The following is a 56,588-nucleotide window of genomic DNA, read 5'->3' as shown; positions in this document are numbered from 1 at the left end:
GAAGAGCAACTCGCCTCGATTCTCGGCCAAACTGGTGTTGATGTAAGTATTTATATCAGTATTGATACTTCTACCGATGGAACCGAGGCGTGGTGCGCGGCATACGCGTCTCGACATCCCGGCGTTTTCGTGTTGCCGCCCGCCGGTTCGTTTGGGGGCGCTTCGCGGAATTTTTTCAGGCTGATCCGTGATGTGGCTATCGAGAGCTACGATTTCGTCGCATTTGCTGATCAGGATGACATCTGGTATCCGGACAAGCTTGAGCGGGCGGTGCGCGAGATTCGGTCACGCGCGGTGGATGCCTATTCGAGCAATGTCGTCGCATTCTGGCCGGACGGCCGCACCCATCTGCTTGATAAGGCGCAGCGCCAGACACCCTGGGATTTTCTGTTTGAAGCTGCTGGCCCGGGCTGCACGTATGTGCTGAGTCGCACATTCGTCAGCGCCCTGCGCACCGCGATGCTGGCTGACTGGCAGGAATTACAGCACGTCAGTCTGCATGATTGGTATTGCTATGCGTTTGCCCGAAGTCGGGGCTTCAAATGGTTTATCGACCATCGACCGTCCATGAGTTATCGCCAGCATGAACGAAATCAGGTCGGTGCCAATACCGGTCTTAATCCACTGATTGCGCGCTACAAGACTATTCACGACGGATGGTGGTTTTCCCAGGTCAGAAGGATCGTCCGTTTGGTCGGACTTGAAAATGATCGGTTTGTCCGACGCTGGCTGCCATTGGGGCGGTGGCAGATGCTGACCCTTTCACTGAGTGCCTGGAAGTGTCGTCGTCGAGTGCGCGACAAGATATTTTTCTTCTGTGTTTGCTGGGCTACAGCGGTAATTGGAAACAAAGCCAAATGAGCGCTCCTCGTGTTTTAGTGACAGGTGCTACCGGGTTCGTCGGTGAAGCGCTCGTATTTCGTTTGTTGCGCGATAAGGTATTTACGCCTGTCGCCGCCGTTCGTGGCGAAACGAGGTTAGCCGGTCTTTGTCCGGTCGTGGCGTTCGGGTTGGACGAAAACTCCCCGCTACCGCCTTTGGAAGATGTTGATGTAGTCGTCCATTGCGCGGCGCGCGTGCATGTCATGAATGAAGTGGCTGCAGATCCGCTCGCGGCGTTTCGACAGGTCAACGTCGAAGGCACCGCGCGACTTGCCCGTCATGCGGCGAGATCCGGAGTCAAACGCTTCATTTTCATCAGCTCGATCAAGGTCAACGGCGAGGCAACATTACCGGGTGCGCCGTTTTCTGCTGATGATACGCCGGCGCCGGTCGATCCTTACGGTATATCCAAGCGTGAAGCGGAGGGCGCATTAAGGCAGATCAGTCAGGACACAGGGATGGAAGTTGTGATTATCCGACCGCCCCTGATCTATGGCCCGGGCGTCAAAGCCAACTTTCTCAATATGATGCGTTGGCTTGAGCGCGGCATACCGCTGCCTTTTGGTGCGATCAACAATCGTCGCAGTCTGGTGGCTATCGGCAATCTCATTGATCTGATCACTGTGTGTATCAAGCATCCCGCTGCTGGCGGCCATGTGTTTCTGGTCAGCGACGCGGAGGACCTTTCTACAACACAATTGCTTCGGCGAATGGCGGGCGCGCTGGGCGTCAAGCCTCGCTTGTTGCCGTTGCCGTCCTCGTTGATGACGGTGGGGGCAGCGCTGATCGGGCGACAGGATCTGGCGCAGCGTTTGTGTGGCTCTCTGCAAGTCGATATTGACAAAACCCAGTGCCATCCTTGGGTGGTTGCCGGCGACTAGCGTGGATCAAGCATTGCGTAATACGGCAGGGCACTACCGTGCGAAGCAGTGCTGAAGCTGATAATGGCTCTCGCTACGTGGAGAACTTGGCAAACTGCCACCCTATTTTGCTCAAAGGCCGCTTGCTACCCTAAGCTCGCAGCGCAAGGGGGGGCATCAGAAATATTGGAGCCATGCGCTCATTATTATCAATGTTAAAATCTCCGGGTCTGAGTCGGCGATAGGGTAGGCGTAATGTCACGGGGTTATCAAATGGCGTTGCTTCATCGTTATAATTGCAAATTTTGCGCAGCTTGGAGCAGCGTGTGAGCCTGTTTTATGTGGCTTGTTCGACTGTCCAGGTTTTCGTATCTATTGAACGAACTTGCGCAGGCAAAGTTTTATCATTTCAGCAACGGAGTGCTCGGTGGTAGCCCCCCTTTCCCCGGTTGTCCAAAACAACAGTTTGGATCGCCGCTGTATAGACGATAGTCAGCAAGATTCGGTGGCGCATTTGGGATGTGTTGCGATTCTTGTCTGTACGTTCAATGGTGAGCGCTTTTTGGCTCAACAACTGGAATCCATCGCTCGTCAAACTTACCCCCACTGGTTTGTAGTGGTCTCGGACGATGGTTCATCTGACTCGACATTGGCATTGCTTCGCGAGTTCGGTGATCGTTGGGGGCATGACAAACTATTGATTCAGCACGGCCCGGGGCGTGGTTATGCAGCCAATTTCCTCACTGTTACCTGTGATGAGTCAATTGATGCCGACTTTTATGCGTGGGCGGATCAGGACGATATCTGGCAGCAAACAAAGCTGGAAGTGGCTTTGAAGCGATTGGCGCAAGCGCCGGTCGATGTGCCCGCGCTTTACTGCGGCAGAACCGAGCTGATCGACGAGCGCGGTAATCACATTGGCCTTTCACCCTTGTTCAGCCGGCCCATGGGATTTTCCAATGCATTGGTGGAGAGCGTCGGGGGCGGCAACACGATGGTCTTCAATGACGTCGCTCGTCAGTTGTTTCAGCGAGCGGGGAGCGGGGTGGATATCGTGTCGCACGACTGGTGGGCGTACCTGCTGGTGAGCGGAAGCGGTGGACGGGTTCTTTACGATTTTTCACCGACCGTTCTTTATCGCCAGCATGACGCCAATCTGATTGGCGCGGCTTCGGGGTTGAGCGCCCAGATCGGTCGTTTGCGCATGTTGTTTCGTGGTCGTTTTCGCGGCTGGAATCAAAAGAATGTTACTGCGCTGGAGTCGAATCGACTGCAGCTCAATGAAGAAAGCAGGATGAGGCTGGATTGTTTCCAGCGGGCGCGTCGCTCACGTGGCTTGTCCCGGATCATCTGGTTACGACGATCCGGAGTGTACCGGCAATCCTTATGGGGCAATCTGGGGCTGATGCTGGCGACGCTGTTCAATGGAATTTGACACTCACGTTGCTTTGGCCCCTTTCAGGAATAATTCTGTGGTCACTCAAGTAGTCATCAAACAAGAGCGTTTGCTGGGGAAGCTGGACTCCCTCGGTTTTTTTGAGGTTTGTGCACAATGCTGAATTTTTCAACATCGCCGAAGGAGATGGTAGGCGGCATCTGGCGCAACAGAGGCCTGATCCGGGCGCTGGTGCAGCGGGAAATTGTCGGGCGCTATCGCGGATCCATCATGGGCATGCTGTGGTCGCTGTTCAATCCGATCGTCATGCTAGTGATCTATACATTCGTTTTCAGCGTCGTGTTCAAAGCCAGGTGGAGTGTAGACAGTAGCTCCAAAACCGAATTTGCCCTGATGCTGTTTGCCGGGTTGATTGTGTTCAACCTGTTTTCCGAGTGCATCAATAGAGCGCCAGGACTGATCGTCGGCAACGTCAACTATGTGAAGAAAGTAGTGTTTCCGCTGGAAATTCTCCCTTGGGTAACCTTGGGCGCTGCGATGTTCCACTTCCTTGTCAGCCTGAGCGTCTGGTTGGTTGCCTACCTGATTTTTTTCGGCAAGTTGCACCTGACAATTCTGCTGCTGCCGGTGTTTCTGGCGCCGCTGCTGATTTTTGTCATAGGCCTCGTCTGGTTCCTCGCCTCGATGGGCGTATATCTGCGAGACGTCAGTCAGATCATTGGGGTATGTACCTCGGTTCTGATGTTCCTATCGCCGATTTTCTACCCCATCACCGCGCTGCCGGAACAATACCGGCACTTGCTGTTTCTGAATCCTCTGACACCCGCGATCGAAGATACGCGAGCGTTGCTTTTCCGCGGTGAACTGCCCAGCTTCATTCACCTCGGTTTCTACTATATCGCTGCAGCTCTTGTCTTCTGGCTAGGATTTGCGTGGTTCCAAAAAACGCGTAAAGGATTTGCCGATGTCCTCTAATACAGCGATTGCCGTTAACGGTCTGAGCAAGTGTTTTCATATCTACGACAAACCGAGAGATCGGCTGCTGCAAATGTTCGCGCGCGACCGTCGGCAATACTTTCGAGAGTTCTGGGCGTTGCAGGATGTCTCCTTCACCATCAACAAGGGTGAGACGGTCGGTATTCTTGGGCGCAATGGCAGTGGTAAGTCGACGCTGCTGCAGATGATTTGCGGCACGCTCAATCAGACGCATGGTGACATCCTCACGCACGGCCGTGTGGCCGCCTTGCTAGAGTTGGGTTCTGGCTTCAACCCGGAATTCAGCGGACGTGAAAACGTTTACATGAACGCTGCGGTGCTCGGTCTTACGCGTGAAGAAACCGATGCGCGGTTTTCCGAAATCGAAGCGTTTGCCGAGATTGGCGAGTTTATCGATCAGCCAGTCAAGACCTATTCCAGCGGCATGATGGTTCGACTGGCATTTGCGGTAGCGATTAACGTTGACCCACAAATTCTGATTGTCGATGAGGCATTGTCTGTCGGCGACGAGTTGTTCCAGCGCAAGTGTTTTGCCCGCATCGAAGCGATCAAGGCCAGTGGCGCAACGATTCTGTTCGTATCGCACTCTGGCAGTGCGGTCATTGAACTGTGTACCCGCGCCATTCTTCTGGATAAAGGCGAGAAGCTTGCTGAAGGTGTGCCCAAGGTCATCGTCGGTCAGTATCAGAAGTTGCTGTACGCGCCGGCCGACAAGGTCAGTGTCATACGTGAAGAGATCAAGTCCGGCGCCCTGGAGCGACGTGAACTTGAGGCTGAGGCGAAACGCTCGGCGGTCGCCGTCGAGGCATCACAGGCCTCGGACAACGGGTTGGAGGAGTACTACGACCCGCATATCGTTTCCAAGAGCATGATGTCCTATGAGTCGCACGGCGTTCTGATCAGCGATTCACGCATCCTCAATGCTGCCGGACAGCAGGTCAATTGCCTCAAGCGTGGCGACACCTATCGATATACATATCGAGTGGCATTTGCGACAGGTGCCGTAGCGGTTCGTTTCGGCATGATGATCAAGACATTGGCGGGCATCGAAATTGGTGGTGCTGCGAGTGCGGCTGGCGCCCAGGACTCTATTACGTATGTCGCCGCCGGCAGCGAAGTTCAGGCCGAGATTGCGTTCCAGTGTAACTTGAATCCGGGAACCTACTTCCTCAACTGTGGAGTAGTAGGCGTCGTGGGCGAGGGCGAAACATACCTTCACCGATTGACCGACGCATGCCTGTTTCGTGTTCTGCCGGAAACCGCGAGTACCGCCACCGGTACGGTCGATTTCAAATGTATTTCAGCTTTTACCATTTCAAGCGTTGAGCATAATTAATCTTATGGACCATAAACAAATAGTCGTCGTTCTGGGCATGCACCGAAGCGGTACGAGTGCCATTACGCGTGGTTTAAAAGTCCTTGGCGTCGACCTGGGCGATAACCTGTTGCCTGCAGAATCGGGCAATAACGAAAAAGGCTTCTTTGAAGACGCAACGATCACTGCGTACAACGAAGAGTTGCTGGCCGCTTTGGGCCACGCTTGGGATAGTCTGGTGCCGATCAGCCCTGAAGAGCTGAACTTGCCGATCACCCAAAGCCACAAGATTCGCGCCATCGAGCATCTGCGTGAGAAAGTCGCCCACATCAAGTGTTTCGGCGTAAAAGACCCGCGCATGGCGAGACTACTGCCGTTCTGGCAGGAAATCTTTGCCGAGCTGGGTCTGAAGGTCAGCTACGTGGTCGCCTTCCGTAATCCCAAGAATGTGGCTTACTCGTTGGTCAAGCGCAATGAGTTCGAAGTGGAGAAGGGCTACTTTCTCTGGCTCGAGCACATGCTGTTCAGCTTGAAGTACAGCCAGGGTGCTTCGCGGGTTTTTGTCAACTACGAGCTGATGCTTCAGGCACCTGAGCAGCAGTTGCGCCGTATTTCCGAGTCGCTGGATTTGCCGTTCGACCCGCAAGGGCCGGAGTTCCAGGAATATCAGAACAAGTTTCTCCAGCACTCGCTGCAACACAACAGCTTTACGCTGAATGAGCTCAGCAAGGATGCCAGCGTTCCTGCCGATGTTCTGAGCCTGAGCCTTGTGCTTTTGCAACTGTCGCGTGATGAGCGTGCAGATGATCAAGCCGTTGTCGATACAGTCAACGAACTCTATCAAGCAATGATCGAGCGCTTGCCGGCGTATCGCCTCATGCGTCATTTCGATGTAAGCAATACGGAACTGAATGCGCAACTGAGCCTGCAAGGCAAAAGTCTCGAAGCACTGGAAGCTGATCACAGCGCACTTGCCACTGATCTCGGAAAGCTTGAGACGAGCCACGCTGAGCTGAAGGCTGATTATTCAAAACTGAGCGATTATCGTCTCTGGCTTGAGACTCAACACGATTCTTCCAAATCGATGCTTTCCGAGTCTGAGGGATCGGTTCAGAGCCTTGAGGCTGACTTGCATCGGTATGCGTCCGGGCGGTTTTTGCTCAAGTCACTGGTTTCGCATATTGCCGAGCGATTCGGCTTGCGGTATCGAGGTGATCATCCCGCCGAGAGCGAGCTGTTTGATGCCGAATATTATCTGAGTACCTACGAAGACGTTCGCGCCGCCGGTGTCAATCCGTTGCAGCACTATCTGGAGCAAGGTTGGCGCGAAGGTCGTGATCCTTCGGCAGGTTTTTCCACCAACGCGTACCTGGAACATTATTCGGATGTGCGACTGCGGCGTGTCAATCCGCTGATCCATTACTTGCGCCACGGATATTATGAGGGGCGGTCGATTTACGATGTCAAAGGTCGTAACTACCACCTTTCCCGTACGGTCAGCCGCCACCGCGTTGTCGTGCAGTTGTTGAATCTGGTTTCGCAACAGCCGGAGTTGCTGGGGCGCTTTGTCCGTGAAGCACGACGTGGTGGATTGCGTCATGCCTTGGCGATTGCTGCCCGCAAGCTCAAGCGCAGTCAGAAGCGACTTGCCCTGAGCCAGGTCTCCAAACAACTTGACGATGCTGCATTGACTGAGTACGAAGTACTGAAAGTCGTGCCTTACTATCTGGACCCTTATCTTCCCGAGGCTCCAAAAACTGCTTCCGCAATGGTTGCCGTTCACCTTCATTTGAGCAGTGAGCAAATGTCCGGGGACTGGCTGGGATACCTCAAGAATATCCCTGTCGAGTTCGATTTGTATGTTTCGCGGATTGGCAGTGACAATTCTAGGTTTGATGATAAACCGCTGCGCACTGCCGTGCCTCTGTTGCGCCAATTGGTTGTTGATGTCGTCCCTGAGCATGCTGGCGCTATTGCATCGCTGATTGCCCAGTTCGGTGATCGCCTCAAGGACTACGACGTTGTCGCGCACTTGCATGACGAAACCGGCAACGACGACGGTTCGGGTGTCAAAGAGCGTCTTGATCTCCTCTGCGGCTCGCCTGCCAATGTCGGCCAGATTCTGCAATTGCTCGGTGGCGACGCGAAAGTGGTTTATCCCGTCGACATCCGAGCTGAGTCTGCGGACTACCATCAGGCTGGCTGGAGTGATGCCGGAAACGTGATTGCCACGGTTCTGGAAAAGTGCACGGAAGTGGACGCCAAGAGTTTCCCTGGCGCGCAATTCCCACGTGCGGGTCTGTTCTGGGCGCGGGTCGGCACGATCATTGATCTGTTACAACTGCCGTTACAGTTTGAGCATTTCGTAAATGCCGACGACGCTGTTGCGCCGGACATGTTGAGCCGTACGCTGCAGCGCTTGGTGCTGGTCAATACAACAACCAGTGAAGGGCGTAATTATCAGCTGGAAGCGCCGCAGATTTCTCACGAGCCGCGCGACTACTACGAGCCGCAGGTTGATTACTCGGCCAGCATCAAACACGACACGGTCAAAGTACTGGCGTATTACCTGCCTCAGTTCCACCCAACGCCTGAAAATGACGAATGGCACGGAACCGGGTTTACCGAGTGGCACAAAGTTCGTTCGGCCAATCCGCTGTTCTTTGGGCATTATCAGCAACACGTTCCGCACGAGGACATCGGGTACTACCACCTCGATGGCCCGGCGCAGTTGCAGCAACAGGCTGAAATGATGCAAAAGTCCGGTGTTCATGGCCTGATTTTCTATCATTATTGGTTCACCGGCCGAATGATCCTTGAGAAGCCGGCACAGATGCTGGTGGCCAATCCCGAGATCAACATGCCGTTTGCCTTTTGCTGGGCGAATGAAAACTGGACTCGCCGTTGGGATGGCAACGAGCAGGAAATTCTGCTCGGTCAGGTTTACTCGAAAGAAGATGCGCGTGGCTTCATTCGCTATCTCATTCCGTTCTTCAAAGACGAGCGCTACATCAAAGTAGACGGGCGTCCGATGCTGCATGTGTATCGTCCGTCGTCGATCGAGCATATCGAAGAATACCTGGAAGTCTGGCGCGAAGAGTGTGAGAGCGCCGGCCTGAAGGCGCCTTACATGGTGGCGACATTGACGCGTGGTGCGACGCAGCCTCAAGACCACGGGATGGATGCTGCGGTTGAGCGGGTGCTGCACGACTGGACAGCTGACGCTGTACCAGATACTCGCAACCAGTTGCGTCCGTACTGGCCTCTGGAAGGTAACGTCATTAACTACGGTGAAGTTGCCGACCATTACATGGCACAAGATCTGGGCAAGGATTTCACCCTGTTCCGGTCTTTGGTTCCTACGTGGGATAACACCGCTCGTTACGGCAACAGAGCCTATGTGCTGAACAATTTCACTACGGAAAAATTCCAGAGGTGGATGGAGTTTTTGGTCGACTATTCCGAGCAAAACCTGGCGGAAGATCGTCGATATGTCGTCGTCAACGCATGGAATGAATGGGCCGAAGGCGCACACCTTGAACCGGATACGCGCTTCGGTTACGGCTACCTCAATTCCATCGGTCGCGCGTTGTCCGGTCAGCCGTTTGCAGCGATCAGCCATTGTGTTCCTGCCACCGATTTGAAGCTCAACGTGGCTTTGACACCCGAGGCCCAGGCTCGTCTGGACGCCGAGCCGGAATCGGCTCGCAAGTTCCTTGCTTGCCTGGCCAGTTCGAGCGTGCTGCACAACTGCTCCGTCACCGCCGACAATCCCCAGCTCCAGCAGGTATTGCAGGCGCAAGGCGTGAATACTCATGGCCACCAGCCCGCTGATGCCGAGTTCACGTTGGTGTTCAGTGACATCTGCCTGTTTCCTGCGACAGCCATCGAGTCGTTGCTGAAAATGGCGAAACGACACAAGGGCTATTCGGTGTCGGCCAGTGTGCGAAATGATCCGCTGTTCGTGCAGGGGGAGGGGACTGTCAATCTCAGCATCGATGCAAGTCAGGTGGCTTGCATGGAATTGCAACTGACGGCTCCGGCAGTCGGGTACAAAGTATGTTGTGAGGCCGCCTGTTTCCGTCTTCTGCCGGAGAGCGGCATCCAGGGCGCAGCGCTCGATACGGTATCGACTATCGTGCGTTACCACCGTCGTGGCGACCGCGCTTCGCTGATCAATGCGCTGCTGTCGTTGATTGCCCAGTCCGGTTGCCGAGTGCTGCCGGTGCTGGCTATTCAGGATATGGATGACGAAGAAATTGCGCTGCTGCAGGCGCAACTTGATCAACTGCCGTGGAGCGAGCATTGCGCGCCGCTGATTCGTCGTTACTTCTCTACAGAGCAAGCCCCGGATCTGCGTTCGCTGATGCTGAACGATGCACTGAAAGCTGTTGGCAGTGGTTATGCGGCATTTCTTGATTACGACGACATGTTGTTTCCGTGGGCTTACAGCTCACAGATCGAGCAACTCAAGTCCAGCGGCAAGAACGCAACCTTTGCGCGGGTTTACTCCACAATGGTGGATTCGGTGACCGGTTGTATTATCAAGCGCGACAAAATTTATGACTACGGTGAAACCTATCGCGATTTCATCGAGCATAACCATGCACCGCTGCACAGTTTCCTGCTGGATCTTGATCAGTGCGATCTGCAAGCCATCACTTACTTCGATGATATGAAGTACATGGAAGACTACTATCTGACGATGCAGTTGTTCACTCGCGACGGCACCGATTGGGCGTCGCTGCGCACGTGTGACTTTATCGGTGATTACATTCACCGAATTGGCTGCGACACGCATACGCTTGCACTGACTGACGAGCAACAGCGTCTCGACTTGCTCAGTAGTGAGTCTTATCGCATTTGCGAGGCCCGCATCAAGGCCTTGCGTGATCGTCTACTGCCCCACGTGTAGTGCAGGAGGCCCGCCAGTTCGCTGGCGGGCCTTGATCGTCTGATTGGAATAAGGTTAATCGAATGAGTAAGGATCTGGTTTTTCACACCACGGCCATCAGTGCCTCGGCGAGAGCTCAGGTGAAAGGGCAAAAACCGGCAGTGATCTGGCTTACGGGTTTGAGTGGGGCGGGCAAATCCACGATCGCCAACGCGTTGGAGCAAGCACTGGTTGCCAAGGCCAGGCACACCTTTTTGCTGGATGGCGACAACTTGCGCATGGGCTTGTGCAAGGACCTTGGTTTTACCGATGCTGATCGCGTTGAGAACATTCGCCGCGTCGCGGAAGTTTCGAAATTGCTCATTGATGCTGGACTGATCGTGATCACGGCATTTATTTCCCCTTTTCACCGTGATCGCGCGATGGCGCGCGATGTGATCGGAAATGACGCGTTTGTCGAAGTGTTTATCGACACCTCTTTGGAAGAGTGTGAGCGCCGCGACCCCAAGGGGCTCTACGGCAAGGCCAGAGCCGGACAGATAAAGAACTTCACCGGGATCGATTCCGCCTATGAGGCGCCCACGGATCCGCATATCCGGATCAACACCGTGACCGAGGACTTGTCCGAGTCCATCGCCAGAGTGCTGGATTACCTGGATAAAAGGTTCGGTCAATGAAAACCCTCGTCATCATTGGCGCTGGTTTCAGTGGCGCAGTCACGGCCACGCAGTTTTTACGGCGCAGCCCGGCCGATGTGCGAGTCGTGTTGATCAATCGCTCTGGAACCATGGCGCGAGGATTGGCTTACGGTACGAACAGTTCGCTGCACCTGCTCAATGTGCCGGCCGGCAATATGAGTGCGGATGTCGATGATCCGGAACATTTTCTACGCTACTGTCAGGCAAAAGACCCCGCTTATACGGCGTCGTCATTTGTTCCGCGCAAGATCTATGGGGAATACCTGACTTCAGTTCTGGACGATGCAGAGAGGCGTTGTGCAAGTGGAGTAACGCTGGAACGTATCGTGGCGGAGGTTCGCAGTCTGCAACCTCGAAAGACGGGCGCGGTTGTCGAACTGGCTAACGGGCAGTACATCGATGCAGATCAGGTGGTACTGGCCTTCGGTAATTTCTCACCGCTCGATCCTCCTGGATTCTCCTCGTCGATGAGGGGTGACCGTTATCAGTCTGATCCGTGGGCAGCGGGTGCAACGCAATCCAAAGACCCGAATCGGGCTGTGTTGCTAGTGGGCACCGGGCTCACGGCACTGGATGTGTCACTGGGTCTGCTGCAAAACGGACATAAAGGCCCTATCTATATGGTTTCCCGGCGAGGGCTTCGGCCCTTGCCTCATCGCCCGAAGCGAACGACTGATGAAGTCCCCGCCGATTTCGTCGAGCGACTTCTGCAAGCACCGCCTTCGGTACGTGGCTACTTGCAATTGATTCGACGTGAGATCAGCGCCAAGCGTAATGATGGGCTGGATTGGCGTGACTGGGTGGCGGCCCTGCGCCCGATAACTTCTGACCTGTGGCTTCGATTGCCGCTCACCGAGCGCCGACGCTTCTTGCGTCATCTCCAGCCGTATTGGGATGTTCACCGTCATCGGGTCGCGCCAGCGGCCTATCAGCGTTTTGAAGAAGCGTTGAGCGCCGGACAAGTCCGATTCCTTGCAGGCCGTATCAAAAGCGTTGAGACGGGTTTCGATCATTTGCGTATAGGAATTCAACGACGCAACGAACAAGCCTTCGAACAGCTAGACGTCGAGCAGGTTATTAATTGCACAGGCCCGACTACCAACTTGCATCGTGTCAAGGATCCCCTGATTCAACAGCTGTGCGCCGACGGTGTCATACAGGTTGATGTACTTGGCTTGGGTTTGTGTGTCAACGAGCAACTGGCAGTCAAAAATACTTCAGGTGTTTGTTCCTCATGGCTGTATTACGTAGGCCCTATGTTGAAAGCCGATTATTGGGAAGCAACCGCTGTTCCGGAATTGCGACAGTATTCTAAAAAACTCGCGGTCGATCTGGTCGGGAATATTGGCGAGTGATGTCGTCGGAACCGCCCTTGGCGGGCGGTTCCGAACAGTCGTCCTTGAAGATCTTTTCAGATCGTCATTTGAGTTTCGCCATTAGGCTGGCTTGAATCGAAAAATAAATGCTGGGCAGAGGGTTTATGAGATTTCCAACTTTAAAGTGCCTGGCAAGGGCATTACTTTTTTATTGTGCGGCACTGATTTTTTCTTTGATGCTGGTTTTTGGCTTGGGCGCAGTTCATAAAGACACTATTGTTTTTTTTGCAGAAACCAATAAGCCTGAATTCATGCAGCTGTATTTTCCCGTCTTCAAGGATGATTCGATTTATCCATCCTATTCGGCTGAGAATAGTGAGCGGGTTGCATACGAGGGGAAACCGGGGCTCGGCATAGGCTTGACGTTGCCGGATGGCGCAATCAAGTCACTCAGGGTTGATCCTGCCGACAGTTTAGTCAATATGACGATAAAAAGTGTTCAGCTCAACTATCTTTTTTCCACTGTGACGTTAACGCCGACAGAGTTACTGGCGCGAATTATCCCGTTGCAAGGCGTCGACAAAGTTGAAGTTGTAGACGACGTACTTGTGATAAGCGCCACGGCTCCAGATCCACAGTTTGAGCTATCAATATTTAAGCCTGGCCGAGAGGTCAATTGTAAAAGGTTGCTGTTGCTTAGTTTTGCCAGTTCGTTGGTCTTTGCCGGACTGTTTTTTGCACTGGCAAAAGGTGTTGTTCAAGGTTTACTGAAGATAGCTCCGGGTTTCTTCGTGCCCGTCAGTGTCACGTTACTGATAAGCTGGATGTTTTATCCAGGGTTTATGACATTTGATACATTTCATGCGCTTGAAGGAGCTAGAAGTGGCGTAGTGGATTCGACCTGGCCTCCCGTTGTAAGTTATGTCTGGCGTGTTGTTGATATTGTTTCGCGTGGCCCTGTAGCAATGTTGTTTTCACAATTGCTGCTTTTACTGGGGGCGGTTTACTATGTGATGTACTATTTTCTGAGAAGGCATACGCTTTCGACGGCATTCTTCCTGCTTTATCTGATTGTTCCAGTTGTGATTGGTACCATTGCTGCGATATGGAAAGATGTGCTGATGGCTTCTTTCTTTGTGGCGGCTTTTGCAGTCATGCTTGCAATGAAAGAGCCCAGGTCGCGTCCAAGTTTATTTTTTCTATTTGGGGTCTCTATATTTCTTGTGTTTTTAGCTGTCTGTACTCGGCATAATGCAATCACCGCTGCTGTGCCTTTGCTGTTCTACTCAGTATGGATTTTCAGCAAACGTTCTCCCTCAGGACCAAGCTCTTTGGCCTTCGTGATTGTATCGGGCCTGATATTGAGTGGAGCGGTTTATACTGTAAAAATACAATTTGACAGGTATTCGGTACCCGAGTTTCGAGAAATAAAGGGTGCGACCAAACTCATTCGTATTACTAGGGTGATGGACATTGCAGGCGCAAGTATATGTGCTGAGAAGAACTTGTTTGAAAGTATTGCGCCGGCGCTTGCGTTGTCTGAGATCAAGGCTGGCTATGACCCAAGGCATTCCAATTTATCACCAGGTCTATTCTCAAAATTACCCTTCGATGAAAGTGTTGATACCCTCTGGTTTTCCGTAGTCAAGGAGTATCCGGTCTGTATTGGCTATAATAAGTTAATGCTTGCAAAGTTTCTCGTGGGGGGAAACTCAGGGGAGCCATTTCTCGTAGTGACGCCGCAGGTTGATTCCAATAAATACGGTTATAGTCTCCCGAGTTCGAGTGTGCGTGAAGAAGTTGTGCAGTATGTGCTGACGGCCTCGAAGCTTTTCATATTTAAACCCTGGTGCCTGTATTTGATTTCGATCCTGCTGTTCATGTTGTTAGTAGCCTTGAAAAAAGTCAGCGTAGAAATTGTAGTAGTGTATTTGTCCGCAGGCTTCTATTTTGCAGGTCTTGCTCTATTTGGAAATGCGGCTGACGCTCGTTTACTGTTTTATACAAACACGATGAGTGTACTCGGTATCGTATTGATTACCGCTCAATTAGCAGGATTTCACTTGAGGAAGACGGCGCTGGCAAGTACGGGAAGTTGACCTCGCAGGCGAGCGTGGCAATCAGGGGACGCTCGCCTTCGGGTACTCTGAAGATCTAGTTGGATAGCACTTTGCAAGTCAAAGGCTTGTGCTGATTTGGCCATGTTACATTTCTGAGTAACAAGCAAATAAGCATGAGGCTGATGATATCGCCAACGAGCAGAACCCTGTATCCAGACTCATAAGCTGTTGGTGAGAGACCTACGACAGCAGTTACGCCGGTATGCAATAGAAGTAGAAGTGTTCCTATATAAAAACTGCTGTTTGTGGCCAAGCTTCTTTTCATCAGGTAAGTAGCACTGATCAATGAACTGATCGAAAGTGCGTACGAAAAGAAATAAGTCAGACCAAATCCGGAGTTCAAGTTTCTTATTGAATAGTAATCATCGTTGCCGGTTGTGAATAAAAAGGAAAGGATGCTGCCTTGGAAAATTCCGCCAATGGTCAATATCAGCGCAGTGCGTTTTAATTCGAAAGTCTTTCCCATGGTTAACAAAACAAGTAGCAGTGCGATGATCTTCGGGTACAGGTTCATCGGGTCAATGTAGTGGGCGTTGAATATATCGAATCCATTCAAAGCCTTTCTGATAAAAGAATATTCGGTGAATTCCGGCATGTACACTGCTTCCGTTGTCAAGCGTAAATAGTTACCTGGGGCAGTGATTAGAAGTGCAAAGCCCGCAATAACGATCAAGGCCAAGAGAGCTCTGAAGGTTGCCTGGTTTCTCCGATCCCAAATGAGCGACGTTGCAAACACTGCAATCATCGAAATTCCGACTTGTTCAGATTGCGATGCAATGAACGCCAATGGGATCGCGAGTATTTTCTCAGGTGTCGAAAAAGATGATGGTTTTACGAATAATGCGGATGCAAAAAGCCCGCAAGCAACTGGTAGTAAATAATTATAAAAACCGGTTACGTAAAAGACCGTCGTGTCTAGAATGGGGTGGCTGATTATTAAAACACCGAACATGCACAACGGTATCCCATAGGCGAAGTCGATCTTGTCCGAAAAAAACGATTTCCATATGGAGTAGGCGCTAAGGAGTAGAAAAGAAGGAATCGCCAGCTTCCAGAATGCTGGGGTGGCAATGGTTTCGTACATGATGCCTTCAATTGCTATTCGGCCTGTCCAAGTGTAGTAGCGCTCCAGCAAATAGCTGAGCGAAGATGCTCCAGATGTTGCGGCTGTCAGGAACTTGGAGTCGTCGGAGAAGGTGTTGATGCTCAGTGTGAGGTAAAAACTCACGTAGAGTGCTACTAGAAACAAACCAAACAGAATTGTTTTGTTGTTCGATGGATCATTTTCCGGTGCAGACATTTGCGCCTCCGTAATGCATTACGCCTTTAGAGTCTTCGACATATAGTTCCAGTGACTTTCCATAATACGCCTGAAGGTTGCGGCGAATGCCTGTGGCGTGAAAGCCATGCAAGTGGAAGTCGCTCTTTATTTTGAGGAAGTCACTGACATCTTTTCTGTAGATGCGACGCGTGAGCAGCTTTATTGCTCCACCATCTCCGCGGGCGTACAGATGGATTTTGATTGTGTTATCGGGAAGGTCGAGGAGCGCCCATCCGCTGGCGGAAATCCAGAATGCACCTATTTCGCAGGTGTCGAAGTTTGCTTTGAGTTCGGGTATGTAGTTTTCTTGAAGGGGTAGTTTTGTAGTTTTCGTAGTGTTGTTGGCGGAGAATAATATGACGCCTGCAAGTACAGAGGAAATCAAGGCGAGGCCATAAGCTAGCCCCCACCGATTGATCGGCTTATTGATTTTGAGTGAAAGATACTTTGGCACTTCGGATCCTCGTCAATATGGCCGGCATATTATTTGTTGAAAACAAATTTTTTATTTAATAAATAAAACGCAATCGTGTAAGAAATCATCGCAAATATTTGTGCAATTTCTGCATCGATGCCCAACCACCGATAGCCCGCCAGAAGTACCAATTGGTTGATTGCGAACGAGATGCTGAACGCAATAATGAATTTCGGGATCGTACTTCGATCAGTGGTCGATTGATTGAACACAAATGTTTTATTGAGTACGAATGCTGCAATCAGGGCTATCACGTAGCCAATGGCGTTGGCATAGGACGGATTCATGTCAAAGAACGTGACCAGCAGCAGGAAGACGCCGTAGCCGATAGCCGTGTTGGCGACGCCTGCAAATATGTATTTAAGCGCTTGCATTGTCAGCGAGTCTTCCTAGTCGGACGGTAGTTCTTCGAACAGTTGAGTGAAGATTTTCTGTCCTTTGCTTTTCTCTGCTAGCGCTTGTAATGATTTCCAATAGGTGAGGGTGCTGTCCAATTGATCTGTGTTTCTCGGGCCAATGACGATTCCCGACAGGGCGGGGTTCACAAATGAGGCGGCGAGGGCGAGTTCGTTGAGGGTTGTCGGCCTTGGTTCGAATTCGTGCGGTGCGTTGATGAAGTCGACAAGCTTTTCTGTAAACGCTTGGGGAATGTTGATGTTGCGCAATTCCATCGAGCTGTTTGTTTTGGACACTTCAGTTTTCAGGCCGCCCAGATTAATGCCATAGGCCAGGTATTTTGCATCAGGAAACCACGCTTCGTAGGAAGAGCGAGCGGCATGGGTCTTGAAGTTTTCCTTGACCTGGATAATCCATTTTTGCGACAGCGACGGATTGGCCTTGTAATACGCCTCTGGATGCCTGATGCCGGAAAGCCCGATAGCAAGACCCTGCTGTTCAAGCTTGTACATGGCCTCGACTGTCTGTGCGACTGTTGCGCCGTGCACATCATCATCCGAGCGGTTGTCCCAGTGGATTGAGACGCACGAAAGTGCCGAGCCAAACTGCCCCATCAGAATATCGGATGCACGAGCAATGTCATCGGGCGCCAGATGGACGTCTGGCGACCCCATATTGTCTCTCGAGCCGATTTTTACCGTCAGTGCGAGGTTTGAGTCAGCGTTGTGCTCTGCCCAGTCAGCGAGCCAGCGAACAGCCAGACCGAAGTCCTCCGAGCGCTTGTTGATAGGGTAGTTCGTTGCGGTGTCGACCATTGTGCCGCCACTGAGCAAAAACTGCTCAAGCAAATGGTAAGCCTGATCGCGTTCTATCCCCCAGCCCCATAGCGCGGTGCCGAGTACCAACTGCTTTTCGCTTGGCGTGAGTATTGGCATGTTCAGGCTTCACGTTGTGAGTTTTTGAGGCGTTGGCGTAGAGAAGCCATGGCCTTGAGATACTCGATGGTCAGTTTGAGAACCTTCACTTTCGAGTTCGGATCGTCGGTCCAGGTGACTGGCAGATCCATCACACGGTATTTCAAGTGTTCGCCGGTGATCAGCACTTCGGTTGCAAAGAACCATCCGTCGCTATTGGCGCCTGTGTGCATCAGCGGCGCCAGGACCTTTCGCTGAAGAAACTTGAATCCGCACATGCCATCGCTGAAGGAGGTGCGGAAAATGAGTTTGACGATGAGGTTGAAGCCGAAACTTGTGACGTTTCTGAGGGGCTTTCTGCCAATGACTTTAGCGCCCTTCGCAAGCCGCGATCCGGTCACGATATCGGCCTTGTTTGCTTTCAGTGCCTCCAGTGCCGGGCGCAGGTGGCTCAGGTCGGTAGCTAGGTCCAGGTCCATGTAGCCGACGATTTCGGCGCTCGATTGCGACCAGGATGCTTTAAGTGCCCGGCCAACGCCACGCTGCTCAAGGCGAAGGTAACGAACATCCGGGAGGGTTTTTTCCAGTTCCAGGGCAATCTCTTGGGTACGATCGGTGGAACCGTTGTCCGCCAAGACGATACGAACAGTACCAATGTCGCTCAAGTTACTTTGAATATAGTTGTGTGTTTTGAGGACTTGTTCCGCCAGCGTCGACTCTTCGTTCAAAATGGGGATGGTGATTTCAATCAACGAATTCATGGTAGTTGCTCAGAAGAAGAGGAGGGCGTGCAGGAGAGGTTTTCAGTATCGAGCTTTTCCAGCACGTCATAAATATTGTCGATCTTTCCGCCCAGGATGGAGTAACAACCTGGAAGCGTTTCGTGTTTCTCGAACAAAATGGGTCGACCATCGTCGCCCTCGTTTTTGGTGAGGATTGTTTTGACTTCGAAAAGCGAATCGACGTATTTGGAGTCCATGACTGAAGGCAGGTAGCGACCAATGTCGCGGATCATTCGATCTACGCGAGTGTCCCTTTTATAGTTGTCCAGTTTTTGATAAGGGTTGGAGCCAGGTTCGTCGGACCAGTGCATATGCGGGGTGTAGCGAACATGCGATACGGTATGCAAGCCGCGCGCTGGGAAGGGCATGACTGAGAAGAAGGGGCCATCCATCACGGTAATACCCAGATCGCAAAGTGCGGGTGGCATCTGCATCAGCGCCATTTCAGTGATTTCTTGCTTGAGTGCAGTGCGCGTGCCGGGAAAGTCGCCGCCAAACTGATTCAGGCCACTGTAGGTGCAGTTGAACACGTATCGAGCACTGAGTTGTTCCGGTTCTTTGCCGTCGCCAGTGAGTGTTACATTCAGCGACTGATTCGGGCTGTTGCTGATGGCCACCGCCTGGGTGTTCAGACGGATATTGACGCCGCTTTCCAGCAGTTCACGCAACGCCCACTTGGCCAGTTGAGTTGAATCGAACGCATACTCTTCAACCAGATAAACCTCTTCGATCAGGCGAGGTTCAAACAAGGCTCGAAGCGCTGGGCTGGCGAGTTCTATTTTTGCGCCGATTTCTCGATAAAAGCGCTCGAACTGATTCGCCGTGACTTTCGAGTTACGTCGGGCGATGGCGTACAGTTTGGTGAAATCCTGTTTCACCGCATCGGGCCAGTCTTGAACGAATTTCGGCAGGTTGATGCGACTGCGATAAGCGGTGGTGAAGCTGCGCGGATAGTGATAGCCGTTGTGAACACGTGCCTGGTTATTATAGGAGGCACGGCTCAGCAATGACGACTCACGCTCTATAAGAGTGACTCGCTTCATGCCGCGTTGCTTCGCCAGGTAGACTGCGATCGCCGCGCCGTAAAACCCTCCTCCGATAATCACCGCGTCCTGCATGTTGGTCGTCGGCATCACACAACTCGGCCAGAAGTAGGCAACGGTGCTTCAGGCGACGCTACTTCCTCGATGTTCAGTTTTTCTCGACGGGTAATCCGTGCACTGGTGAATTCCTGGGCAATATGGTAGAGCGGTCCTTCATTGGAAAGACTGGTCATGTGCAGGATGTACTCACCCAATACCAACAGCACCAGCGAAATCAGGAAGAACATCCCGGACTGTTGTAAGGAAAGACTGATCCAGCCGGGCGCAATATCCGCTTTCAGGAAACCGCTGGCGACCACATAAAAACAATAGATGAGATTCGCTACAGCCCCGAAGAGTGAAAGTGAAGTAACCAGGCGCATCGGAGCACGCGTAGTCGACACCAATAACAACATGCCGCGATCAATACTTTCGCGCAGTCGTTTTCTTTGCGTGACGCGAGGGCTGGAACTGTAGTTCAGATTGGCGCGGGCAAAGCCGCCTGTAGCAGGCAGGTGGCGGTAAGTAACCGACGGCTGCGGATGTTGAAGAATAAAATTGATCACCCGTTTGCTGAGCACCCGGTACTGAGGCGCATCGGTGGCGAGATGAATGCCGTTGAACGATTTGTAGACTTTGTTGAAAACGGAGTAAGCGACCTCATAAGCGAAGCTTTGAGGGGGGTTCTGTTTGTTTTTAGCAAAAACCACGTCTGCACCGCTGACCGCTTTGTCGAGCATTTCAGGTAGAAAAGCGATGTCATCAACGAGTGGGTCGATCACCGCGACGAAATCACCCAAGGCATTCTCCAGACCTGCCCACGATGCGGTGTCGGCATCGACTTCTTTAGTCAAGGCATAAACTTGCAAGTTTGGCAGGCCATTTTCAGCAGTCAGGCTTTTTAATATGGATATGCTGTCATCGTCAGACGCATTGTCGACAACAATGAGTTCATAGTCACTTACCAGTGTCGACATCCGTTCGACTGCGTCTGCCAGGATACTTCCAAGATGGTTTGATTGGTTGCGAACGACGAAAACAACCGAAAGAAATACCGGAAAAAATACCATTTAGAGTTCCTCGAGACGTCAGCCGCAGGCTGTCGCCCATAATTTCAAAAAAAAGCGCGTAATCTTAATCTGCACGGTAGGTGGCGTCACCCTTTTCGTGGCTGGCATTTCGCAGGAAAATCTATAAGAAAGCCCGCTGGCTGCGTCTTGCATCGAACCGTTGCCGTTCGTTCAGCGAACAATTCGTCGTGTATCCTTAGCTATTTTTACCGGCTGGGTCCGCTTTATACGCATCAATTGGCGATAGCGGCGACGCGTCGGAAGAAATTTTTATTGCCTCACCATCAGACTTGGACGGTGGGTCGGTAGTGCGTTTGACCGCTTTTTACTTCGGAGTGATGTACTTAATGATTTTCTGGTGGCTCATGCCCGCAATCTGCGTTCTTTCGTTCGCAATGACCGCAGGCCTTCGCCGATATGCGCTGGCACGCAGCATGCTCGACGTACCCAATGATCGCAGCTCACACACTATGCCTACACCACGGGGTGGTGGCGTTTCGATCGTACTGACGTTTTTAGGTGCTTTGTTGGCGCTTTGGTCAACGGGCGTAATCGGTGTTGATTTTTTTCTCGGCGCTGCCGGTGCGGGCGGGTTGGTGGCTCTGATCGGGTTCATGGATGACCATGGTCATATTGCCGCTCGCTGGCGTCTGCTCGGGCATTTTGGTGCGGCCGTCTGGGTACTGGTCTGGACCGGAGGGCTAGCGCCTGTCACCTTGTTTGGATCGAGCTTTGATCTGGGATGGATTGGGCACATTTTCGCGCTGTTCTATCTGGTATGGATGTTGAATCTGTACAACTTCATGGACGGAATCGACGGCCTGGCAAGTGTCGAGGCGATCAGTGTCTGCGGCTCGGTCTGTCTTCTTTACTGGTTGAGCGGTCAGCAAAGCCTTGTCTGGGCTCCTTTGCTGCTGAGCATGGCAGTCCTGGGATTTCTACTGTGGAATTTTCCCCCGGCGAAAATCTTCATGGGGGATGCGGGAAGCGGGTTTCTCGGCGTGATCCTGGGTGTACTGTCGTTGCAGGCGACGGCAATAAATCCGGATTTCCTTTGGGGCTGGCTTATCTTGCTAGGCGTGTTCATCGTTGACGCCACGTTCACTTTACTTCGCCGGTTGTTGCGGGGCGACAAGGTGTACGAAGCCCATAGAAGTCATGCTTATCAGTATGCGTCGCGTCGATATGGGCGCCATTTGCCGGTGACGTCTGCGGTCGCTCTGATCAATGTGTTGTGGTTGCTGCCGATAGCACTTTGCGTAGTCGTCTGGGGGCTGGACGGAGGGGTGGGGCTGGTAATCGCGTATATTCCCTTATTGGTGCTGGCGGTAAAGTTCCATGCTGGAGAACTGGAGGTTAAAGGCTCAGGACGTTGATCGTCAGACAAGTTCTGTGTGGGTTGTAATTTTTACGTACAATGCAGGCGGATTAAGTGGGTTAACGCGCCGGGTCGGTTGAGGTTTATGGATAAATTACGCGCCTTTTTGCTGGGCTTGCCACGCAGGCAGAAACGACTGATTCAAGTAGCCACAGATGTTTTTCTGGTCTGGGGCGCGCTCTGGCTCGCCTTTATCGTCCGACTCGGCATCGACGATATGTATAACCCGCTGAGGGCGCATTTCTGGCTGTTTGTCAGCGCTCCAATTATCGCTATTCCTCTGTTTGTTCGTTTCGGCATGTACCGTGCCGTCATGCGCTACTTCGGCAACGATGCGCTGATTGCGATTGTCAAAGCTGTCAGTCTCTCTTCGCTGATCCTGGCGCTGGTGGTCTATTGGTACAGCAATCATGAAGCAGTTGTTCCGCGATCGATCATTTTCAACTATTGGTGGCTCAGTCTCGTCATTATCGGCGGCTTGCGCCTGTGCATGCGCCAGTACTTCATGGGCGACTGGTTCACGGCGGCTCAGCATGTGCCCTTCACCAACCGTGAAGACGGGCTGACCAAAGTCGCCATTTACGGCGCGGGTGTTGCTGGCAATCAGCTCGTCGCAGCGTTGCGAATGGGGCGAGTAATGCGCCCGGTTGCGTTCATTGATGATGACGCGAGTATCGCCGATCGTTCGATTTCCGGCCTGCAGGTTTACAAACCCCAACACATCCAGCAAATGATCGATGTGACCGGTGCGCAGGAGATTCTTCTGGCGCTGCCGTCATCAACCCGCGCGCGTCGCCGCGAGATTCTGAATCTGCTGGAAGGCTTCCCGCTCCATGTACGCAGTGTTCCGAACTTCACTGATCTGGCCAGCGGCCGTGTCAGGGTTGAAGACATTCAGGAAGTCGATATTGCCGATTTGCTGGGGCGCGATGCCGTGCCGGCGCAACCTGATCTGCTGGCGCATTGCATCAAAGGAAAGGTCGTCATGGTCACGGGGGCTGGCGGCTCCATCGGCTCGGAATTGTGTCGGCAGATTTTTGCCTTGGGCCCGACCACGCTGATTCTGTTCGAACACAGTGAATTCAATCTCTACAGTATTTTGTCCGAGCTGGAACAACGCGGCAGCCGCGAGTCGGTGCCAGTGCGGTTGTTGCCGATTCTGGGGTCCATTCGCCATCAGGAAAAGCTCCTGGATGTGATGAAAACCTGGCAGGTCGATACCGTTTATCACGCTGCGGCCTATAAACATGTGCCGATGGTCGAGCACAATATTGCCGAAGGTGTGCTCAATAACGTAATCGGAACACTCAACACTGCTCAGGCTGCCTTGCAGTCCGGCGTGTCCAATTTCGTCTTGATTTCGACGGACAAGGCGGTTCGCCCGACCAACATCATGGGCAGTACCAAACGCCTGGCCGAACTGACCCTTCAGGCGCTCAGCCGTGAGGTCGCCCCTGTGATGTTCGGTGACAAGGCCAATGTCTCACGCGTCAACAAAACCCGTTTCACCATGGTGCGGTTCGGCAATGTGCTGGGCTCGTCAGGCTCGGTCATTCCGTTGTTTCACAGCCAGATCAAGTCCGGTGGCCCGCTGACGGTCACCCATCCGAAAATCACGCGCTACTTCATGACCATCCCCGAAGCCGCGCAACTGGTTATTCAGGCCGGTTCGATGGGCCAGGGTGGCGATGTGTTTGTGCTGGACATGGGCGAGCCGGTGAAAATCGTCGAACTGGCAGAGAAGATGATCCACTTGTCCGGTTTGAGTATTCGTTCCGATCGCAATCCGCAGGGCGACATCTCCATCGAGTTCACGGGGTTGCGTCCAGGTGAAAAGCTCTATGAAGAGCTGTTGATCGGAGACAACGTTGCTGCAACACCACATCCGATGATCATGACGGCCAATGAGGATCATCTACCTTGGGAAGTGTTAAAGGTTAGGTTGGCCAGTTTGTTGGCGGCGGTTGATGAGGATGATTACTCGCGCGTTCGCCAGTTATTGCGCGAAACCGTCAGCGGCTACACCCCCGATGGCGAGATCGTCGACTGGATCTACCAGCAGCGTCGTCTCGAACCCTGATTGTTTCACATTCTGTAACGCACGCATTTTTGACATCCCTCCACCATGACCTACGTTTGAAGAGCAGCTTCGGAAAAGCTGCTTTCTCAAACGATGATGGAGCGTCACTAATGCGTACCGGTTACTTCTATTCTCTGATTTTTGCTTTCCTCACCAGCGCCTCGATCGCCGCTATTGCCGCACCTGTTGCGCCAGCGGAGTCACCCAAGGCACCGTTGGTGATGGAGACAACTGCACCTTCCCAAAGCGCAAAAGTCGACCTCAACGATGCCGATGCGGCAACGCTGCAAAAGGAACTGGCGGGAGTCGGTGAGGCCAAGGCGAAAGCGATTGTTACGTATCGTGAAACAAACGGGCCGTTCTCCTCGGTGGATGAGTTGCTGGAAGTGAAGGGAATTGGCAAGGCGATTCTGGATCGCAATCGCGACAAGCTGGAAGTCAACTAAGCTGAGTGTTCAAAGCCAAGAGGCCGGTCATTGACCGGCCTTTTTTACTTGCGCAGTGCATGGCCGCTGGTAGCGGTGGAGAGGGCAACCGTCGGACGATTTAAAATTACGGCTATCATATTGCGTTTGGATTATGCCTATAATAATTCGCCGATTCGTCGAGCCAGCAGGTTTCATCGGCAACTCCCGTCATCAAGCATTCCAGGAGCATTCTCATGAATTCCGCACAATCTCAAGGTACTGCTCTGGTTACCGGCGCATCGTCCGGAATCGGTGCGATTTACGCTCAGCGCCTGGCGGCGCGTGGTTTTGATCTGCTGCTGGTTGCCCGTGACAAGGACCGTCTTGAGAGTGCTGCGAGCCAGTTGCGTGATGCCCATGGCGTTCAGGTCGAAGTGCTGAAAGCAGACCTGACGCAAAAGGATGATGTACTCAAACTCGAACAACGCCTGCGCAGCGATTCCAGCATCAGTTTACTGGTGAATAACGCCGGTGTGGCGTCGGACGGTTTGCTGGCCAACGCCGATATGGACCAGTTGGAGCGGTTGATCCAGCTGAACATCACCGCCGTCACCCGCCTGGCATCGGCGGCTGCTGCCAGTTTCGCCAAGGCCGGGCGTGGCACGATCATCAATATCGCCTCGGTGGTGGCATTGTTTCCGGAACGCTTCAACGCCACCTACAGCGCCAGTAAAGCCTATGTACTGAGTCTTACCCAGTCGCTGAACACTGAACTCGAAGGCACTGGCGTGCAGATTCAGGCTGTGCTGCCGGGTGTGACCCGCACCGAAATCTGGGAGCGCTCAGGTATCGATGCCAGTGGCATTCCGGCAGAAATGGTCATGGATGCAGGCGAGATGGTCGATGCGGCGCTGGCCGGTCTGGATCAGGGCGAGTTGATCACCATTCCTTCGCTGCCTGACGCAGGCGAATGGCACGCCTTTGTTGCGGCTCGCCATGTCATGGCGCCGAACCTTTCCCGCAGTGCTGCAGCGCAACGCTATAAGTCCGGCAATTGAATTGATCAGAGGTCACCACAGTATGGATTCGCGTCGAATAGTCGTCACGGGCATGGGCCTGGTTTCACCCTTGGGCAGCGATCTCGAAGTCGTATGGCAGCGTTTGCTGGCCGGTCGCTCTGGTTTGCGTAACTTGCCTGAGGCCACGGTCGCTGATTTACCCACGCGAGTCGGCGGTGCGGTGCCGACGCTGGAAGAGGACGCTGAAGCAGGTTTCGATCCGGATCGCGCCACGCCGCCCAAAGAGCAGAAGAAGATGGATCGCTTCATTCTGTTCGCCATGGAGGCTGCCCGACAGGCGCTGGAGCAGGCCGACTGGCATCCTTCAGAAAGCAAAAGCCAGGAGCGTAGCGCAACGATCATCGGTTCCGGTGTCGGCGGTTTTGGCGCGATTGCCGACGCCGTGCGCACCACCGACAGTCGCGGTCCTCGGCGTTTGTCACCGTTTACCATTCCGTCGTTTCTGGTCAATCTCGCGGCAGGTCACGTATCCATTCAACACGGCCTCAAGGGGCCTTTGGGTGCGCCGGTGACGGCGTGCGCTGCGGGTGTTCAAGCGATTGGCGACGCGGCACGATTGATCCGCGCTGGCGAAGCGGATATTGCCGTGTGTGGCGGTGCGGAAGCCTGCATCGACCGTGTCAGTCTGGCCGGTTTCGCGGCAGCGCGGGCACTGTCGAGCGGTTACAACGACACCCCGCAGCGCGCCTCGCGGCCGTTCGACAGCGGGCGCGACGGTTTCGTGATGGGCGAGGGCGCCGGGCTGTTGGTGATCGAATCCCTCGAGCATGCGCTGGCGCGTGGCGCGACGCCTTTGGCGGAGCTGGTCGGCTATGGCACCAGCGCCGACGCCTATCACCTGACGGCCGGGCCTGAAGATGGCAGCGGGGCGCGGCGGGCGATGACGCTGGCACTGGCGCAGGCGGGTATCGAGCCGGATCAGGTGCAGCATCTCAATGCGCATGCGACCTCGACGCCAGTGGGCGATCTGGGTGAGTTGGCCGCGATCAAGGCGTTGTTCGGTACCGAGAATAAAATCGCCGTGACCTCGACCAAGTCAGCCACCGGTCATTTGCTCGGCGCTGCCGGTGGGCTTGAAGCCATTTTCACACTGTTGGCGATTCGTGATCAGGTGGTGCCGCCGACTTTGAATTTCGACAATCCCGATCCGGCGAGCGCAGGTGTAGACATTGTTCATGGCCAGGCGCGGCCAATGTCTATCGAATATGCACTGTCCAATGGTTTCGGGTTTGGCGGGGTCAATGCCAGCGTATTGTTCAAGCGCTGGCAGGCTTAGTCCCGGTTCTTGAGGTGATCGCGGGTGATATCGAGGATGCGTTGCGCAAACCCGGCATCCGCGACACTGCGCGACAGCAGCAGTGCACCGACCAGGGTCGACATGATGACGATGGCGCGGTCAGCGCTGTTCTCGCCTTCGAGGCTGTTCTCGATCTGCTCCAGTCGTGCGTTGAGTACCACGTCGCTGGTAGGACTCGGTTGTCCGCGCAGCCCTAACTCGGAAGAAATGGTCAGCAATGGGCAGCCTTCGTGTGGTGATGTCTGGTGCCATTCGGACAGATACGTCTCGATGAACACATCAAGCGCGTTGTCCTGGGCAAAAATCTCGGCACATAACCCATCCACCTGGTTGCCGGCCTCCTGCAAGGCCTTCTCAACCAACTCGTCCTTGGATTTGAAATGCGAATAGAAACCGCCATGGGTCAGCCCCAGCGCTTTCATCAAGGGTTGCAGACCTGTAGCGCCGATTCCGTCCTTGCGAAAACGTGCCGAAGCCTCCTTGATGATGCGCTGATGGGTTTGGGCTTTATGGTCCTGCGAATAACGCATCTGGAACTCTCCGCAACAATGTCCCCATCTTAACCAAGGAAAATTAGATGGTGACTGTACTTCTACTTCTTAAAAGCATGCGGATAGGTCAAATGGCTATAAAAAACACAAACCCCGCCGATCAGGCAGGGTTGTGTTCAACGGTCTTGCGCGTCTTTGGCGTCCGCTTCGGCATTGCGTTGGGCAACGCGTCGGCGTTCTTCATCGGTCAGATCGACCTTGTTGGCGGTATCGCGCAGCATCATTAATCCGCCGACGATCGAGCCGATTGCAACCACCAGAATCAACCAGGCATACCAGGGCATAACGGCTCTCCTTAAGGACAGGTCAACGGGCGAGGATTTCGCCGTGCGACGCTGCATACCACGTTTGAGCGAAGTGACTTCGCAGTGGTTCCATTCTAGGCCGCTTGCATCGGGTTCACCCGAAATCCCTCAATGACCTGTCAGCATCGCATCGGCCGGTGCGTTGGCACGCAGTTGTCCGGTCAGCAGGAAGTAGCCGAAACCGACCGCCATGAAGCCAAGGAAAATCAAGCCGATCAACGCATTGAACCACGCCATCGCCACCAGACACACCACCGCCAGCACCAATGCAATCATTGGAATCAACGGATAGCACGGCGCGCGGAAAGTACGTTCCAGATTCGGCTCCGATTTACGCAATTTGAACAGGCTGAGCATGCTCATGATGTACATCACGATGGCGCCGAATACGGCCATGGTGATCATCGCGGCGGTAAGGGTCATGCCACCGAGGTTGATCAGGCCGTCGCTGTAAATCGCGGCGATGCCGATGATGCCGCCGACAATAATGGCGCGGTGCGGTGTCTGGAAGCGCGAGAGTTTCGCCAGCGAAGCGGGAAGATAGCCGGCGCGGGCGAGGGCGAAGAACTGACGTGAGTAGCCGAGAATGATCCCGTGGAAACTGGCGACCAGACCGAACAGGCCGATCCACACCAGCATGTGCAGCCAGCCGGAGTTGTCGCCGACCACGGTTTTCATCGCTTGCGGTAGCGGGTCGTTGATGTTGGCCAGGGTGCGCCAGTCGCCGACGCCACCGGCAAAGAACATCACGCCCATTGCCAGCACTACCAAAGTCAAAATGCCGCTGATGTAGGCCTTGGGAATCGTGCGTTTCGGATCCTTGGCTTCTTCGGCAGCCATCGCTGCGCCTTCAATCGCCAGGAAAAACCAGATCGCAAACGGAATGGCCGCGAACATCCCGGCAATCGCTGGCGCACCGAACACATCCGAACCGGCCCAGCCATTCAGTGCGAAGTTGCTGAAGCTGAAGGCCGGCGCGACCACGCCCATGAACACCAGCAACTCTGCCACCGCCAGTACGCAGACCACCAGCTCGAAGGTCGCCGCCAGTTTCACCCCGAGAATGTTCAGCCCCATGAACACGATGTAAGCGCCGACCGCCGCATGCTTCGGATCGAGTGCCGGAAACTGCACATTCAGGTAGGCGCCAATCGCCAGCGCGATGGCCGGTGGAGCGAAGACGAATTCGATCAGCGTCGCCAGCCCGGCGATCAATCCGCCTTTTTCACCAAACGCTCGACGACTATAGGCAAACGGCCCGCCCGCATGAGGAATCGCGGTCGTCAGTTCGGTGAAACTGAAAATGAAGCAGGTGTACATGGTCGCGACCATGAACGAGGTCACCAGGAAGCCCAGTGTTCCGGCGACGCCCCAGCCGTAACTCCAGCCGAAATATTCTCCGGAAATCACCAGCCCCACAGCGATGCCCCACAGATGCAGCGTGCCGAGTGTGGGTTTGAGTTGTGTGTTCATGCGTTTGCTCCCTGAACGGTTTGGAAAGCTCGGGGAGGGCGTGTGCAGTGGGCGTGCCAGCGCGCTGAAACAAGTCGTAATGAGTTGAAAGCTGTCGTATCGGGGATGTTCGCGGTGGGATAGCTGCTTTTTGTGCGCCAGTTGGGTGCGATGGTGCTTGTTATGCCGTCTTCGCGAGCAAGTCGCTCCCACAGGGGAATGCATTTCAAATTGTGGGAGCGAGCCTGCTCGCGAAGAGGCCCGCCCATAAGGTGCAAAACCCACCTGTAACGCCGGCATAAATCCACTCTTTACGCTTTCTTTATGCCCAGCCAGACCCCTCGCTCTCGTTCCTTTACAGCCTCCTTTCCGACAATGCCTCCACACGCGGCAATACGCCGTAACACGGAGATCTTCCATGAGCGTTCTGGACGGGGTGTCACTGCTGTTGGCAGTGGGGCTGTTCATTTATCTGTTGGTTGCGCTATTGCGCGCGGATCGGAACTAGGAGCGGCTATGCACAGTTATGACTATTGGCTGATCCTCGCGTTTTTTGCGGTGGTCTTGCTGCCGGCGCCGTTCCTCGGGCGCTTCTACTACAAGGTAATGGAAGGTCAGCGGACTTGGCTGACGCCGGTTCTCGGTCCGGTCGAGCGCGGCTGTTATCGCGTCGCCGGGGTTGATCCTAACGCCGAGCAGAGCTGGCAGAAGTACACGCTGGCGCTGCTGGCATTCAACCTTGCCGGTTTCCTCCTGCTGTTCGCGATTCTGTTGTTCCAGGATCACTTGCCGCTGAATCCACAAAATCTGCCGGGCATGGAATGGACGCAAGCGTTCAACACGGCCGTCAGTTTCATGACCAACACCAACTGGCAGTCCTACAGCGGTGAAGCGTCTCTGAGCTACCTGAGCCAGATGATCGGCCTCACCGTGCAGAACTTTGTCAGCGCCGCTACTGGCCTCGCCGTTCTGGTCGCACTGTGCCGTGGCATCGGCCGCAAATCGACGAAAACCCTCGGCAACTTCTGGGTCGACATGACCCGCGCCACCCTCTACGGTCTGCTGCCGCTGTGCCTGTTGCTGGCACTGTATCTGGTCTGGCAGGGCGTGCCGCAAACCTTCGCGCAGTATGTGAATGCGGTGACGATGCAGGGCGTTGATCAAGTGATCCCGCTCGGCCCGGCGGCCAGTCAGATTGCGATCAAGCAACTGGGCACCAACGGTGGCGGTTTCTTCGGCGTTAACTCGGCGCACCCGTTCGAGAACCCGAGCGCGTGGAGCAACCTGTTCGAAGTCTCGTCAATTATTCTGATCCCGGTGGCGCTGGTGTTCACTTTCGGCCACTACGTCAAAGACCTGCGTCAGAGCCGCGCGATCATCGCCTGCATGCTGGCGCTGTTCCTGATCGGCGGCGCGACCTCGCTGTGGGCCGAATATCAACCGAACCCGACCCTGAACAACGCTGCCGTCGAACAGACCGCGCCGCTGGAAGGTAAAGAAACGCGCTTCGGCACCACCGCTACCGTGCTGTGGTCGGTGACCACCACGGCCGCCTCGAACGGTTCGGTCAACGGCATGCACGACAGCCTCAACCCGCTCAGCGGCATGGTCGCGCTGGTCAACATGATGGTCGGCGAAGTGATCTTCGGCGGCGTCGGTGCCGGGCTCTACGGCATGTTGCTCAACGTGCTGATCGCGGTGTTCCTCGCCGGTCTGATGATCGGGCGTACGCCGGAATACCTCGGCAAGAAACTCCAGGCGCGCGAAGTGCAATTGCTGGTGGTGACCCTGCTGGTCATGCCGGTTGGCGTGCTGGTGCTCGGTGCGATTGCCGCAGCGGTTCCCAGTGCTGCGGCGACCATCAGTAACCCCGGCCCGCACGGTTTCAGTCAATTACTCTACGCCTACACCTCGGCGAGCGCCAACAACGGCTCGGCGTTCGGTGGCCTGGGTGCCAACACACCGTTCCACAACCTGATGCTGGGTCTGGGCATGCTGATCGGTCGCTTCGGCTACATCCTCCCGGTACTGGCTCTGGCCGGCAGCCTGGCGATGAAGAAAACCGCACCGATCGGCCAGAACAGCTTCCCGACCCACGGCCCGCTGTTCGTGACCCTGTTGACCGTGACCATTTTGCTGGTGGGCGGCCTGACCTTCTTGCCGACTCTGGCGCTCGGCCCGATTGCCGAACACCTGAGCATGGGCTTCTGAGGACTGAATGATGAATATGCCCGCAATCAAACCCGCTGCCGTCAAGGCGCCGGAACAAGCGAAAACCGCGATCTCGGCCCTGTGGCGGCCGGCGCTGGTGCAAGCTTTCGTCAAGCTCGACCCACGGCAACTGAAACGTTCGCCGGTGATGCTGGTGGTTGAGCTGACGGCGATTTTCACCACCGTGCTGTGCTTCATTCCTGACGCCGATGTACCGACTTTCGTGGCGGCGCAAATTGCCCTGTGGCTATGGTTCACCGTGCTGTTCGCCAACTTCGCTGAAGCTTTGGCCGAAGGTCGCGGCAAGGCCCGCGCCGACAGCCTCAAGGCGGGCAGCGAAGGCCTCAGCGCACGGCGCAAACTGGCCAACGGCAGCTTTCAGGTAGTGCCGGCGGCGAGTCTGCGCAAGGGTGATGTGGTGCGCGTCGAAGCAGGGGAAATGATCCCCGGTGATGGCGAAGTCATTGAAGGTATCGCGGCGGTCAACGAAGCGGCGATCACCGGTGAATCGGCGCCGGTGATTCGTGAGTCCGGCGGCGACCGCTCGGCCGTCACCGGCAACACGCGTCTGGTCTCCGACTGGTTGCTGGTGCAGATCACCGCCAATCCGGGCGAGTCGACCCTCGATCGCATGATCGCGCTGGTCGAAGGCGCCAAACGCCAGAAAACCCCGAACGAAGTGGCGCTGGATATCCTGCTGATCGGCCTGACCCTGATCTTCCTGCTGGTGGTCGTGACCCTGCAACCGTTCGCCCGTTTCGCCAACGGCAGCCTGCCGCTGGTGTTTCTGGTGGCGCTGCTGGTTACGCTGATCCCGACCACCATCGGTGGTTTGCTCTCGGCGATCGGTATCGCCGGGATGGATCGTCTGGTGCGCCTCAATGTGATCGCCAAGTCCGGTCGTGCGGTGGAAGCGGCGGGCGACGTGCATGTGTTGCTGCTCGACAAGACCGGCACCATCACCTTCGGTAACCGTCGTTGCAGTGCGGTGTATGCCGCGCCGGGTGTGAGTGGTCGCGAGCTGGCCGAAGGTGCGCTGTTCGCTTCTTTGGCTGACGAAACCGCTGAAGGTAAATCCATCGTCGAGTACCTGCGTGGTCTGCACCCGCAGCCTGAACCGGCGCTGGAAACCCTGACCGCTGTGCCTTTCAGCGCTGAAACCCGTTTGTCCGGGGTCGACTATCAGGGCCGTGTCTACCGCAAAGGTGCAGTGGATTCGCTGCTGAGTTTCCTCGGCCAAAAACGCTCGGATCTGGCTCCGGCCCTGTCGCGGGAAATCGACAAGATCGCCCAGAGCGGCGGCACGCCGTTGCTGGTCTGCGCTGACGGCAAACTGCTTGGCGCGATCCATCTCAAGGACGTGGTCAAACCGGGGATCCGCGAACGTTTCGCTGAACTGCGCAAACTGGGCATTCGTACCGTGATGGTCACTGGCGACAACCCGTTGACCGCTGCCGCCATCGCCGCTGAAGCAGGCGTTGATGACGTCCTCGCCGAAGCCACCCCGGAGAAGAAACTCGCGCGCATTCGTCACGAGCAGAACGATGGTCGTCTGGTTGCGATGTGCGGTGACGGTGCCAACGACGCGCCGGCGCTGGCTCAGGCGGACGTCGGCATGGCGATGAACGACGGCACCCAGGCTGCCCGCGAAGCGGCGAACATGGTCGACCTCGATAGCGACCCGACCAAGCTGCTCGACGTGGTGCAGATCGGCAAGGAATTGCTGGTGACGCGCGGTGCGCTGACGACGTTTTCCATCGCCAACGACGTGGCCAAATATTTCGCGATTCTGCCGGCGCTGTTCGCTTCGATCTATCCGCAACTGGGCGTGCTGAACATCATGCAACTGACCAGTCCGCAGAGCGCGATTCTCTCGGCCATCGTCTTCAACGCGTTGATCATCGTCGTGCTGATTCCGCTGGCACTGCGCGGTGTGCGCGTGCAGGCGGCGAGTGCGGCAGCGCTGCTGCGACGCAATCTGCTGATCTACGGACTGGGCGGGATTCTGGTGCCGTTCGTGGGGATCAAGGCGATCGACATGTTGCTCACGGCGCTGCATCTGGTGTGAGGCCGGAAAAAGCCCCTCACCCTAACCCTCTCCCAGAGGGAGAGGGGACTGACCGAGTGGCTCAACAGAGGTACATCGACCTGAAATACCGAGCCGAACTCAGGTTTTGAACTGCACAAAGATCGGCTCCCTTTCCCTTCGCGAACTTAAGGGAGAGGGACTGACCGAGGTGTTTACGAGAGCTGCACCGACTTGAAATACCGAGCCGAACTCAGGTTTTGAACTGCACAAAGATCGGCTCCCTTTCCCTTCGTGAACTTAAGGGAGAGGGGACTGACCGAGGTATTTACGAGAGCTGCACCGACTTGAAATACCGAGCCGAACGCAAGTTTTGAAAAGCATGGAAATCGGCTCCCTTTCCCCCTCGCCCCCTTGGGGGAGAGGGCTGGGGTGAGGGGGAAAAGATCTCCCTGACCCCCCGCAAAAGTTTGCCCAACGAATTCGAGGATCTTGAAATGTCCACAATGATACGTCCGGCCCTGAGCCTGCTGGTGCTGATGACCCTGGTCACCGGTGTCGCCTATCCACTGGTGGTGACCGGTGTTGCGCAAGTCGCATTCCCCGCCCAAGCCAATGGCAGCCTGGTGCGAGACGCCGACGGCAAGGTCCGCGGCTCGTCGCTGATCGCGCAGGATTTTGTCGGCGATGCGTGGTTTCATCCACGTCCCTCCGCCGGTGCGTTTGCGACCGTTTCCAGCAGCGCGAGCAACCTGGCCCCGAGCAATCCGGCACTGGCAACCCGCGTGATCGACGACGCCAACAAACTCCAGGTTCCCGGCCAAGGCCCAGTGCCATTGGCCCTGCTGACCACCTCCGGCAGTGGTCTCGATCCGCACTTGCCACCGGCGGCAATTGCCTATCAACTGGCGCGAGTTGCGGCAGCGCGAAACTTGCCGGTATCGACTCTTCAGCAACTGCTCGATGCGCACACCGAACAGCCGCTGGTGGGACCGCCAGTGGTGAATGTGCTGGCGCTGAACATGGCACTGGAAAAACTGTAGTTCTGTGATGTTGCCATTCGCGAGCAAGCTCGCTCCCACAGGAGGACGCGTTCCAAATGTGGGAGCGAGCTTGCTCGCGAAAGGGCCATAACGAACACCGAATCAACATCAGCAAGAGAGAACTCCCAGCATGAGCGACTCCGGCCGCGCCGACGCGCTGTTAGCAGACCTGCCCCGTGACGGCCGTGGCCGGCTCAAGGTTTTCCTCGGCGCCGCTCCCGGTGTCGGCAAGACCTACGCCATGCTCCAGGCCGCCCACACGCAATTGCGCCAAGGCGTGAAAGTCATCGCTGGCGTCGTCGAAACCCATGGTCGCGCCGAAACCGAAGCGCTGCTCGGCGGCTTGCCGCAGCAAGCGTTGGTGCGCTCGGAATACCGTGGCGTGATGCTCGAAGAAATGGACCTCGACGGCATTCTCGCGGCCAAACCGAAACTGGTGCTGGTCGATGAGCTGGCCCACAGCAACGCGCCCGGTAGTCGCCACACGAAACGCTGGCAAGACATTCAGGAACTGCTCGCCGCCGGCATCGACGTGTTCACCACGGTCAACGTCCAGCACCTGGAAAGTCTCAACGATCAGGTGCGCGGCATCACCGGTGTGCAAGTGCGCGAAACCCTGCCGGACTGGGTGCTGCAAGAAGCTTACGAACTGCTGCTGATCGACCTGCCGCCGCGCGAATTGCTCGAGCGCTTGCGTGAAGGCAAGGTCTACGTGCCGGAGCAGGCGCGTGCGGCGATCGATGCGTTTTTCACCCAGACCAACCTCACCGCATTGCGCGAACTGGCGATGCAAACCGCTGCCGCACAGGTCGATAACGATCTCGCCCAAGGCTATCGCCAACTCGGTCAGGCCGCGCCGGCAGTGCGCGGGCGCTTGCTGGTCGGCGTCGATGGTGATGCGCAGGCCGAACGCCTGGTGCGCCACGCCAGTCGCGTTGCCCAGCGCCGGCATTTACCGTGGAGTCTGGTGCATGTCGATAACGGCAGCATACGCGACGAGCAATCGCGCCTGCGCCTGCAAAGCGCTCAGCAACTGGCCGAGCGCCTGGGCGGTGAAGTGGTGTTGCTGCGCGCCGGTGAGGTGGCGAAAACCCTGATCCAGCACGCTGCCGAACGCCGTGCGAGCCTGGTGTTGGTCGGCCAGTCCCGGCCACATCTACGCCGGCGTCTGTTCGGCGGCGGACTCGCGGCGCGCCTGCTGCGTCAGGCTCACGGGCTGGAGATCAACGTCCTCGACAGCGATCAGCAACAGCATCAACCGCGCCCGCGCAACGCGCTGACCCTGGTGTGGTTCGACTATGCCTTGGCGCTGGTCGCCACCGTATTGGCCACCGCCCTGGCGTGGGCAGTGTCAAGCGTGCTGCCGCTGCCGAACATCTCGCTGGTGTTCCTTGCGGCGGTGCTGCTGGTGGCGGTGCGCAGCAGTCTCGGCCCGGCGCTGGCCTGTGCCGCGCTGTCGTTTCTGACCTACGACTTTCTGTTCATCCCGCCGAATTTTTCCTTCAGCATTCAGCGCGAAGAAGACGTGCTGACTTTGCTGTTCTTCCTGTTGATGGCAGCGCTCACTGGCAACCTCGCGGCGCGTCAGCGTCGGCAATTGCAGGCCCTGCGCGACACCCAGGAAGAGACCACTGAACTGCTCGACCTGTCGCGCAAACTCACCGCTGCGACCGATCGCCAAGCGGTGGTCAGCGCTGCCGCGCAACACCTCAATGGCTGGAGCGATCTGCAGTTATGCCTGCTCAACCGGGACGGGCAGGGCGGCTGGAAGGTCGAGACCGGCGGGCCGTTGGAGTTTACCGAGTCCGAACGCGCCGCCGCTGACTGGGCCTGGCAACACGATCAACCGGCAGGCATGGGCACTGGCACACTGCCGTTCGGACGCTGGTGGTGGTGGCCGCTGTCGGTCGAGGACGGGCCGCTGGCGCTGCTCGGGGTCTGTGCGAAAGAAGGCCAGACCTTGAGCGGCCAGCGTCGGCGTTTGCTGACCGCGTTGAGTCAGCCGCTCGCCCAAGCGTTGGCGCGCGCGCAGTTGGCTGATGACCTGGAAGCCGCACGCCTGCACGGTGAAACCGAACAACTGCGCAGTGCCTTGTTGGCCTCCGTATCCCACGATTTGCGCACGCCGCTGACGGCCATGCGCGGCAGCATCGACAGCCTGTTGGCCCTCGGCGAAGCGATCCCGCTGGAAGATCGTCGTGAACTGCTTGAAGGCACCCGCGATGAAGCCGAGCGCCTTGATCGCTACATCCAGAATCTGCTCGACATGACCCGCCTCGGCCACGGCGCGCTGAAGCTGGCGCGGGACTGGGTGTCGCCGGCCGATATCGTCGGCAGTTCGCTCAATCGCCTGCGCGCGGTGCTCGCGCCGTTGCAAGTCAGCACTGATGTGCCGGCCGAGTTACCGCTGTTGTTCGTGCATGCGGCGCTGATCGAGCAGGCGCTGGTCAACGTGCTGGAAAACGCCGCACGTTTTTCACCCGCTCACGGTCGCTTGCAACTTAGTGCGGGCGCGGATGACCAAGAGATTTTCTTCTCGGTCAGCGATGAAGGGCCGGGGATTCCGGAGGATGAGCGGGCGAAGATTTTCGACATGTTCTACACCGCTGCCCGGGGTGATCGTGGCGGCCAGGGCACGGGCCTCGGCCTGGCGATCTGTCAGGGCATGGTTGGCGCGCACGGCGGGCGCATCAGCGTCGCCGACGGCATCGAGGGACACGGCACCTGCATCACTTTGCACTTGCCGTTGCAGACGCAACCGGGGATGGACGATGAAGGCTGAAGCCGACTGCGCTACTCTCTTGCCAATTATTTGTGTTGATGTGAATTCATGAGCCAGACCACGACCATTTTGGTCATCGACGACGAACCGCAGATCCGTAAGTTCCTGCGCATCAGCCTTACCTCACAGGGCTATAAAGTGCTTGAGGCCGGCAACGGTGCCGAGGGTTTGGCGCAAGCGGCGCTGAACAAACCGGACCTGCTGGTGCTCGATTTAGGCCTGCCGGACATGGATGGCCAGCAAGTGCTGCGCGAGTTTCGCGAGTGGGCGACGGCGCCAGTGCTGGTGCTGTCGGTGCGCGCCAGCGAAGGGCAGAAAGTCCAGGCGCTGGATGGCGGCGCCAATGACTACGTGACCAAGCCGTTTGGCATTCAGGAGTTTCTCGCGCGGGTTCGCGCCTTGTTGCGTCAGGCGCCGGCGGGGGAGGCGCAGCAGGCGGCGCTGAGCTTCGGCCCGCTGACCGTGGATCTGGCTTATCGGCGGGTGTTGCTCGACGGTGTCGAAGTGGCGCTGACCCGCAAGGAATACGCGGTGCTGGCGCAACTGGCACGGCATCCGGGGCGGGTGATTACCCAGCAGCAATTGCTCAAGGATATCTGGGGGCCGACGCACACCGAGGACAGCCATTATCTGCGGATTGTGGTGGGGCATTTGCGCCAGAAGCTGGCGGATGATCCGACGCGGCCGCGGTTTATCGTGACCGAGGCCGGGGTTGGCTATCGGCTGTTGAGTGAGAACAGCCTGTAGTTTTGTATTGGCCGATCTGGCGCTTTCGCGAGCAAGCTCGCTCCCACAGGGGCATGCATTCCAAATGTGGGAGCGAGCTTGCTCGCGAAGATCCTCAAATTCAATGAAGAATTTTAGCCAGTCATCCCTGCTCACTGTCATACCGATCCAGCGTATCCCGGGCAATCTCGCGTCCCAATGCGATCAACTCCGGCGCCTTGTAAAACTCGAAAAACCGGCACACCCGCTTCGGTACATTGATCAGGATATCCGGCGGATATCCGGCGATCTTGTACTGCGCCAGCGAGGTCTGCATCACCTCGAAACTCTGGTTGATCAGATCCAGCAACGAGGCCGGCCCGACGTTATCGATGATGAATGAACCAGTCGCCGATTTCGGTGCGCCTTCACGCTCGGGCGCGGCTGCCGGTTGCTGGCTTTCCGGCTCGGCGCCGTCCAGCCAGGGATTGATGTCCGCCGCTTCGGCGCGCAGTGCTTCCTGTTCGAGCCGCAACAATTGCTCGGCCTGTGTACGGCGGAATGGCATCTTCGATCCCAACGAACTGATCAGGCTGTCGAAGCGTGAGCGAAAAGCGGCAGGGCGCTGGATCACCGGCAATTTGTAGTGACGCTGATTGGTCGAATTGAGATTGACCGCAATGATCAGATCGCAGTGACTCGACACCACGGGCACGATCGGCAAGGGGTTGAGAATGCCACCGTCGACCAGCATGCGATTGCCTTGCATCACCGGGGTGAACAGGCTGGGAATCGCCGCCGAGGCGCGCATCGCCTGATGCAGGCAGCCTTCCTGAAACCAGATCTCCTGCTGGTTGGTGAGGTCGGCGGCGACGGCGGTGTAGGGGATGCGCAAGTCTTCGATGTTGACCTCACCGACGATCTTGCGGATCTGCCCGAAGACCTTTTCGCCGCGAATCGCGCCGAGGCGAAAACTCACGTCGACCAAGCGCAGCACATCCAGATAGTCGAGGCTTTCGATCCAGTTCTTGTACACGTCGAGTTTGCCGGCGGCATAGATCCCACCGACCACGGCGCCCATCGAACACCCGGCAATGCAGGCGATTTCGTAACCGCGTTTTTCGATCTCTTCAATGACACCGATATGGGCATAGCCTCGGGCGCCACCGGAGCCCAGTACCAGCGCGACACGTTTTTTTTTCATCCAGCGTCCTCCCGACAAGGTTCCACAATGCACCCATCGCCGGGCAGGCTCAATCGCCGAAGTCGTTGAGTGCGCCGGTGACGTCGTTTTTTCGCTACTGCATGGCCCTTCAGCGCTATCCTTCTCAGTTGCGCGGTTTCACCCGCCGGCAAGGCACTTTTTCGTAGCCCGGCCGTCTTACCTGCACGACTGTTGACCTATTTGAGGTGTGAGTGATGAAAGCCTGGATCTGTGTGCCGTTGATGGCTCTGGCATTGGCCGGTTGCGCCGGTAAAACCGCTTACCGCGACAGCTGCGGCAGCCAGCTCGACGCGGCTTGGCATGAGCTGGATCTGGCCAAGGCCGAAGGCTTTGCCGGCACTGTCAGCTACTCCAAAGCGTTGTCGCTGCTGACCGCGGCGAAGACCCAGCAGCAATTCGAAGGGTTCGAAGGCTGCAGCAACAAAGCCGAGAAAGCGCGCTTCTACATTCGCGAATCCCGCGCTGGCCGCTAAGCTGCTGACGTGAAGCAAGGACGCTGCTTTGACTGAGCGGCAAAATGAACCTCGAAGCCATTTGAATCAGGAGCAAGTGATGTCTGCGTTGATTGACCGGCTGGTGGCTCATGTCCTGAGTGTGGAAGTGCGCCTGCTGGCCTGTCAGGCACGGCTCACTGCACGGACCGACCCCGAGGCGCTGCATGATCTGCGTACCACGGTGCGGCGCTTGCGCAGTCTGTTGCGGCCATTGCGTGGTCTGCTCGGGGTCGAGCAACTGGAAGATGCCGCCTCGGCGGTCGGCCAATTGACCACGCCGTGGCGCGATCGCGAGGTGCTGGCGGCTTATCTGCTTGCGCATGATCAACCGGCAGCGGCGCAACGGCGCATGGCGCAAATGGCCGAGGCTTATCCGGCGCTGGCGGCGAGTGCCGAGGTGGCTTCGCTGCTGATGATTCTCGACGCTTTCCCGCGATTCCTGCGCGCCTCACAGCGTCAGGGCTTGCTCAAAGGTTTGGACAAGCGCATCGAAAAACGCCTCGGCAAGCAATGGCAGAAGCTCGACGAGGCGCTGCACGATCCCGCTCACGACCGCCATCGCCTGCGCTTGCTGATCAAGCGCGTGCGTTACGGCATTGAGGCCTATCCCGAACTCGACCGCTTGCCCGAGGCGGCGCTGGCTCGCCTCAAGTCTGCCCAAGGCGCGCTGGGCGACTGGCACGATTGCTGGCAGTGGCTGGCGAAGGCTGAGCTTGAGGCGGATCTGCAGCCCTGTGTCGCCACTTGGCAGGCGACCATGATCAAAGCCGAAAGCAAGGCAGATCGCGTGCTGGAAAAACTCAGTTCAGCCTGCTTCAAATAATCCTGAAATCATCACATCCCCTTGTGGGAGTGAGCTTGCTCGCGAATGCGTTCTGTCAGGCGGTACATTCTTACCTGACACACCGCTTTCGCGAGCAAGCTCGCTCCCACAGGGTGTTGTGTGTGTCGGTTAGCCCGGTAAGGCCTTTCTGTCAGCCCATTTGACCGGAATAGACGCTGCGGCGCTCTGCAGCTCTGGTTAAGATCCCTGCATTCCTTTCTTGTTTTCTGAGGTTGCCATGCGCTTTAGCGATCTGCTCGAGGCGGTCCGCCGCCAACCGGAACTGACGATCCCTGCCGAATGGGGCCAGGGCCGTGCCAGTTTCGGTGGTCTGGTGGCCGCGCTGCAATACGAAGCCATGCGCGCAAAAGTACCGGCGGATCGCCCGGTGCGTTCGCTGGCGATCACCTTTGTCGGCCCTGTCGAACCTGAAGTCCCGGTGAGTTTCGAAGTCGATGTACTGCGCGAGGGCAAGGCCGTCAGCCAGGTCATGGGCCGGGCGATGCAGAATGGTCAGGTGGTAACGATCGTTCAAGGCAGCTTCGGTGCTTCGCGGCCGTCGGAGGTGGCTGTCGAAGCCTATCCGGCGCCGTCAATGAAACACTGGGACGAATGCCAGGAATTACCCTATATCAAAGGCGTGACCCCGGAGTTCATGCGTCATCTGGCAATGCGCTGGAGTGTCGGTGGGATGCCGTTCACCGGCACGCAATCGCGGCTGATGGGCGGCTGGGTGCGTTTACGCGGAGATGTCAAAGAAGAACCGGTCAACGAGGCGCATCTGCTGGCCCTGGTGGACGCGTGGCCGCCCGCGCTGTTGCCATATCTGAAGAGGCCGGCACCGGGTAGCACGCTGACCTGGACCATCGAATTCGTGCAGCCGCTACACGATTTGAGCACGCTGGACTGGTGTCAGTACCTCGCCGACATCGAATACGCCGCCGACGGCTACGGCCATGTTGCCGCCAAGCTGTGGAGCGCGGAAGGGGAGTTGATTGCCATGAGTCGCCAGACCGTTACGATTTTCGCCTGACTCAATGCCGACGGTGGCGTTCACGCCAGGCGCGCCACCAGCCGCCACTGAGAAAGAAGCGCGGGAAGGTCAGGAACTGCTCGACCAGTAAACGCGACATCGCGTCTTTACGATCACTGAACGGCTCGGAGGCTTGCGCCTCCAGGCTGTGGCCGTGGCGCTGCAAACCCAGCGCCGCGATGATGCCGATCACGCCGATGGCCACACTGGCCAGACTCAGGCTGAACACTCCGGAGACGATCAGCAGAAACGCGACGATAAACAACGGCACGGCAATCAAGTGCAGCACCAGATTGGTCGGGTGCTGATGATTGCCCGGGTACGCGCGCCATTGCCACGCGGGAAGGTTGGGGTGACGTTTGCCCATGTTTTCTACTCCTCGATCCTTGTTGAACACATGGTTGAAGAATAGGCCTGGGCACGGAGGGCGGCGAATCAAGGTTGGCTATTGAAGTGATAGGCGTCATCGCAAGATTCGATGTTGCCGGGGCTGACGCTTTCGCGAGCAGGCTCGCTCCCACATTGGATCGGTGCGCACACAAATCCCCTTGTGGGAGCGAGCCTGCTCGCGAAGGGGGCATCAGAGTTTCAGTTGACCGATCGCCTTGCTCAACTCCCCAGCCAACGTCGCCAACTCATTACTGGTCGTCGCCGAATCCACAGTCTGCTGCACTGTGTTCTCGGTCACATCACGAATGCTCACCACCGCCCGATTCATCTCTTCGGCGACCTGGCTCTGCTGCTCCGCCGCCACGGCAATCTGCGTGTTGCTCTCACGCATCTGCGCCACCGCGCCGGTGATTTCCGCCAGCGCCGCGCCAGCCTCCTGCGCCTGCTGCACGCAGTCGTCGGCCTTGTACGAACTTTCCTGCATGAAATCCACCGCATCGCGAGTGCCAGCCTGCAAGGCCGAGACCATCGTGGTGATCTCGTCGGTCGAGGTCTGCACACGTTTGGCCAGATTGCGCACCTCATCGGCCACCACCGCAAAGCCGCGGCCCATCTCACCGGCGCGGGCCGCCTCGATGGCGGCGTTCAGTGCCAACAGGTTGGTTTGCTCGGCAATGCTGTGAATCACGCTGACCACGCCGTTGATCTTCTGACTGTCCTCGGCCAGCCGTTGAATCATCTCGGCCGTCTGCTGCACTCCGCTGGAGAGTCCGGCAATCGACTGCTGCACCCGCGCGACCACTTGCTGACCGCTGCCGGCGAGGCCATCGGCGGTCTGCGACAGGTCGCGGGTGGCGCCGGCGTGCTGGGCGATGTGGTAAACGGTGGCGGTCATTTCGTTGATCGCGGTGGCGGCCTGATCGGTTTCGCTCTGCTGGCCGAGCATGCCGTGGCGCACTTCGTTCATGCTCGACGCTAGCCGTGCCGCGCCGACATCCAGTTGCCGCGCGGTGTTGGCGACGGTCGTCACAACGCGCTGGTAACCGGCCTGCATCGCGTTAAACGCATTGGCCATCTGCCCGACTTCGTCTTTACCGGCCAGCGGCACACGGGCCGAGAGATCGCCGCTTTTCTCGACGTGGAGCATCACGTCTTTCAAGGTGTTGAGCTGGCTGAGCAGGAAGCGGATTAAAAGTTGCGAGGCGCACAGCATGGCGAACATCAGGATGAACACTGCCACCGCATAGTTGGCGAAACGTTCGCTGAACACTTGGCTCAGGCTCGGACCATAGGCAATCACCGCGACCTGCTGACCATCGGCGCGGCTGAACACTTCGGCGCCCATTAACGGATTGTCGCCGAACAGCGGCATATGATTGATGTCGTTCCAGCCGTTGCTTTCCGTGATTTCCAGCAAGGGTTGATCGTTCAGGCGCGGTGCTTCGCCGCGTTTAAAGGTCAGCACTTGATCAACTTTCGGCAATGGCTGCCCGGCAGGCCAGGCCTTGAGCAATTGTGCCTGGGCCTGCGCGGATGCTTGCGATGCGTGACTGCGCGCCTGTTGCTCGAGCTGCACGGCGTACAGCACCAGCAACAGGGTGGTGACGAAGGCGACCGCATTGACCGCCCAGAATTTGTATTTCAGCGAGATATTGCTAAGCCAGGCACCCATGGAGGTCTTCTCTGATAGCGGAAACAGTTTTGGCAAGGTGCCATTATTGTGCCGCTATGCAGATTTGCGGATCTTGATATGAGTCAACAGACCGCACGGTCCCGCCCTTGTAGGAGTGAGCCTGCTCGCGATGACGGTGTGTCAGTCACCTCAATGTTGAATGAGCTGCCGCCATCGCGAGCAGGCTCACTCCTACAGAGAAATTGGGGTGTGTCAGGAAAGGGTGGGGAGGTTGTAGAACGCGCGGGCGCACGCGGTGGTGTGCGCCGCCAGATCTTCCTCGGTTTCGCCACGATGCAGCGCCACTTCACGCAGCACTTCAGTCAGATACGCCGGCTCATTGCGACCGTTTTTCGGCTTCGGGCGCAGCGTGCGCGGCAGCAAATAAGGCGCGTCACTTTCCAGCATCAAGCGCCCGCGTTTGATCTCTTTCACCAGCGGATGCAAATGCGTGCCTCGGCGCTCATCACAGATCCAGCCGGTGATGCCGATGTGCAGATCCAGGTCGAGATAGCTGAACAAGGCTTTTTGCTCGCCGGTGAAGCAATGCACCACAGCGGCGGGTAATTGATCGCGGAAGTCTCTGAGGATTTCCAGCAGGCGCTGGCTGGCATCACGCTCGTGCAGGAACACTGGCATTTGCAGTTCAACGGCTAGCGCCAAGTGTTCCTCAAGGACTTTTTCCTGCTGTGGGCGCGGCGAGAAATCACGGTTGAAATCCAGCCCGCATTCACCCACGGCTACCACGTTTTTCTCCTGCAGCAGACTGCGCAAACGGCTTGCGCTATCAACGTTCCAGTCACTGGCCGAATGCGGATGAATACCGGCGGTGGCGAACAGGCGCTGGCCGCTTTCATCGAGTTGCTGGCACAGCTCCAGGGCTTGCTCGCTGCCCTCGACGCTGGTGCCGGTCAGCACCAGTTGGCACACGCCCGCGGCATAGGCGCGCTCGAGTACGGCCTGATGTTTGTCGGCGAAACTGGGGTTGGTCAGGTTGACGCCGATATCGATGAGTTGCATGGTTGCTACCTCGGGCCGAAGGCCGGAAAGCATACCAGAGCTGTAGATTCATAAGAAAAGCCAAGAACTACAACGAGTTATAGCTGTCTGTTGATGCCGCGACGCAGACCGGTTTGGTAGAAGTGCCATTACTGTGCCAGTCTCTCGCACGTTGCCAGCGCTCATGGCGCTCTGTTTTCGTCGGTGATTTCGACGTTTTAACGATGAAATCGCCCCGTATTCTTTCCGGAGAGTGGATGGTTCGTCCCTCGGTTTTGCTCCTGTTGTGTGGCTCGCTGCTACTGCCGATGACGGCGGTTGCGCGCCTGCCCGGGCCGCTGCAAGCCGTGCCGGCGGCCAAGGTGCGCGACTTGTCCGAGATTCGTAGCAGCCGCGTGTTGCGGGTGCTGGTCAATCAGAGCCGCAACAGCTCCGGCGAAGTCCAGGGCCAGGCCATCGGCGTCGAATACCATCGCCTGCGCGCCTTCGAGCAATACCTCAACGGCCATGCCCGCGATGGTCAGGAAATCACCCTCAAGATCATTCCCAAAGCCAAGGACCAACTGCTCGGCGCCTTGCAGCGGGGCGAGGGTGATCTGGTCGCGCCGGGCGAATTGCTCGATTTGCAAGCGGGCTTCGCGGTCGCCAGTAGCGAACCGATTGCCAGCAATGTGCCGCTGGTGCTGGTCGGGATCAAGGGCGAGCGGCGCTACACCAAGGTCGAGCAGCTTTCCGGCAAAACCCTGGCGTTGCCGACCGGCAGTGCGGCGGGGGAGGCGGTCAGTCAGCTCAATCAGAAACTGGCGTTGCACAAATTGGCGCCGATCAAGATCGAATGGGTTGATCCGTCCCTGGCGGTCGAAGACGTGCTGGAGATGGTTCAGGGTGGCATTTTCCACCTGACCATCGTCGAGCAACCCATCGCCGAGCGCTGGGGCAAGATCTTGCCGAAGCTGCGTTTTGACCGGCAACTGATAATCAGCGAACCGGGCGAGGAGTACTGGTTCGTACGCCGCGACGCCTCGATGTTGCGCGCGAGCATTGATCGCTTTCTCGGCGGTTACAAGAAGCCATCCAATGAAGATGCGGCGTTTTTGCGCATCTATCGGCGTCTCTATCAAGTCCACTATCCCTTGGCCAAGGCTGATCGCCAGCGCCTGGAAAAACTGCGCCCGACCCTGCAAAAGCATGCCGACGCGCAGAACATGGACTGGCTGAATCTGGCCGCACTGGCGTTTAAGGAGTCACGCCTGCAACCCAATGCCCGCAGCGGCAGTGGTCCGACCGGGCTGATGCAGATCACGCCTTCTGCCGCTCAGCGAGTCGGCGTGAACAACATTCAAAATCTCGATGCGAATGTGCAGGCCGGGGCCAAGTACCTGGCGATGATCCGCCGCAAGTTCTTCAACAGTCCCAAGCTCAATGAACGTGAACGCATGGCTTTCACGTTGGCGGCCTACAACATCGGCCCCGAGCGCGTGCAGGGCATGCGCGCTGAAGCCCGGCGGCGTGGACTGAACCCCAATCAGTGGTTCTTCCAGGTCGAACGCATTGCCATGGAGCAGGTAGGAATGGGGCCGGTCAGCTATGTTAATAGCGTGAACAAGTATTACTTGGCGTTCGACCGGGAGCGGGAGTCGTTGGAGCCCGGGGCGCAAAAAGTCGTCTCACGGAAATGATCTAATAAACTGATTGTTATGGCGGAATATTTGCGCTTTTAACATGAAATTTATTGATTAATATAGCGGCCAACCAACACACATAACTTCTCGCAAAAACAAGGAACGCCCCATGAGCTCTCTGATCAACAAAGTACTGTTCACCCGCGCTGGCTATGGCCTGACCATCCTGCGCATTGCTGTCGGCGTAATCTTTGCGGCTCACGGTTCGCAAAAACTTTTCGGTCTGTTTGGTGGTTACGGTTTGGCGGGCACCGCGCAGTACATGGACAGCATCGGTCTGCACCCGGGCTACCTGATGGCCACATTGGCGGGCGGTACTGAGTTCTTCGCTGGCCTGGCGTTGATCATTGGCCTGCTGGTGCGTCCGGCAGCATTGGGTCTGACCTTTCTGTCGCTGGTGGCGATCTTCACCGTTCACATCAGCAACGGTCTGTTTATGGCCAACAACGGTTACGAGTTCGCCCTGGCTCTGCTCGGTGGCAGCCTCGCCGTCCTGATCGAAGGCGCCGGCAAGCTCTCGGTGGACCGCGCCATCGCCGGTTAAGCGCTCTGGCTCAAGGAACAGGCCCGCATTGTGCGGGCCTTTTTTGTTGCGGCTGATTCTTGACACTGATCGGTCACGTTCTCTAGGATGTTGCCCATGCGCCGATTTAAACAGCTACTTGCGGGGCGCCAGGTGACTTCAAAAGTTGCCGTCAGAAGCCGGAACAGGGCTTCGAAATACCGCTAAAGCGCTGGTTCGGTGTTGCCTCTCACCTGCCATGCAGACTTTTGAGGCAGAGACACGACACGATGAATGCACTACGCCCTCCAGCACGTCCCGCGCCGATCACTGCGCATATCACTCAACGCAACCCGAAAATTCTCCTTGGCGGCAAACATCAGCCAACGCTGCTGCGTTATCTCGATGGCTGGCCACGGCGCAGTGGCGGTCCTGCCGCGTTCCTGATCCAGTTCGTTGAAGACGGCGAGTCGCTGTCACGTTTTGCCAGTGACAGTTTTGATCTGGCGGTGATTCAGACGCCGAGCGCTGAAGATGCGCCGGAGATGATCAAGCAACTGGTGCGCGTTGCGCGGCAGGGCCTGATCACCCGCCGCTGATTCGCTTTACGGATAGTCGATGGCGACGATGTAAACGAACTGCTCGCCGGTCGGCGTCTGCACCCGGACTTCAGCATCCAGCGCCTTGCCGATCAAGGCGCGGGCCAGTGGCGAGTCGATGCTGATCAGGCCCAGTTTCAGATCCAGTTCATCGGGGCCGACGATGCGGTAGCGCGATTGCTTGCCGTCTTCGTCCTCGATGGTCACCCAGGCGCCGAAGTAGACTTTGTTCGGATCGCTGGGTTTTTCACTGACGACTTTCAACGCTTCCAGACGTTTGGTGAGAAAGCGTACGCGACTGTCGATCTCGCGCAGCATCTTCTTGCCATAGGTGTACTCGGCGTTCTCCGAACGATCGCCCTGAGCCGCGGCCTCGCTGACCGATTGCGTCACTTGCGGGCGGCGCACATGCCACAACTCATGGAATTCGGCGCGCATCCGCGCTTCACCTTCAGGGGTGATCAGCGCGGTGCCGGCGGTGCGGGGAGGGCGATAACGGCTCATGGCAACTTCTTTTGATTAAGACCGCTTGAGTCTATCAACCCTCACGCAACACTGTCAGTGGACTTGCGTTGAGTGCCCGACGCGTACCGAATACACCGGCACCACCAATCAACGCCGCGCCAATCAACGGCAGCACCAGCAACCACGGATGCGGATGCCACGGCAGATCGAACGCGTAGCGATACAACACCAGACTCACCACTTCCGAGCCGATCGCGGCGAGTAATCCGCTGACTGCACCGAGCAGGCCGAATTCGATGCGCCGCGCCTTGATCAGCAACTGCCGCTCCGCGCCCAATGCACGCAACAGTGCACCTTGGCGGATACGTTCATCCAGCGTTGCCTGCAAACCGGAAAACAGCACGGCCATACCCGCCGCCAACACAAACAACAACACATATTCGACCGCCAAAGTGACTTGGGCGAGGATGCTGCGCAGTTGTTCCAGCAGGGCCTCGACCTGAAGAATGGTCACCGCCGGGAATGCGCGCGACAGTTCGACGATCTGCTGATCATGGCCGGGGGCCAGATAGAAGCTGGTCAGGTAAGTCGCCGGCAGATCCTTCAAGGTGCCGGGCTGGAAGATCATGAAGAAGTTCGGCTGGAAGTTGTCCCAGTTGATCTCGCGCAGGCTGGTGACCTTCGCTTCACGGTTGACCCCGCCGACACTGAACACCATGTGATCGCCGAGTTTGAGCTTGAGGCTTTCGGCGACTTTGCCTTCCACCGATACGCCGGGAACACCGTCGGTTGGCTGATCTTTCCACCACTCACCGGCAGTGAGCTTGTTCCCCGCCGGCAAATCCGCCGCCCAGGTCAGGCTCAAGTCGCGCTGCACAGCGCGATCGCCTGCCGAATCCTTGCTGACGATTTGCTGCACAGCTTCGCCGTTGATGCTGATCAATCGGCCGGGTACGACCGGATAAAGAGGTGCGGCTTGCGCGGACACTTTTATCAGGTGATCGGTGAAAGCCTGTTTATCTGCCGGCAGAATATTCAGGGCGAAGTAGTTCGGCGCGTTTTTCGGCAACTGGTTTTGCCAGGTGTCGAGCAATTCGCCGCGCAGCAGGGCGATCAAGGCCATCGACAGCAGAATCAGGCCGAAGGCCAGCGACTGACCGGCCGCTGCCAACGGATGCCGCAGCAACTGGCCCAGGCCCAAGCGCCATGGCAGCGAAGCACGGGCGAGCATCCGCCGCAGGCTTTGCAGCAGCAACAACAGCAAACCGCCCAATACCAACGCGGCGACCACGCCACCGCCGAGCAAGGCGAATGTCAGCAGCAGATCGAGGCTCAGGCGCCACATGATCAGGCCGAGGGCGCCTAATGCTGCGCCGTAAACCATCCAGGTGCTCGACGGAATCGGCAGCATGTCGCGGCGCAATACACGCAGCGGCGGCACACGACCCAATGCGGCCAGTGGCGGCAAGGCGAACCCGGCCAAGGCGACCAGCCCGGTGCCGATCCCGGCAACGGCGGGAAACACACCGCCCGGTGGAACGTCGCTTGGCAACAAATCATGCAGCAGTGCGAACAGGCCCAGTTGCGCCAGCCAGCCGAGCAGCGCACCGCTGAGTGCGGCGAACAGCCCGAGTACAGTCAACTGCAGACTGAACAGCACCATGGTTTCCCGCCGCGACAGACCGAGGCAGCGCAGCAAGGCACTGGCGTCGAAACGGCGACTGGCGAAACGGTTGGCCGACAATGCCACCGCCACTCCGGCCAACAAGACGGCGACCAGACTGGCCATATTCAAATAGCGCTCGGCCTTACCGAGTGCACCGCCGATCTGCCGGTTGCCATCGCGGGCGTCCTGAATCCGCTGATTCGCGGCGAGCCCGGGTTTGATCAGTTGTCGATAAGTTTCCAGCGCCTGCGGTTCACCGCGCCACAGCTCGCGGTAACTCACGCGGCTGCCGGGTTGCACCACGCCGGTGGCCGCGAGGTCGTCGAGGTTGATCATGACTCGCGGCGTGAGGCTATAGAAGTTGCCGGCGCGATCCGGTTCATACGTCAGTACTCGGGCCAGTTTCAACGTCTTCATGCCGACATCGATGCTGTCGCCAATTTTCAGATCCAGTGCAGTCAGCAGGCGTGCCTCGACCCAGGCTTCGCCGGGTTGCGGTTCGCCGCCAGATTCTTCGGTGGCGAACGGCGCGGGTGCGCTCTTCAGTTCGCCGCGCAACGGATAGGCACGGTCGACGGCTTTGATACTCGACAACTGAATGCCATTGTCGGTGGCGATGACGCTGGAGAATTCCACCACTTGCGCATGCTTCAGACGCAGCTCGGTGCCACTCCTGATCTGTTCTTCACGGGCTGGCGAGCTGCCCTCCAGCACCAGATCGGCACCGAGAAATTCGGTCGCGCGCAGCATCATGGCGCCGTTGAGGCGGGCGCCGAAATAACCGATGGCGGTACTCGCCGCCACCGCCACCACCAGCGCGAAGAACAACACACGCAATTCCCCGGCGCGGGCATCGCGCATGAGTTGGCGTATGGCGAGACTGAACAGACGCAACAGCGGCAAACGTGCCATCAAGGCTCCAGAGGGGCGACCAACAGCCCGGCTTCAAGACGGATCAGGCGCCGGCAGCGATGGGCCAGGCGTTCGTCGTGTGTCACCAGCACCAGGGTGGTGCCGCGTTCCTTGTTCAATTCGAAGAGCAAGTCGCTGATGCGCTCGCCGGTGTGGCTGTCGAGGTTGCCGGTCGGTTCATCGGCGAACAGCACGTCAGGCTCGGCTGCGAAGGCGCGGGCAATGGCCACACGTTGCTGCTCGCCACCGGAGAGCTGGCGCGGCGAGTGCGTCAGGCGCTGGCCGAGACCGACGCGCTGGAGCAATTCGGTGGCCCGTTCACGCGCATCTTTGCGGCCGTCGAGTTCCAGCGGCAGCATGACGTTTTCCAGTGCGTTGAGGCTATCGAGCAACTGAAAGGACTGGAAGACGAAGCCGACATGCTCGGCACGAATGCGTGCACGCTGGTCTTCGTCGAGATTGCTCAGGCCCTGGCCGGCGAGGATGACTTCGCCGCTGCTCGGCAAGTCGAGGCCGGCGAGCAGGCCGAGGAGGGTGGATTTGCCCGAACCGGACGCGCCGACGATGGCGAGGCTGTCGCCCTTGTTCAGTTCCAGGCTGAGTTCGTGCAGGATAGTCAGTTCACCTTCCGCGCTGGGAACCACTTTGCTGAGGTTCTTCGCGGTGAGAATGCTTGCGCCCATGGAGAATCCGATGCGTGTGTGGTTTTTGAGTGCTGGCCTGGCCTTGATGTGCATGGCCCAGAACGCAGCGGCGGGTACTGTCCTGATCGTTGGCGATAGTATCAGCGCCGGTTTCGGACTGGATACCCGCTTGGGATGGGTGTCGTTGCTCGAACAACGGCTCAAACAGGAGGGTTTCGACGACAAAGTGGTCAATGCCTCCATCAGCGGCGACACCAGCGCCGGAGGCCAGGCACGGCTGCCGGCGCTGCTTGCAGAGCATAAGCCGGAACTGGTGATCCTCGAACTGGGTGGCAACGATGGCTTGCGTGGAATGCCGCCAACTCAATTGCAACAAAATCTTGCCTCGATGATCGACAGCTCGCGTCAGAGCGGGGCCAAGGTGCTGCTGCTCGGCATGCAACTGCCGCCCAATTACGGCAAGCGTTACACCGATGCCTTCGCCGAGGTCTACGGCAAACTCGCCAACGATAAAAAGATCCCCACGGTACCGTTTTTCCTCGACGGTGTGGGCGGTCATCCGGACCTGATGCAGGCCGATGGTCTGCACCCGGCAGCCGGGGCTCAGGGCAAGTTGCTGGAAAATGTCTGGCCGACGCTAAAACCGCTGTTATGAGGCTTTTCTAAGGACAGGCTTTCGGCTAATGTGGCGCCCCCTTATCTGGAGCCCCCGATGTCGCGTTCTGCCTGGTCCCTGTTTGCCTACCAACTGATCGAGCCTGACGAACAGCTGGATCTGTTCGCCTGCCAGGAAGTGCGGGTGCATCTGGTGACCCGTCAACTCGAACTCGGTGGTTCGGCTGATCGCACCCTGTGCGGCAGCTTGCTGCCGGCGCAACCGCGCTGGTCGAGCGTTGATCGCCGGGTGTTTCAGGATCAGCGCCTGTGCTCGCTGTGCCGGGCGATTCTGGAATCGCAGAAGCGCGGCACCTCGCCGATCTGGCCGGAGCTGCGTTTCGAGCTCTGATTCTGTGGGAGCCGAGCTTGCTCGCGAAGAGGCCAAGTCAGTTAACATTTTTGGCGACTGACCCACTGCTTTCGCGAGCAAGCTCGCTCCCACCTGGAACACCTTGTCGCCTGCAATGGGGTGATCTCCCCGAATATTCAAAGTGCGGTGTACAATCGCGCTCTTATACCCTTGTTGATCATGCGAAGGATTTTCCGGATGTTGCCGCGCTTTCCTGCCGTCACCCGCTGCCTGTCACTTGCCGCCCTGTGTGTGGCCGGTCCCGTTGCTGCATTGGAGTTTCCCCTGCCACCACCCGGTGAAGACATCATCGGTCAGGTGCAGGTGATCAAAGCCAAGTACGAAGATACCTTCGCCGATCTGGGCACGAAGTACGATCTGGGCTACTCGGAGATGGTCGCGGCCAACCCGGGCGTCGATGCCTGGTTGCCGGGTGCCGGCACTGAAATCGTCTTGCCGACCCGCTTCATTCTGCCGCCGGGCCCGCGCGAAGGCATCGTTATCAACCTTGCCGAATACCGCCTCTACTACTTCCCGAAAGGCCGCAACGTGGTGTACACGTTCCCGCTGGGTATCGGTCGTGAGGGTTGGGGCTCGCCAATCGCCCACACCTCGATCATCGCCAAAACGCCAAACCCGACCTGGACGCCTCCAGCGTCGATCAAGGCTGAACACGCCGCAGACGGTGATCCGCTGCCAAACGTAGTGCCGGCCGGCCCGAACAACCCGTTGGGCCCGTTCAAGTTCACCCTGGGTACGCCGGGTTACCTGATCCACGGTTCGAACAAGAAATTCGGTATCGGCATGCGCACCAGTCACGGCTGCTTCCGCATGTTCAACAATAACGTGCTGGAAATGGCCAGCATGGTGCCGGTAGGCACGTCGGTGCGTATCCTCAACGATGCCTACAAGTTCGGCAGCAGTGGCGGCAAGGTTTATCTGGAAGCGCACACGCCGATCGACGACAAGGGCAACCCGTCGGTGGTCGACAAGCACACTGCGGTGATCAACGCGATGCTCAAGCGTGAAGACGTCACCAGCAACCTGCGGGTGAACTGGGATGTGGTGCGTGATGTGGTCGCGGCCGAAGATGGCCTGCCAACGGAAATCGGCACGCCGAGTGCCTCGGCCCCGATGGTTTCGAGTACACCGATCGACTTGCAGCAGTAAGTCGAGGTTAAAGGCCCGCCGATGCGTACAGCGCCGGCGGGTTTTTTATTGCCCGGGCAAAAGCATCGGGCACAAAAAAGCCGACCCGAAAAATCGGGTCGGCTCGATAACAACCCCGAAGGATTATTACTTGCGGCTAGCTTTGTCCAGCATGCGCAGAGCACGCTCGTTAGCTTCGTCAGCAGTCTGTTGTGCTTTTTGAGCAGCAGCCAGAGCTTCATCAGCTTTACGGTAAGCTTCGTCTGCACGAGCCTGGGAGCGAGCAGCTGCGTCTTCAGTAGCGGTCAGACGTGCTTCGGTTTCTTTCGATGCGCTGCTGCAACCGGTAGCCAGAACTGCGGCCAGAGCCAGAGCAGAGAATTTCAGAACGTTGTTCATCGTGTTCCCCTTCAAGGACTTTCAATTAAGTGGCTGTCTCCTCACGATTGAGGAAATAGCCGGCGTACATACTACCCATTACTTGTAGTAAGTAAACTGACGTAAGGCAAGAAGCAAAAAAAATTGTAGGCGTTGATTCTTTTTCGAGCAACTTTTAACTGCGCTGTTTAAAAAATATACAGCTACAAGCCCCGAGCTGAGCGAGTTAATGAGAAAAAGTTCCCGTTGCCACGTGCTGTTTTTGCAGTCTTGGCTAAAGTCTTTCTAGATGAATACGTCGACACTTTTGTTCCGAATTTGCGTGCTGCTTCGCTTATCTTTGTCCATGTTGAGGTGACTTTAAAAAAGGCTGCACGTCTTAAGTCTCAACATCCGGCAATGTTCAGGTGACCGGTTTGGCAAGATCTTCTTCCAGGCCCACCCTGCGTCCATCGGAGCAACCCCCGTCAACCCGCTTGATGACGAGCGTACCTTGAGCATTTTTGCCAATGGTGCCTACTATTTATCAGGTGCCAGGTTGCGCGAGATCGGTGTGGCTCTTCTCGGTGTCCATCAGGCACGGGGTGGCGTAGATGTTCCTTCGCCGGAAAAACATCGGTAAGGTAGGGGTCAGAATTCAAGACCCGCGAGGAGTAGTGATGAGCGAGGCGTTGTCCATCCACCATGACCAGGCTGGTCATCAGTTCGAGACCAATGTGGACGGTCATCGTGCCTACCTGACCTATATGGATCTGGGGAAACAGACCCTGGATATCTATCGCACGTTTGTGCCCAACGCCCTGCGTGGCCGTGGCATTGCCGCAGCGCTGACCGAAAGCGCGCTGCAGTACGCCGAAGAAATGGGCTACACGGTGATCCCGTCTTGCTCCTACGTCGAGCGCTACATGGAGCGTCATCAGCGCCGCGCCGCCAAGATCTGAATCGCACACACAAAAACGCCGGGCATTGCCCGGCGTTTTTTTATGCCTGTAAAACGCGTATCAGCTGCGCTGGCGTTTTGGCAGAACATCCTTGAGCTTGGCGTGCATGCTGCGCAGGGTGTTCTCGGTAGCGGACCAGTCGATGCAGGCATCGGTGATCGACACGCCGTATTGCAGGTCGGCGAGGTCTTTCGGAATCGCCTGGCAGCCCCAGTTCAGGTGACTTTCGACCATCAGGCCGATGATCGACTGGTTGCCTTCGAGGATCTGGTTGGCGACGTTCTCCATCACCAGCGGTTGCAGGGCCGGATCCTTGTTGGAGTTGGCGTGGCTGCAGTCGACCATGATGTTCGGCTTGATCTTCGCTTTGTTCAGCGCCTGCTCGCACAGGGCAACGCTGACCGAATCATAGTTCGGCTTGCCGTTACCACCGCGCAGCACCACGTGACCGTAGGCATTGCCTTTGGTGGTGACGATCGACACGCCACCTTCCTGGTTGATGCCGAGGAAGCGGTGCGGGCTGGACACCGACTGCAAGGCGTTGATCGCCACAGTCAGACCGCCGTCGGTGCCGTTCTTGAAGCCGACGGCCGAGGACAGGCCGGAAGCCATCTCACGGTGAGTCTGCGATTCAGTGGTACGTGCGCCGATGGCCGACCAACTGATCAGGTCCTGCAGATACTGCGGGGAGATCGGGTCGAGGGCTTCGGTCGCGGTCGGCAGGCCTTTTTCGGCCAGATCCAGCAGCAACTGACGACCGATGTGCAGGCCGTCCTGAATCTTGAACGAGTCGTCCAGGTACGGATCGTTGATCAGGCCTTTCCAGCCCACGGTGGTCCGTGGCTTCTCGAAATACACGCGCATGACCAGGTACAGGGTGTCGGAGACTTCCGCAGCCAGCACCTTGAGGCGATCGGCGTATTCGTGGGCAGCCTTGATATCGTGGATCGAGCACGGGCCGATCACTACGAACAGACGGTGGTCGGTGCCATCAAGAATGTTGCGAATGACTTCGCGGCCCTTGGTGACGGTGCGCAGGGCAGCATCGCTCAGAGGAATATCACGCTTGAGCTGATCGGGAGTGATCAGGGTCTCGTTAGAGGCGACGTTTAGGTCGTTGATCGGTAAATCAGCCATCGTTTACTCGTCAGGTCACGGGTGCCGGCCGCCAGCGATCCCCGCGCGGCGGAGCACAGCAGATTTAAGCGCGTCGGGGAGCGGAACCTTAGCGCGTAAAGCGCCTGCTCGACAATGGGCATGTAACGGTTTAGAGAAGAGCGTCAGTCCAGTACTGGCTGGGCGAAAGCCTTGCGCACGCTGTCGTGGGAGAACTCGTCGGCGTGTTGCTCGACCCATTGCAGGGCCACCGCCTGAATTTCTTGCAGGTCATCGTGGGTGTCATGCATGCGGCAGTAGCGCTCGATCTGACACACTTGCTCACCCATTCGCGCACTGAACAGCGTCTGCTCATCGGTAAACGCGATGCCCACCAGATAGCCTTTTTTGCGCCGCAGACACCACGCCACGTAGCCCGGGTAACAAATGTCGGCATGCAGTGACGGCATGCGCACTTGCAGCGCCGTGCCATGGCGCCAGGCACGGTGGTAATTGCAAGCGATGCCGCCGAGGCTGATAGTGTGCAGCTGTTGCCTGGAAATACACTCAGGCTTGAGCAAGGTTAATTCAACCGGCACCTCGTCCGGATGAGGAATGAAACGTCCCATGAGCACAGACTCCCTGTGTCAGCCATTTGACATTGTTTCCCCCAGTATAGTGGTCGAATCCGAACTGACCGATTTCGACGCCGACCAACGGCTATTGGCGATGAGCGGCGTTTCGCTGGTGATTTTCACCAGCGTCGGCTGCGCCAGTTGCCGATATGCCCGCGAAGTGTTGCCGGCTATGGCGCTGGGGATTGATCGTCTGTGCTGGATCGATGCCGGCGACAACGGCGGGTTGGTCGAGCGCTATCAGGTCTTTCATTTACCGGCGTTGTTCGTGGTGCGCGACGGCGAGTTCTTTGGGGCATTGCACACGCGCCTGACGACCGATGCGTTGAACGCGGCGCTGGCGCAGGCACTGGGGCGAATTGCAGAGGAGTTGCCATGATGGGGGCAGTGAATAAACCGGTCGTAGGGATCATCGGCACCGGCGCAATTGGTGGTTTTTACGGTG

The 56,588-nt window shown here is 57.0% G+C and carries 51 protein-coding genes and 1 pseudogene (2 of these 52 only partly in view); 32 read left to right on the top strand and 20 right to left on the bottom strand.

Translation table 11 applies throughout. The features are described from left to right. The 9 genes and pseudogenes from AB4O11_RS29020 to AB4O11_RS28980 all read left to right on the top strand — a co-directional run. On the top strand, nt 1-861 hold the 3' portion of the coding sequence (locus AB4O11_RS29020; RefSeq protein ID WP_257355773.1) for a glycosyltransferase. 63 nt of this gene lie to the left of the window's left edge; only the last 861 of its 924 coding nucleotides appear in the window; its start codon lies off the left edge, out of view; it ends in the stop codon at nt 859-861. Continuing rightward, nucleotides 858-1,818: pseudogene (locus tag AB4O11_RS29015) on the top strand (UDP-glucose 4-epimerase family protein). The gene AB4O11_RS29020 and the pseudogene AB4O11_RS29015 overlap by 4 nt, the downstream one beginning before the upstream one ends. Before the next feature lie 351 nt (nt 1,819-2,169). Continuing rightward, complete coding sequence (locus AB4O11_RS29010) at nt 2,170-3,177, top strand: glycosyltransferase family 2 protein (RefSeq protein ID WP_093435275.1); 1,008 nt, start codon at nt 2,170-2,172, stop codon at nt 3,175-3,177. A gap of 117 nt (nt 3,178-3,294) precedes the next feature. Then, the gene (locus tag AB4O11_RS29005) at nt 3,295-4,113 is read left to right on the top strand and encodes an ABC transporter permease (RefSeq protein ID WP_008079795.1); all 819 of its coding nucleotides are present in this window, start codon (nt 3,295-3,297) and stop codon (nt 4,111-4,113) included. After that, on the top strand, nt 4,103-5,470 hold the full coding sequence (locus AB4O11_RS29000; RefSeq protein WP_093435273.1) for an ABC transporter ATP-binding protein: 1,368 nt from the start codon (nt 4,103-4,105) through the stop codon (nt 5,468-5,470). Before AB4O11_RS29005 ends, AB4O11_RS29000 begins: the two co-directional genes overlap by 11 nt. Further along, nucleotides 5,457-10,364 carry a glycoside hydrolase family 99-like domain-containing protein gene (locus AB4O11_RS28995; RefSeq protein WP_460129723.1) on the top strand — a complete coding sequence of 1,636 codons (4,908 nt, stop codon included), beginning with the start codon at nt 5,457-5,459 and terminating at the stop codon, nt 10,362-10,364. Before AB4O11_RS29000 ends, AB4O11_RS28995 begins: the two co-directional genes overlap by 14 nt. A gap of 62 nt (nt 10,365-10,426) precedes the next feature. After that, complete coding sequence (gene cysC / locus AB4O11_RS28990; protein ID WP_093435268.1) at nt 10,427-11,020, top strand: adenylyl-sulfate kinase; 594 nt, start codon at nt 10,427-10,429, stop codon at nt 11,018-11,020. Beyond that, the gene (locus tag AB4O11_RS28985) at nt 11,017-12,396 is read left to right on the top strand and encodes an FAD/NAD(P)-binding protein (RefSeq protein ID WP_460091835.1); all 1,380 of its coding nucleotides are present in this window, start codon (nt 11,017-11,019) and stop codon (nt 12,394-12,396) included. Before cysC ends, AB4O11_RS28985 begins: the two co-directional genes overlap by 4 nt. A 125-nt stretch (nt 12,397-12,521) precedes the next feature. Further along, entirely contained in the window at nt 12,522-14,456 is a 1,935-nt protein-coding gene (locus tag AB4O11_RS28980) for a hypothetical protein (protein WP_460129720.1), read from the top strand. 55 nt (nt 14,457-14,511) lie between these two features. On the opposite strand, the gene AB4O11_RS28975 is transcribed toward AB4O11_RS28980, so the two are convergent. From AB4O11_RS28975 to AB4O11_RS28945, 7 genes are read right to left on the bottom strand one after another with little or no spacing between them, the layout of a single operon-like run. After that, nucleotides 14,512-15,777 (bottom strand): hypothetical protein, encoded by a 1,266-nt coding sequence (locus AB4O11_RS28975; protein WP_460129719.1) that lies wholly within the window; start codon nt 15,775-15,777, stop codon nt 14,512-14,514. Beyond that, nucleotides 15,758-16,252 (bottom strand): hypothetical protein, encoded by a 495-nt coding sequence (locus AB4O11_RS28970; RefSeq protein WP_460091827.1) that lies wholly within the window; start codon nt 16,250-16,252, stop codon nt 15,758-15,760. The genes AB4O11_RS28975 and AB4O11_RS28970 overlap by 20 nt, the downstream gene beginning before the upstream one ends. 29 nt (nt 16,253-16,281) lie before the next feature. After that, nucleotides 16,282-16,647: a GtrA family protein gene (locus tag AB4O11_RS28965; RefSeq protein ID WP_460091825.1), complete on the bottom strand. Its 366-nt coding sequence runs from the start codon at nt 16,645-16,647 to the stop codon at nt 16,282-16,284. A 15-nt stretch (nt 16,648-16,662) separates the two neighbouring features. Continuing rightward, on the bottom strand, nt 16,663-17,604 hold the full coding sequence (locus AB4O11_RS28960; RefSeq protein WP_257355761.1) for an aldo/keto reductase: 942 nt from the start codon (nt 17,602-17,604) through the stop codon (nt 16,663-16,665). Nucleotides 17,605-17,606: 2 nt separating this feature from the next. Beyond that, nucleotides 17,607-18,344, bottom strand: a complete 738-nt coding sequence (locus AB4O11_RS28955; protein ID WP_093435252.1) for a glycosyltransferase — start codon at nt 18,342-18,344, stop codon at nt 17,607-17,609. Continuing rightward, a complete protein-coding gene (locus AB4O11_RS28950) occupies nt 18,341-19,498 on the bottom strand; it encodes an NAD(P)/FAD-dependent oxidoreductase (protein ID WP_175559625.1) in 1,158 nt (385 codons plus the stop codon). The genes AB4O11_RS28955 and AB4O11_RS28950 overlap by 4 nt, the downstream gene beginning before the upstream one ends. After that, the gene (locus tag AB4O11_RS28945) at nt 19,498-20,517 is read right to left on the bottom strand and encodes a glycosyltransferase (RefSeq protein WP_460091819.1); all 1,020 of its coding nucleotides are present in this window, start codon (nt 20,515-20,517) and stop codon (nt 19,498-19,500) included. Before AB4O11_RS28945 ends, AB4O11_RS28950 begins: the two co-directional genes overlap by 1 nt. Before the next feature lie 347 nt (nt 20,518-20,864). Here AB4O11_RS28945 and AB4O11_RS28940 point away from each other — a divergent pair, with 347 nt between their 5' ends. From AB4O11_RS28940 to fabF, 5 genes are all read left to right on the top strand, one after another. Next, nucleotides 20,865-21,893 carry an MraY family glycosyltransferase gene (locus AB4O11_RS28940; RefSeq protein WP_257358576.1) on the top strand — a complete coding sequence of 343 codons (1,029 nt, stop codon included), beginning with the start codon at nt 20,865-20,867 and terminating at the stop codon, nt 21,891-21,893. 87 nt (nt 21,894-21,980) lie between these two features. Continuing rightward, nucleotides 21,981-23,975 (top strand): polysaccharide biosynthesis protein, encoded by a 1,995-nt coding sequence (locus AB4O11_RS28935; protein ID WP_093435241.1) that lies wholly within the window; start codon nt 21,981-21,983, stop codon nt 23,973-23,975. A 110-nt stretch (nt 23,976-24,085) separates the two neighbouring features. Further along, nucleotides 24,086-24,421, top strand: a complete 336-nt coding sequence (locus tag AB4O11_RS28930) for a ComEA family DNA-binding protein (RefSeq protein ID WP_460091817.1) — start codon at nt 24,086-24,088, stop codon at nt 24,419-24,421. A gap of 215 nt (nt 24,422-24,636) precedes the next feature. Then, complete coding sequence (locus AB4O11_RS28925) at nt 24,637-25,440, top strand: SDR family NAD(P)-dependent oxidoreductase (protein ID WP_077573999.1); 804 nt, start codon at nt 24,637-24,639, stop codon at nt 25,438-25,440. Nucleotides 25,441-25,462: 22 nt separating this feature from the next. Then, nucleotides 25,463-26,737 carry a beta-ketoacyl-ACP synthase II gene (gene fabF, locus AB4O11_RS28920; protein WP_460109269.1) on the top strand — a complete coding sequence of 425 codons (1,275 nt, stop codon included), beginning with the start codon at nt 25,463-25,465 and terminating at the stop codon, nt 26,735-26,737. Here the strand turns inward: fabF and AB4O11_RS28915 are convergent. From AB4O11_RS28915 to eat, 3 genes are all read right to left on the bottom strand, one after another. Then, complete coding sequence (locus tag AB4O11_RS28915) at nt 26,734-27,288, bottom strand: TetR/AcrR family transcriptional regulator (RefSeq protein ID WP_186620571.1); 555 nt, start codon at nt 27,286-27,288, stop codon at nt 26,734-26,736. The genes fabF and AB4O11_RS28915 overlap by 4 nt on opposite strands. 137 nt (nt 27,289-27,425) lie before the next feature. Continuing rightward, nucleotides 27,426-27,593, bottom strand: a complete 168-nt coding sequence (locus AB4O11_RS28910; RefSeq protein WP_007908505.1) for a DUF2897 family protein — start codon at nt 27,591-27,593, stop codon at nt 27,426-27,428. A 129-nt stretch (nt 27,594-27,722) separates the two neighbouring features. Beyond that, the gene (eat, locus tag AB4O11_RS28905; protein WP_460091811.1) at nt 27,723-29,087 is read right to left on the bottom strand and encodes an ethanolamine permease; all 1,365 of its coding nucleotides are present in this window, start codon (nt 29,085-29,087) and stop codon (nt 27,723-27,725) included. Between the two features lie 397 nt (nt 29,088-29,484). Here eat and kdpF point away from each other — a divergent pair, with 397 nt between their 5' ends. The 6 genes from kdpF to AB4O11_RS28875 all read left to right on the top strand — a co-directional run bounded on the left by kdpF (nt 29,485) and on the right by AB4O11_RS28875 (nt 37,875). Beyond that, the gene (gene kdpF, locus AB4O11_RS28900) at nt 29,485-29,574 is read left to right on the top strand and encodes a K(+)-transporting ATPase subunit F (RefSeq protein WP_007899818.1); all 90 of its coding nucleotides are present in this window, start codon (nt 29,485-29,487) and stop codon (nt 29,572-29,574) included. A gap of 8 nt (nt 29,575-29,582) precedes the next feature. Next, nucleotides 29,583-31,277, top strand: a complete 1,695-nt coding sequence (gene kdpA / locus AB4O11_RS28895) for a potassium-transporting ATPase subunit KdpA (RefSeq protein WP_093435224.1) — start codon at nt 29,583-29,585, stop codon at nt 31,275-31,277. 10 nt (nt 31,278-31,287) lie between these two features. After that, on the top strand, nt 31,288-33,345 hold the full coding sequence (kdpB, locus tag AB4O11_RS28890) for a potassium-transporting ATPase subunit KdpB (protein ID WP_093435221.1): 2,058 nt from the start codon (nt 31,288-31,290) through the stop codon (nt 33,343-33,345). Between the two features lie 455 nt (nt 33,346-33,800). Beyond that, nucleotides 33,801-34,346, top strand: coding sequence for a potassium-transporting ATPase subunit KdpC (gene kdpC, locus AB4O11_RS28885; protein WP_093435218.1), 546 nt, complete (start codon nt 33,801-33,803; stop codon nt 34,344-34,346). A gap of 130 nt (nt 34,347-34,476) precedes the next feature. Then, nucleotides 34,477-37,128 carry a DUF4118 domain-containing protein gene (locus tag AB4O11_RS28880; protein WP_460091806.1) on the top strand — a complete coding sequence of 884 codons (2,652 nt, stop codon included), beginning with the start codon at nt 34,477-34,479 and terminating at the stop codon, nt 37,126-37,128. A gap of 48 nt (nt 37,129-37,176) precedes the next feature. Beyond that, nucleotides 37,177-37,875 carry a response regulator gene (locus AB4O11_RS28875; protein WP_093435212.1) on the top strand — a complete coding sequence of 233 codons (699 nt, stop codon included), beginning with the start codon at nt 37,177-37,179 and terminating at the stop codon, nt 37,873-37,875. Nucleotides 37,876-37,996: 121 nt separating this feature from the next. Here AB4O11_RS28875 and AB4O11_RS28870 read toward each other — a convergent pair whose 3' ends face one another. Next, nucleotides 37,997-39,037: a patatin-like phospholipase family protein gene (locus AB4O11_RS28870; RefSeq protein WP_093435209.1), complete on the bottom strand. Its 1,041-nt coding sequence runs from the start codon at nt 39,035-39,037 to the stop codon at nt 37,997-37,999. 215 nt (nt 39,038-39,252) lie between these two features. On the opposite strand from AB4O11_RS28870, the gene AB4O11_RS28865 reads away from it, so the two are divergent. From AB4O11_RS28865 to AB4O11_RS28855, 3 genes are all read left to right on the top strand, one after another. After that, nucleotides 39,253-39,531, top strand: a complete 279-nt coding sequence (locus AB4O11_RS28865; protein WP_064120270.1) for a hypothetical protein — start codon at nt 39,253-39,255, stop codon at nt 39,529-39,531. A 79-nt stretch (nt 39,532-39,610) separates the two neighbouring features. Beyond that, complete coding sequence (locus tag AB4O11_RS28860) at nt 39,611-40,375, top strand: CHAD domain-containing protein (protein ID WP_460129713.1); 765 nt, start codon at nt 39,611-39,613, stop codon at nt 40,373-40,375. A 238-nt stretch (nt 40,376-40,613) separates the two neighbouring features. Then, on the top strand, nt 40,614-41,408 hold the full coding sequence (locus AB4O11_RS28855; RefSeq protein WP_093435202.1) for an acyl-CoA thioesterase: 795 nt from the start codon (nt 40,614-40,616) through the stop codon (nt 41,406-41,408). Between the two features lies 1 nt (nt 41,409). On the opposite strand, the gene AB4O11_RS28850 is transcribed toward AB4O11_RS28855, so the two are convergent. The 3 genes from AB4O11_RS28850 to AB4O11_RS28840 form a co-directional block, all read right to left on the bottom strand. Further along, nucleotides 41,410-41,775: a DUF962 domain-containing protein gene (locus tag AB4O11_RS28850; RefSeq protein ID WP_095048527.1), complete on the bottom strand. Its 366-nt coding sequence runs from the start codon at nt 41,773-41,775 to the stop codon at nt 41,410-41,412. Nucleotides 41,776-41,988: 213 nt separating this feature from the next. Then, a complete protein-coding gene (locus AB4O11_RS28845; protein ID WP_460129711.1) occupies nt 41,989-43,470 on the bottom strand; it encodes a methyl-accepting chemotaxis protein in 1,482 nt (493 codons plus the stop codon). A 213-nt stretch (nt 43,471-43,683) separates the two neighbouring features. Then, the gene (locus AB4O11_RS28840) at nt 43,684-44,490 is read right to left on the bottom strand and encodes a TatD family hydrolase (protein ID WP_099756859.1); all 807 of its coding nucleotides are present in this window, start codon (nt 44,488-44,490) and stop codon (nt 43,684-43,686) included. 236 nt (nt 44,491-44,726) lie between these two features. Here AB4O11_RS28840 and AB4O11_RS28835 point away from each other — a divergent pair, with 236 nt between their 5' ends. The 3 genes from AB4O11_RS28835 (at nt 44,727) to AB4O11_RS28825 (ending at nt 47,252) form a co-directional block, all read left to right on the top strand. Continuing rightward, a complete protein-coding gene (locus AB4O11_RS28835) occupies nt 44,727-46,148 on the top strand; it encodes an MltF family protein (RefSeq protein WP_099756858.1) in 1,422 nt (473 codons plus the stop codon). 112 nt (nt 46,149-46,260) lie between these two features. Continuing rightward, on the top strand, nt 46,261-46,695 hold the full coding sequence (locus AB4O11_RS28830; RefSeq protein WP_007908568.1) for a DoxX family protein: 435 nt from the start codon (nt 46,261-46,263) through the stop codon (nt 46,693-46,695). A gap of 248 nt (nt 46,696-46,943) precedes the next feature. Beyond that, nucleotides 46,944-47,252, top strand: a complete 309-nt coding sequence (locus AB4O11_RS28825; protein ID WP_093435191.1) for a hypothetical protein — start codon at nt 46,944-46,946, stop codon at nt 47,250-47,252. A 6-nt stretch (nt 47,253-47,258) separates the two neighbouring features. On the opposite strand, the gene greB is transcribed toward AB4O11_RS28825, so the two are convergent. From greB to AB4O11_RS28810, 3 genes are read right to left on the bottom strand one after another with little or no spacing between them, the layout of a single operon-like run. Next, nucleotides 47,259-47,756, bottom strand: a complete 498-nt coding sequence (gene greB, locus AB4O11_RS28820; protein ID WP_003226818.1) for a transcription elongation factor GreB — start codon at nt 47,754-47,756, stop codon at nt 47,259-47,261. A gap of 34 nt (nt 47,757-47,790) precedes the next feature. Beyond that, entirely contained in the window at nt 47,791-50,295 is a 2,505-nt protein-coding gene (locus tag AB4O11_RS28815; protein WP_460129707.1) for an ABC transporter permease, read from the bottom strand. Then, complete coding sequence (locus tag AB4O11_RS28810) at nt 50,295-50,978, bottom strand: ABC transporter ATP-binding protein (protein WP_007908572.1); 684 nt, start codon at nt 50,976-50,978, stop codon at nt 50,295-50,297. The genes AB4O11_RS28815 and AB4O11_RS28810 overlap by 1 nt, the downstream gene beginning before the upstream one ends. Nucleotides 50,979-50,988: 10 nt before the next feature. On the opposite strand from AB4O11_RS28810, the gene AB4O11_RS28805 reads away from it, so the two are divergent. The 3 genes from AB4O11_RS28805 to AB4O11_RS28795 all read left to right on the top strand — a co-directional run bounded on the left by AB4O11_RS28805 (nt 50,989) and on the right by AB4O11_RS28795 (nt 53,115). Beyond that, complete coding sequence (locus AB4O11_RS28805; protein ID WP_460129705.1) at nt 50,989-51,594, top strand: arylesterase; 606 nt, start codon at nt 50,989-50,991, stop codon at nt 51,592-51,594. A gap of 57 nt (nt 51,595-51,651) precedes the next feature. Beyond that, on the top strand, nt 51,652-51,945 hold the full coding sequence (locus tag AB4O11_RS28800; RefSeq protein WP_007908575.1) for a hypothetical protein: 294 nt from the start codon (nt 51,652-51,654) through the stop codon (nt 51,943-51,945). Nucleotides 51,946-52,143: 198 nt separating this feature from the next. Continuing rightward, a complete protein-coding gene (locus tag AB4O11_RS28795) occupies nt 52,144-53,115 on the top strand; it encodes a L,D-transpeptidase family protein (protein ID WP_460129703.1) in 972 nt (323 codons plus the stop codon). A 126-nt stretch (nt 53,116-53,241) separates the two neighbouring features. Here AB4O11_RS28795 and oprI read toward each other — a convergent pair whose 3' ends face one another. Next, complete coding sequence (gene oprI / locus AB4O11_RS28790; RefSeq protein WP_003199355.1) at nt 53,242-53,493, bottom strand: outer membrane lipoprotei OprI; 252 nt, start codon at nt 53,491-53,493, stop codon at nt 53,242-53,244. A 638-nt stretch (nt 53,494-54,131) separates the two neighbouring features. Here oprI and AB4O11_RS28785 point away from each other — a divergent pair. After that, the gene (locus AB4O11_RS28785) at nt 54,132-54,413 is read left to right on the top strand and encodes a GNAT family N-acetyltransferase (protein WP_003226804.1); all 282 of its coding nucleotides are present in this window, start codon (nt 54,132-54,134) and stop codon (nt 54,411-54,413) included. 60 nt (nt 54,414-54,473) lie between these two features. Here the strand turns inward: AB4O11_RS28785 and AB4O11_RS28780 are convergent, their stop codons facing one another. Then, nucleotides 54,474-55,550 (bottom strand): 3-deoxy-7-phosphoheptulonate synthase, encoded by a 1,077-nt coding sequence (locus tag AB4O11_RS28780; RefSeq protein WP_007908583.1) that lies wholly within the window; start codon nt 55,548-55,550, stop codon nt 54,474-54,476. Between the two features lie 143 nt (nt 55,551-55,693). After that, complete coding sequence (locus tag AB4O11_RS28775) at nt 55,694-56,137, bottom strand: PilZ domain-containing protein (protein ID WP_099756854.1); 444 nt, start codon at nt 56,135-56,137, stop codon at nt 55,694-55,696. Between AB4O11_RS28775 and AB4O11_RS28770 the strand changes: the two genes are divergently transcribed. Together AB4O11_RS28770 and AB4O11_RS28765 are read left to right on the top strand one after the other, a co-directional pair. Then, entirely contained in the window at nt 56,136-56,522 is a 387-nt protein-coding gene (locus AB4O11_RS28770; protein WP_093435180.1) for a thioredoxin family protein, read from the top strand. The genes AB4O11_RS28775 and AB4O11_RS28770 overlap by 2 nt on opposite strands. Continuing rightward, on the top strand, nt 56,519-56,588 hold the 5' end (the start) of the coding sequence (locus AB4O11_RS28765) for a putative 2-dehydropantoate 2-reductase (protein ID WP_460129701.1). It continues 887 nt past the right edge of the window; 70 of the gene's 957 nt are visible here — the first part of the coding sequence; it begins with the start codon at nt 56,519-56,521; its stop codon lies off the right edge, out of view. The genes AB4O11_RS28770 and AB4O11_RS28765 overlap by 4 nt, the downstream gene beginning before the upstream one ends.

It is taken from the genome of Pseudomonas sp. H1_D05 (assembly GCF_054682705.1).
Note: the sequence above shows the minus strand (reverse complement) of the source record. Positions and strands in the feature narration are given on the sequence as shown.

What these genes read in the sequence shown, in the direction of transcription:
- AB4O11_RS29005 (WP_008079795.1), top strand. Translation starts at nt 3,295, where the DNA reads ATGCTGAATTTTTCAACATCGCCGAAGGAGATGGTAGGCGGCATCTGG.
- AB4O11_RS29000 (WP_093435273.1), top strand. Translation starts at nt 4,103, where the DNA reads ATGTCCTCTAATACAGCGATTGCCGTTAACGGTCTGAGCAAGTGTTTT.
- cysC (WP_093435268.1), top strand. Translation starts at nt 10,427, where the DNA reads ATGAGTAAGGATCTGGTTTTTCACACCACGGCCATCAGTGCCTCGGCG.
- AB4O11_RS28985 (WP_460091835.1), top strand. Translation starts at nt 11,017, where the DNA reads ATGAAAACCCTCGTCATCATTGGCGCTGGTTTCAGTGGCGCAGTCACG.
- AB4O11_RS28980 (WP_460129720.1), top strand. Translation starts at nt 12,522, where the DNA reads ATGAGATTTCCAACTTTAAAGTGCCTGGCAAGGGCATTACTTTTTTAT.
- AB4O11_RS28975 (WP_460129719.1), bottom strand. Translation starts at nt 15,777, where the DNA reads ATGTCTGCACCGGAAAATGATCCATCGAACAACAAAACAATTCTGTTT.
- AB4O11_RS28965 (WP_460091825.1), bottom strand. Translation starts at nt 16,647, where the DNA reads ATGCAAGCGCTTAAATACATATTTGCAGGCGTCGCCAACACGGCTATC.
- AB4O11_RS28960 (WP_257355761.1), bottom strand. Translation starts at nt 17,604, where the DNA reads ATGCCAATACTCACGCCAAGCGAAAAGCAGTTGGTACTCGGCACCGCG.
- AB4O11_RS28955 (WP_093435252.1), bottom strand. Translation starts at nt 18,344, where the DNA reads ATGAATTCGTTGATTGAAATCACCATCCCCATTTTGAACGAAGAGTCG.
- AB4O11_RS28950 (WP_175559625.1), bottom strand. Translation starts at nt 19,498, where the DNA reads ATGCCGACGACCAACATGCAGGACGCGGTGATTATCGGAGGAGGGTTT.
- AB4O11_RS28945 (WP_460091819.1), bottom strand. Translation starts at nt 20,517, where the DNA reads ATGGTATTTTTTCCGGTATTTCTTTCGGTTGTTTTCGTCGTTCGCAAC.
- AB4O11_RS28940 (WP_257358576.1), top strand. Translation starts at nt 20,865, where the DNA reads ATGATTTTCTGGTGGCTCATGCCCGCAATCTGCGTTCTTTCGTTCGCA.
- AB4O11_RS28935 (WP_093435241.1), top strand. Translation starts at nt 21,981, where the DNA reads ATGGATAAATTACGCGCCTTTTTGCTGGGCTTGCCACGCAGGCAGAAA.
- AB4O11_RS28930 (WP_460091817.1), top strand. Translation starts at nt 24,086, where the DNA reads ATGCGTACCGGTTACTTCTATTCTCTGATTTTTGCTTTCCTCACCAGC.
- AB4O11_RS28925 (WP_077573999.1), top strand. Translation starts at nt 24,637, where the DNA reads ATGAATTCCGCACAATCTCAAGGTACTGCTCTGGTTACCGGCGCATCG.
- fabF (WP_460109269.1), top strand. Translation starts at nt 25,463, where the DNA reads ATGGATTCGCGTCGAATAGTCGTCACGGGCATGGGCCTGGTTTCACCC.
- AB4O11_RS28915 (WP_186620571.1), bottom strand. Translation starts at nt 27,288, where the DNA reads ATGCGTTATTCGCAGGACCATAAAGCCCAAACCCATCAGCGCATCATC.
- AB4O11_RS28910 (WP_007908505.1), bottom strand. Translation starts at nt 27,593, where the DNA reads ATGCCCTGGTATGCCTGGTTGATTCTGGTGGTTGCAATCGGCTCGATC.
- eat (WP_460091811.1), bottom strand. Translation starts at nt 29,087, where the DNA reads ATGAACACACAACTCAAACCCACACTCGGCACGCTGCATCTGTGGGGC.
- kdpF (WP_007899818.1), top strand. Translation starts at nt 29,485, where the DNA reads ATGAGCGTTCTGGACGGGGTGTCACTGCTGTTGGCAGTGGGGCTGTTC.
- kdpA (WP_093435224.1), top strand. Translation starts at nt 29,583, where the DNA reads ATGCACAGTTATGACTATTGGCTGATCCTCGCGTTTTTTGCGGTGGTC.
- kdpB (WP_093435221.1), top strand. Translation starts at nt 31,288, where the DNA reads ATGAATATGCCCGCAATCAAACCCGCTGCCGTCAAGGCGCCGGAACAA.
- kdpC (WP_093435218.1), top strand. Translation starts at nt 33,801, where the DNA reads ATGTCCACAATGATACGTCCGGCCCTGAGCCTGCTGGTGCTGATGACC.
- AB4O11_RS28880 (WP_460091806.1), top strand. Translation starts at nt 34,477, where the DNA reads ATGAGCGACTCCGGCCGCGCCGACGCGCTGTTAGCAGACCTGCCCCGT.
- AB4O11_RS28875 (WP_093435212.1), top strand. Translation starts at nt 37,177, where the DNA reads ATGAGCCAGACCACGACCATTTTGGTCATCGACGACGAACCGCAGATC.
- AB4O11_RS28870 (WP_093435209.1), bottom strand. Translation starts at nt 39,037, where the DNA reads ATGAAAAAAAAACGTGTCGCGCTGGTACTGGGCTCCGGTGGCGCCCGA.
- AB4O11_RS28865 (WP_064120270.1), top strand. Translation starts at nt 39,253, where the DNA reads ATGAAAGCCTGGATCTGTGTGCCGTTGATGGCTCTGGCATTGGCCGGT.
- AB4O11_RS28860 (WP_460129713.1), top strand. Translation starts at nt 39,611, where the DNA reads ATGTCTGCGTTGATTGACCGGCTGGTGGCTCATGTCCTGAGTGTGGAA.
- AB4O11_RS28855 (WP_093435202.1), top strand. Translation starts at nt 40,614, where the DNA reads ATGCGCTTTAGCGATCTGCTCGAGGCGGTCCGCCGCCAACCGGAACTG.
- AB4O11_RS28850 (WP_095048527.1), bottom strand. Translation starts at nt 41,775, where the DNA reads ATGGGCAAACGTCACCCCAACCTTCCCGCGTGGCAATGGCGCGCGTAC.
- AB4O11_RS28845 (WP_460129711.1), bottom strand. Translation starts at nt 43,470, where the DNA reads ATGGGTGCCTGGCTTAGCAATATCTCGCTGAAATACAAATTCTGGGCG.
- AB4O11_RS28840 (WP_099756859.1), bottom strand. Translation starts at nt 44,490, where the DNA reads ATGCAACTCATCGATATCGGCGTCAACCTGACCAACCCCAGTTTCGCC.
- AB4O11_RS28835 (WP_099756858.1), top strand. Translation starts at nt 44,727, where the DNA reads ATGGTTCGTCCCTCGGTTTTGCTCCTGTTGTGTGGCTCGCTGCTACTG.
- AB4O11_RS28830 (WP_007908568.1), top strand. Translation starts at nt 46,261, where the DNA reads ATGAGCTCTCTGATCAACAAAGTACTGTTCACCCGCGCTGGCTATGGC.
- AB4O11_RS28825 (WP_093435191.1), top strand. Translation starts at nt 46,944, where the DNA reads ATGAATGCACTACGCCCTCCAGCACGTCCCGCGCCGATCACTGCGCAT.
- greB (WP_003226818.1), bottom strand. Translation starts at nt 47,756, where the DNA reads ATGAGCCGTTATCGCCCTCCCCGCACCGCCGGCACCGCGCTGATCACC.
- AB4O11_RS28815 (WP_460129707.1), bottom strand. Translation starts at nt 50,295, where the DNA reads ATGGCACGTTTGCCGCTGTTGCGTCTGTTCAGTCTCGCCATACGCCAA.
- AB4O11_RS28810 (WP_007908572.1), bottom strand. Translation starts at nt 50,978, where the DNA reads ATGGGCGCAAGCATTCTCACCGCGAAGAACCTCAGCAAAGTGGTTCCC.
- AB4O11_RS28805 (WP_460129705.1), top strand. Translation starts at nt 50,989, where the DNA reads ATGCGTGTGTGGTTTTTGAGTGCTGGCCTGGCCTTGATGTGCATGGCC.
- AB4O11_RS28800 (WP_007908575.1), top strand. Translation starts at nt 51,652, where the DNA reads ATGTCGCGTTCTGCCTGGTCCCTGTTTGCCTACCAACTGATCGAGCCT.
- AB4O11_RS28795 (WP_460129703.1), top strand. Translation starts at nt 52,144, where the DNA reads ATGTTGCCGCGCTTTCCTGCCGTCACCCGCTGCCTGTCACTTGCCGCC.
- oprI (WP_003199355.1), bottom strand. Translation starts at nt 53,493, where the DNA reads ATGAACAACGTTCTGAAATTCTCTGCTCTGGCTCTGGCCGCAGTTCTG.
- AB4O11_RS28785 (WP_003226804.1), top strand. Translation starts at nt 54,132, where the DNA reads ATGAGCGAGGCGTTGTCCATCCACCATGACCAGGCTGGTCATCAGTTC.
- AB4O11_RS28780 (WP_007908583.1), bottom strand. Translation starts at nt 55,550, where the DNA reads ATGGCTGATTTACCGATCAACGACCTAAACGTCGCCTCTAACGAGACC.
- AB4O11_RS28770 (WP_093435180.1), top strand. Translation starts at nt 56,136, where the DNA reads ATGAGCACAGACTCCCTGTGTCAGCCATTTGACATTGTTTCCCCCAGT.
- AB4O11_RS28775 (WP_099756854.1), bottom strand. Translation starts at nt 56,137, where the DNA reads ATGGGACGTTTCATTCCTCATCCGGACGAGGTGCCGGTTGAATTAACC.